The organism is Corynebacterium sp. HMSC08C04 (assembly GCF_001807495.1).
GTDB lineage: Bacteria > Actinomycetota > Actinomycetes > Mycobacteriales > Mycobacteriaceae > Corynebacterium > Corynebacterium simulans.
In genome coordinates this window covers 1-55,903 of record NZ_KV789191.1, presented here as the reverse complement: position 1 = coordinate 55,903, position 55,903 = coordinate 1, and the positions used below count along the sequence as shown (strand labels likewise).

Genomic DNA, 55,903 nt, shown 5'->3' with positions numbered 1-55,903 from the left:
TGGCGGAATGAAGGATCCAGGATAGGTTTTGATGCGCGCTGAGAAAGCGGCTCCCATGCGAATTCTTCGATCAACGGGTTGCGATCACTGAAGGAAAGCAGAGTTTCTCGTGCTTCTTCGTAAGTATCGACAGTGAGTGTGCGGAATACCGGTTCAGTGGCCTCTGGAGGGAGGCTGGACCATATCAGTTCGAACTGGCCGCTTGCGCGCACGTGCATGGACATTTCGAGGCCGTAGCTTCGTTCTTCCGAGCCATAGTTGATTACCTGAATCCACGTCTGTTCGGACATCGGCAGGCGGAGTGCGTCTTCAAAGGCGCGATCAAGCATAGGTCTGCTGACCTGTCGCCACATAGTTCCCATGCAGTTCCTGATGGAGGAAAGGCCATTGCTGCTCGTGGGGATTCCAGTCGCATTAAAGAGGATGTCTGTGGTTCCAATGAAGACCACCAAGCCGTGGTAATACGCCAACAAAGCTAGCTTTTCTTGGAGCTCTAAATTGCTGGAATCCATCGTGACCGTGACGGCCGAATGCGCGGGCACGTCCTGTCCGAAGAGCTTGGAGAGTGCCGCCGATGCCTCTTCCATTTCTGGATCCGGCTTACGAAAGGAATCCAGCCCTTCCGTCTGTATTAACTCCAGAAAATAGTCATGGTCGGCAATTAATTCTTTCTTAAAGCGCACGATGTTGAGCTGCACGTCCATTAAGCGGGGTCCTTCCGGGGTGGGTTGGGCAAGGGCACGAACAAGCTTATATGTCTTGCGTCACAGTTTTCTTGGGATCCTCTGGACGGTCTCTGTCAGGGCGCTCTTGTCGACGGTGGGCGGGCGCGGGCTTTAGCGGTGCGCTGAAAGGTACTCCAAGATTGCCTTGACGCGGCGGTTGTCTTCGCTGGGATCTAAACGCAGCTTGGTGAAGATATTGGAGACGTGCTTGGCCACCGCGGCGGAAGAAAGGACGAGCTCGGCGGCGATGTCCTTGTTGGACTTGCCGCGGGACATGAGTTCGAGCACCTCGCGCTCGCGCGGGGTGAGCTCACCCAAGCCGCTGCGCCCGGAGCTCATTAAAGCCTGAGCCACGGTGGGGTCGATGACGGTGCCGCCCTGGGCCACCACGTCCAGGCTGGAGAGGAAGTCCCGCACTTCGGAGACGCGGTCTTTCAGAAGGTAGCCGGTGCCGGCATCGGGGGAGTCGAAGAGCTCCACCGCGTATGCGGGGGCCACATATTGGGAGAGCACCATGACGGGCAGGCCCGGGTATGCGTTTCTTAAGTTCACGGCGGCTTTCAAGCCGTCGTCGCCCATGCCCGGCGGCATGCGCACGTCCGTGATGACGATGTCCGGAAGCTCATCGCGCAGCTTGTCCACCACCGCCTCAAGCGCCGGGGCGGAGTCCGCCTGGCCCACAATTAAATGCCCGCGGCGCTCCAACAGGCCGGCGAGGCCCTCGCGCAGAATGGCGGAGTCATCCGCCACGACGATTCTCAAACTCATTGGTGAACTCCTGACTGTCCGCGATCGAGAAGAAGGGGAATCGAGCACGTCAGCCTCGTCGGCCCGCCCGGGGGAGAGCTCAGCGTCATCTCTCCGCCGAAAGCGACGAGGCGCTCGGCCATCCCCGCTAAGCCGTGACCTTGTAAAACCTGTGCGCCACCCGGCCCCTCATCCACCACGGTGATTTTCAAGGAGGCATCCGCGGTCACTAAAACGGAGACCGGCGCGCCGGGCGCGTGCTTGGCAGCGTTGGTTAAAGCCTCCGTGCCGAAGAAGTAGCCGCAGGCCAACACGGAAGCGGATAGCTTGGGCAAAGGATGCGGGGCGAAGACGCTGACGTGGGGGCCGTGGGAAGAAGCAGCGTCGGCAAGCGCGGCCACCAAACCATGATCCTGCAGGACCTGGGGGTGGATGCCGTGCACCGTGGCGCGCAAGGACTTGAGGCCGCGGTCCACGTCCTGCTTGGCCGCGGTGAGGAGCTCGGCGAGGTCTGCGGGGGCGTCGAGAAGAGCCTCCCCCAACTTCATGCTCGCGGCCACGAGGTATTGCTGCGCGCCATCGTGCAGGTCGCGCTCGATGCGAGCGCGCTCCACCTCATAGGCGTCCGCGATGGCGCGGCGCGAGGCCGTGAGCTGCGCAATCTGCTGCGCCTGCTGCTGCTCGTGCGTGGTGGAATGGGGCTTCTTACGGAACACGGTGCTAAGCATATCGGGCGACGGTCCCGTCAGGGGTAGTGCTGGCACTACCTTAAAGAGCAACGCTAGGGCTGTTCTTTCCGCGGGCCCGGCACGGTGGAATGAGAGACATGGCAAAGACACTTTCCCTGACAGACATCACCAAGGATTTCGGCGGCGGCCCGGTGCTCGCTGGAATCTCCCTCGACATTGAACCGGGCGAGCTCGTGGCCGTCATGGGGCCGTCCGGCTCCGGCAAATCCACGCTGCTGCACTGCATGTCCGGCGTGCTGACGCCTACGCACGGCAGCGTGCGCTACGGCGACGAGGAGCTCTCCGCGCTTGGCGACGGCCCCCGCTCCCGCACCCGCCTGCGCAACTTCGGCTTCGTCTTCCAAGACGGCCAGCTGCTGCCGGAGCTGAGCAACGTGGACAACGTGGCGCTGCCCGCCATGCTCAACGGAGTATCGCGTGGGGCTGCCCGCAAGCGCGCGATGGAGCTTCTTGATCAGCTTGGCCTTGGCGGTTTGGCGGATCGTCGCCCGGCGCAGGTCTCCGGTGGCCAGGCGCAGCGCGTGACCATCGCGCGTGCACTGGTGGCAAATCCGGGCATCGTCTTCGCCGACGAGCCCACCGGTGCGCTGGACCAGTCCACCGGCCACGAGGTGATGCAGATGCTCACGACCATCGTGCGCCAGTCGGGTGCCAGCCTGGTCATGGTCACGCATGACCCGAAGGTGGCCGATTGGATGCAGCGCCGCGTGGAGATTCGCGATGGCATCATTCACGACGACCGCCGCCTTGGGGTGATTCGATGAACACCGCGACCCTAGTTATGGACCTGCAGCGCGAATCTATTCGCGCGCGCTCAGGCACGGGAATCGTCTCGATGCTGGCGATTGTGAGCTTGACCATTGGCTCCGCCATCGCCTTCCTCGTTGCGGGTGGTACCTGGATGTTCTGGCAGCGCGCCCAGCACGTCGAGGATGCCGCCCCGGCACTCAAGGAAGCCTTCGGCAACGATATTACGGCCTGTTTTTATATCTGGTTCGCCCTAGCCCTTTTTGCCTGCGCGTTCATTCTTCCGGCGCTGTTTAACCTCACAGCCCAAGCAGCCGTCCTCGGTGCGTCCGGCAGGGAGCAGCGCCTGGCCACCCTGCGCCTGTTGGGGCTGAGCTCCCGGCAGGTGGAGCGCATGGCCATTGTGGAGACCGGCCTCCAGGCGGTGATCGGCATCGTGCTCGGTGGGCTGATCAGCCTGCTCGTCGCGCCGGTCTTCACCCAGCTGGATTTCCAGATGCGCCCCATCGCTCTGTCCGAGCTTCTCCTCCCGTGGTGGGGCTACCTCGCCGTGGCGGGTGTGCTTTTCCTGCTGGCCATCGGCGCCGCACTCGTCGGCATGAAGCGCGTGCGCGTGAGCCCGCTGGGCGTGGCCAAGCGTCAGATGCCCGCGGCTTACCGCTGGTGGCGCGCCATCGTCTTCCTCATCATCGTGGCGGCCGGTGGGGTTTTCCTCTTCGGCAAGGCGGGCCCGCCGACCGCCATGGTCATCGTGGTCATGTTCGGCATGCTGTGAGCATCAACCTCATCGCTCCCTTCATCCTGCAGCTCGGCGCGCACATCTTGTCCCTCTTCCCAGGCACCGCGCACTTCGTGGCCTGCCAGCGCGTGGCGGGCAATGCGCGCCCCGCGTGGAGGCGGAGTGCTGCCATCGGCTTCTTCGGTTACTTGGCGGGATTCCTCGTTACCGCGCCCTTGGGCTCCGATGCCCTGGCTCTGTCGCTCAAGGAAGACCCCGGAACGAACGTGGTGTTCAAAGACATCTCCACCGGTGTCGTGTTGACCCTCATCTTTGGCTTCACGCTGACCACCATGTCCATCATCCTGGGGCAGGTCTCCGGCATTTTTGAGGACAAGGAGCCCATCCGCTCCCTGGATCTCATGGGCGTGCCGCGTGGCTTCCAGTTCCGGTCCGGCGCCCTGACGATCATGGGGCCGGTGGTGGGCTTGAGTTTCTTCGGCTTCCTCTTCGGTGGCGGTATCGCCTCGCTGATGTTCTTCTCCAGCGTCGATTCAAGCGACGTCGACGTGAGCGCTCGCCTGCTTATGGCCTTCGGCTTCTTGGCAGTGGGCTGGCTGGTTACGCTCCTTGCCATCGTGATTGTGGAGCCTCTCCGCGGTTACGTGTTGCGCACGGGACGGCGAAAAGAATGAAAACGGTACTGAGAATCTTCGGTGGACTCTTTCTGGTTGCCTTCATCGCCGTGCTCGCGGCCGTGTATTTCTTCGGCCCTTCCTATGGCGGGGCGTTGTTGGGTAAGTCCTACTTCCTCTTCAACGCCAGCGAGAAGCGCATCAACACCGCGATGGTGGATACTGCAGCAATCACCGGAATCTATGGCGAGAGCGAAGAATTCCAGCGCGCCCGCGAGGCTTTCAAAAAGGACCCCACGAACGCCGAACTCCTCGATGCCGCCATCGATGCCGCCGGCGGCAAGCACTCCAAGGTCTTTAACACCGAGAAGGAAAAGGCCATCGACAACGCCGAGCCCTCGGTTTCCTTCGAGGACGGCATCCTGCGCGCCACCGTCCCGTCTATCGGCCGCCACGATGATGGCCAGGCCTATGCCGATACCTTGGCTCAAGGCCTGACTGCCCACCCGGAGGCCTGTGCCGCCGTGGTGGATCTGCGTGGCAACGACGGCGGCGATATGGGCCCGATGTACGCGGGCTTAAGCCCCCTGCTGCCGGATGGCACCGCGCTCTCCTTCGTCAGCCGCATGGGCACATCTGACGTGGTCATCGACGGCAATTCCGTCACCGGCGGCGGCACGCCCACCACCACGTCGGGCGGCAAACTTGAGGTTCCCGTCGCCGTGATTACCGACGACGAAACCGCCTCCTCCGCCGAAGCCACCCTCCTGGCCTTCCGCGGGCTGGACAACGTGCGCACCTTCGGCGAGCCGACCGCCGGCTACGCCTCCGCGAACGTGGTTCTGGATTACCCGGACGGCCGCTCGCTCATGCTCACCACGGCCAAGGACAAGGCGCGCACCGGCGAGGAATTCGCCGAGGACCCCATCGCCCCCGATGCCCCGGAATCCGAGCTCGATTCTTGGCTCGCTTCCCGCTGTGGCTCCTAAGCACGTTGCGGCTTCCTAGCCGCAACGCTCGCCTTCCCACCGCCAGTAGTGGTGCCACTTCCACGGCGGAGGAACGAACTCGCCCCGCCGTTTGATGACCGCGAGGACCTGGTGCACAGCGACGTCAAGGTGGTGCTCAATCGTGGCGGCGGTGAAGTGGAGGGGCAGGTAGCCGCGCTGGATGGCGTCGTTAAGCTTCTGGCGGTCGATTTCGAAGCGCTGCCGGTTCTCGCCTTTGTGATACGCATAGCCGTCCACCTCGATGGCAACCTTGTGTTCCTCTAGCACCAAGTCCCAGCGGTAGGGCCCAACCCGCACGTTGTTGCGGACTTTGACGTGGGGTTCAAGGCCCCGGGTGAGGTCGCGCTCCGGCTTGCTATCCGCCCCGACGATGGCTTTCTCCAACACCTCACGCGTGTGCTTGGGCAGGCGGCGAAAGTCCAGCTGCTCGGTCTCGATGCGCGAGCGCCCGTGTGGCCCAGCGAAGAAGGCCTCGATGAAGGCCACGCCATCCTCCTGCGCCATGGCCTCAATGCATTGCAGCGGGCTGCACACGTTTACCCCGTTCATACTGCCCAGCGCCTTGGGCCGTGCCCGCCGGCTGCGGAAATACGTGCTTGATGCCATCGTTCCTGCACGCAGGAAGTGAAGCGGAAAAGTCAGTTCTTGGCCAAGATACTGCTGAGCGGCGGAATAGCCGTCTAAAGCTGAGTCCGGCCAGCGCCGCGAGACGACTTCAGCGAGCTCGCGCGGCGTTGGCACCGCAGATAAATACAGACCGCGGCAAATCTTGATTGCCTGCCCCTTAGCAGCGCGGCGAGTCCCCGCGCGTCCCTCGAAAATTTCCATGTGCCCCCGACGAGTACGTTTCTAACAAATAAGCCCCCAGAAACCGCTGTTTTCGGCCCCCTATTTGATCGAATCGTACGTCACGAACGAGGAGTTGTCGCGGTGACAAAGAAAAAGGACGTTTCGATCAACTAAGGCCTCTCAAACCCTCGGATTTTGAGCCCTATTTGATCGAAACGTCCCTAGAAACGTGAATTACTTGAAGCGAGCGATAGCCTCTTCGAGGATCTTCTCCGCCTCAGCCTTGTCGCCCCAGCCAGAGCCGGTAACTTCCTTGTTCGGCTCCAAGTCCTTGTAGTGGACGAAGAAGTGCTCGATCTCGTCCTTGATGGAATCCTCAACATCGTTGATGTCCTGGTAGCGCTCCCAGCGAGGATCATCGATGACGCAAAGCAGCTTGTCGTCGCCGCCGGCCTCGTCGGTCATCTTGAAGACGCCGAGGACGCGAGCCTCAACAACAACGCCCGGGAAAACTGGCTCCGGCAGGATAACGAGAGCGTCGAGCGGGTCACCGTCCTCACCCAGGGTGTGGTCGATGAAACCGTAATCAGCCGGGTATGCCATTGGGGTGAACAGGTAGCGGTCGAGGTGAACCTTGCCGGTCTCGTGGTCAACCTCGTACTTGTTGCGGGAGCCCTTTGGGATCTCGATGGTTACTTCAACGCTCACTGCGTATTCCTCCATACAAATTGTGGGTACTGGGGGATTGCGGCCGAGAATATTCGGCATCATCAATCGCTGCCAATAGTCTACCGTGCCCCATTATCGCGCTAGGGTGAAAGGCGATGAAAGCGAAGCATATGTGGTGGACGGGCACGGCCGTGGTGATGGCCGCTGCCATTGCAGGCACGGCTGCACTTGGGGTAAACATCCAGAGCGCCTACAACAATTTGGACCACGGGTCCCCATATTCCCAGCCCACGCCGGCGACCCCTTTGCAGGTTGCCCAGCCCGGCGATGTGGATTTAGAAGCGCTGAAGGCCCGCCTTGATTCCCAGGCCAAGGACCCCGCGTTGGCGACGTTCGGCGCGCAGGTCATCGACACCACCAGCGATGAGGTGGTGTGGGAGCGCGACGCCCAGCGCCCGCTGACGCCGGCATCTTCCACCAAGGTGTTAACCCTTGCCGCAGCCACGTTGGCGCTCGGCGAGGACGAACGGATCACCACGCAGGTCCTGCAGGGCGAGCAGGAAGGCACGGTTGTGCTGCGCGCGGCTGGCGACGTCTGGATGACCTCCGCACAACTCGATGACCTTGCCGCCCAGGTGGGCAACGCTAAGCGCGTGGTGCTGGATACTTCCGCATGGGCAGGCCCGCAACAGGCGCCGGGTTGGGATCCCGAGAATGTCGACGAAGGCTTCGTGGCGCCTATGCAGCCCGCGATGCTTTACGGCGGCCGCCTCGGCGCCACGACTGGCGACGTCCCGCGTAGCCACACCCCGGCCACGGATCTTGCGCATGCACTGGCAAAACGCTTAGGCACCGACAAGGTCGAGGAAGGCGATGCTCCGCAGGCCGGCGTCGTGCTCGGTGAGGTACACTCCGCGCCGCTGGCCGAACGCGCGCAGGAAGCCGCGAAGCATTCCGACAACGTCATGACCGAGGCCATTGCCCGCGAGCTGGCCACGGCCCGTGGAAAGGAAGCCAGCTTCCAAGGCGCCACCGAGGCCACCCGCGAGGTGCTCGAAGAAAACGACATCGACTTAAACGGCGTGAATATTAAGGACAACTCCGGGCTGTCCACTGAGAACCGCATCCCGGCGGCAGTGCTGACGCGCATCATGGACATCGCCGCTACGAACGACACCCTGCGCCCCCTGCTGGGCTATCTTCCGCTGGCCGGTGGCGAGGGAACCTTGTACGAACGCTACGGCGATTCGCCTGCCCGCGGCTATGTTCGCGCCAAGACTGGCACGCTGACCGGCGTCTCTGCGCTGGCTGGTACCGCACAGGGCCAGTCCGGCCACGTCTATGCCTTCGCCTTTTTGGTCAACGACGGTGACATCTTGGCCGCCCGCAAGGCCCAAGACGCGCTGGCCAGCGTGCTGCATGAGTTCTAAATACGCGGCAAAGCCCTTCTGGCCGCGAGTTTCGCCAAACTTTCTGGCCTGCCGCCGCGCGGTGGTGGAGTGGGCGCAGGAGGCAAAGCCACAAGAAAGCATCGCCGTGGGGCTCTCCGGCGGCGCTGATTCTCTGGCACTGACCGCGGCCTTGGTGGCCGAGGGCTTCGAGGTACAAGCCCTGTGCGTCGATCATGGCCTGCAGCCGGGTTCTGCGGAGCAAGCCGGGAAGGCCGCCGGCCAAGCAGAAAGCTTGGGCGCGCGGGCAGAAGTACTGAAGGTGGAGGTTGCAGATCGAGGCTCCCTGGAGGCCGCCGCGAGACTAGCGCGCTACCAGGCTTTCGCCGGAGCGACGCGGCTGCCCGTGGCCGTGGCGCATACCGCCGACGACCAGGCCGAGACCCTGCTGCTTGGCGCGCTGCGCGGCAAGGTCGCCGGCATGCTGCCTGCCGCCGAGATTGAGGGCGTGCGCGTGGTGCGCCCCCTGTTGCAGGTCCGCCGCGCGCAGACGCTTGCCGCCTGCGAAGAGCTGGGCCTTGCGGTTTGGCATGACCCGCAAAACCGCGATACCTCCTTCCGCCGCGTGGCGCTGCGCCGCGAGATTATCCCGCAGCTTTCCCAGCTGATTGGAGGAGACTCCGTGCCCGCACTCGCCCAGGCGGCGGGGGATGCCGCGCTTGACGACGCCGCGTTAAGTAACGCGGCGTTGAGTAAGGCGGCGTTAAGCAACGCGGCACCGGGAAGCGAAGGCCTCGACGCTGCGGAGTTGGCAGCTCTTAGCGAACCGGTGCGACGGCGTATCCTGGCTGCGTGGCTGCATGAGCAGGGGGCGGAAGTAACCCGTGAGGTGCTGCGCGGCGTCGGCAAGCTGTGCACCAACTGGCACGGACAGGGAGGCGTGGCCGTGGCACCGAGCCTGAAAGAGCAAAAAATCATGGGGCAGAGGTTGGAAGTAAGAAGGGTTGGTGGCAAACTGGCACTATTGCCCGGTCACTAAAGGAGCGCAAGCGTGCACGACAAAAAAGATTTCAACGTCCCAGCAAATGCTTACGGCAAAGACGTCGAAGCCGTCCTCATTGGCGAGGAAGAGCTGCAAGCACGAATCCAGGAAATGGCGGATAACGTAGCCGCTAAATATAAGGACGCAGAGGAAGAACTCATCCTCGTTTGCGTGCTCAAGGGAGCCGTTTTCTTCATGACGGACTTCGCGCGCAAGCTGTCTATTCCTTCCCAGATGGAGTTCATGGCGGTTTCTTCCTACGGCAACGCCACCTCCTCTTCCGGCGTGGTCCGCATCTTGAAGGACCTTGACCGCGACATCGAAGGCCGCGACGTTCTAATCGTTGAGGACATCATCGACTCTGGCCTCACCCTGTCCTGGCTGATCCGCAACCTCAAGGGCCGCAACCCGCGCTCCCTCGAGGTGGTCACCTTGCTGCGTAAGCCGGAGGTCATTCGTGCCGAGATCGATCTGTTCGATGTTGGATTCGATATTCCGAACGAGTTCGTCATCGGCTACGGTCTCGACTACGCGGAGCGTTACCGCGACCTGCCTTACGTCGGCACCTTGCATCCAGACGTCTACACCAACAAATAGGGATTACTAGGTACAAATAGGTACTAATGAAAAACAAGAAACTCCTTCGCTACGGCGGAATCGCAGCGCTTGTACTCGTAGCGCTTTATGCATTCACCTTCTTTACCAACGATGCACGCAACTACGTCCAGGTGGAGACATCCGTAGCGGTCAAGCAGCTGACGGACAAAAACGTCGCTGAGGCGCAAATCGACGACCGCGAACAGCAGCTGCGCCTCAAGCTCAAAAAGCCAGTGACGGTGGAAGAGCGCGAGGGCGTCGAAGAAATCATCGCCAAGTACCCGGCCCGCGCCGGCGAACAGATCTTTAACTCTGTTAAGGACTCCGGCGCGGAGAAGTACCAGACCAAGGTCACCCAGGAATCTTTCCTGGGCTCGATGGTCAGCTTCCTGTTGCCGATGATCATCCTGTTCGCGTTCCTGTTCTGGTTCATGTCCCGCATGCAGCAAAACGGCGGCGGGATGTTCGGTATCGGCGGCTCCAAGGCCAAGGAGCTGACCAAGGACATGCCCACCAACACGTTCGAGGACGTGGCTGGTGCCGATGAAGCAGTGGACGAGCTGCAGGAAATCAAGGATTTCTTGGATGATCCCGAGCGCTACCATGCCCTCGGCGCGAAGATTCCGCGCGGCGTTTTGCTCTACGGTCCTCCCGGCACGGGTAAGACGCTGCTGGCCCGCGCCGTTGCGGGCGAGGCGGGAGTTCCTTTCTTCTCCATCTCCGGCTCGGACTTCGTGGAGATGTTCGTCGGCGTGGGTGCTTCCCGCGTACGCGACCTGTTTAAGCAGGCGAAGGAAAACAGCCCGTGCATCATCTTCGTCGACGAGATTGACGCCGTGGGCCGCCAGCGTGGCTCCGGCACCGGCGGCGGACATGACGAGCGCGAGCAGACCCTGAACCAGCTGCTGGTGGAGATGGACGGCTTCGGCGACCGCGAGGGCGTCATCCTCATCGCGGCCACCAACCGCCCAGACATCCTGGACCCGGCTCTGCTGCGCCCGGGCCGCTTTGACCGCCAGATCCCGGTCACGAACCCGGACCTGGCCGGTCGCGAGCAAATCCTGCGCGTGCATGCGAAGGATAAGCCGCTGGCCAAGGAAGTCGACGTCGCCCAGCTGGCCAAGCGCACCGCCGGTATGTCCGGCGCGGACCTGGCTAACGTCCTGAACGAGGCTGCACTTTTGACCGCCCGCATTGGCGGCAATGTGATTACTTATGACGCTCTCGAGGAGGCCACCGACCGCGTCGTCGGCGGTCCGCGCCGCCAAGGCAAGATCATCTCCGAGCACGAGAAGAAGGTCACCGCGTACCACGAGGGCGGCCACACCTTGGCCGCTTGGGCGCTCAAGGACATTGAGCGCGTTTACAAGGTCACCATCTTGGCCCGTGGCCGCACCGGTGGCCACGCGATGACCTCGCAGGAAGACGACAAGGGCATGTACACCCGCGACGAGCTCTTCTCCCGCTTGGTCTTTGCCATGGGCGGCCGTGCTGCCGAGGAGCTCGTGTTCGGCGCGCCGACAACCGGCGCCTCCTCTGATATTGAAAACGCCACCAAGATCGCTCGTTCCATGCTGACCGAGTACGGCTTCTCCCCGGACCTTGGCACCGTGAAATACGGCAAGGAGCAGGGCGACCCATTCGGCTACGGCATGGGCGGCGGTTCCATCGAGTACTCCGAAGACGTGGCTACCCGCATCGACGAGCAGATGCGCTACTTGTTGGATCGCGCGCATCAGCAGGCCTACGACATCTTGGCGGAGCACCGCGACTACCTGGATAAGCTCGCGGAGATGCTGCTGGACAAGGAGACCCTCCGTCGCCCCGACCTGGAGGGCATCTTTGAGGGCATCGAGCCACGCGCGGCTTTCGACGTCTTCCCGAACGAGGACGATCGCTTCCCGCGCCAGGCTGGCCGCGAGCCAGTCAAGACTCCGGCCGAGTTGGCCAAGGAACGCGGCGAGGAGCTGCCACCGCGCATGACTTTGGTTGAGGCTTCCCGTGCGGCACGCGAGCGTCGCCTAGCAGGCCAGGACCCACAGCCCACCGGCGAGATTGGCTTCAACTTTGGCCAGCACGCGGGCGACAAGGTCGATAGCGAGAAAAACACTTTCTTCGCACCAGAAGAAAAACAAGCCGAAAAGCCGGCACAGCCTGCTCCGGCTCCCGAAACTCCCGCTGGCCAGGCCCCGAGCGACCGCCCGACCACCGAAATTCCCCGCGTCGGCAGCCGCCACGCCAAGCCGCAGCCTGACCGCGACCAGTGGTCCAGCTTCGGCGAGAACCAGCGTGCCAATAACCCGTACAACGCGCCTCGCTCTGGCAACCAGGGCCAGGCCAGTCCCTACAAGGATTCAGATGAGCAATAACATCCCCGCCAGGGGCGAATTTGATCAGGCCCGCGCGGAGGCAGCGATCCGCGAGTTGCTCATCGCAGTAGGGGAGGACCCCGACCGCGAGGGCCTGCAGGAGACGCCAGCCCGAGTCGCGCGCGCTTACAAGGAAGTCTTCGCCGGCCTGCACGCGGACCCAACCGAGGTCCTGCACAAGACCTTCGCCGAGGAGCACCAAGAACTGGTCTTGGTGCGCGATATCCCGATTTACTCCACCTGCGAGCACCACCTGGTGCCTTTCTACGGCGTGGCGCACATCGGCTACATCCCGGGCCCAGACGGCCAGGTCACCGGCCTGTCCAAGCTAGCCCGCCTGGCCGATATGTACGCCAAGCGTCCGCAAGTCCAGGAGCGTCTGACCTCCCAGATTGCCGATGCCCTGGTGGAGGTCCTCCACGCGCAATCTGTCATCGTGGTCATCGAATGCGAGCACCTGTGCATGGCCATGCGCGGCATCCGCAAGCCTGGCGCTACCACCACGACCTCGGCCGTCCGCGGCGGTTTCAAGTCCAATGCCGCTTCCCGCGCTGAGGTAATGAGCCTTATTAGGAGCTAGAAATGACTGTCAGTGACTTGACCGTCCCGGGCCGCACGCTGGTCATGGGAATCGTGAACGTCACCGAGGATTCTTTTTCTGACGGCGGGCGGTGGCTCAACATCGACGCCGCGATTGAGCACGCCCGCGAATTGGTCGCGGCGGGTGCAGACATCATCGATGTTGGCGGCGAATCCACCCGCCCCGGCGCAGTCCGCGTGGACGCGAAGGACGAGGAAAACCGCGTGGTTCCGGTCATCCGCGCGCTGCACGAGGAGGGCATCAAAACCTCCGTGGATACGATGCGTGCGTCGGTGGCGGCGGCGTCGGCAAGCGCGGGCGTGGACCTCATCAACGATGTCTCCGGCGGGCTTGCGGACCCTGACATGCTGGCCGTGATGGTCGATAGCGCGCTGCCCGTGTGTCTGATGCACTGGCGTACCGTACAGTTCGGCTCCGCCGCCGGCAGTGCGGACCATGGCGGCGATGTCGTGCGCGACGTGCACGAACGCCTAGCGCAGCTGAGCGACGCCGCCCTTGCAGCAGGCGTGCGCGCTGACAACATCGTCCTGGATCCGGGCCTGGGCTTTGCTAAGACCCCGCAGGATAACTGGGCGTTGTTGAAGGCACTGCCGAGCTTCCTTGAGGGCGAGTTTCCGATCCTCGTGGGCGCTTCCCGCAAGCGCTTCCTCGCCGCCATCCGCGAGGACCGCGGCGTGGAAGCCTCGCCCGTGCTCGCCGATCCCGCCACCGCCGCTGTCACCGCGATCTCCGCGCAAATGGGTGCGTGGGGCGTGCGCGTGCACGAGGTCGGCGTCTCCCGCGATGCCGTCGACGTCGCCGCCGCGTGGAACGCTGGCTTGGCCTATTCTGGCGGCGTAAACGCCACCCGTAGCTACACCAACGGCGCTGCGTCTAAGGAAGGAAACCGCTAATGGCAGACCGCATCGAACTGACCGGCCTGGAGTGTTTTGGTTACCACGGTGTCTTCGAGGAAGAAAAGCGCGAGGGTCAGCCCTTCCTGGTGGACATCACCTGCTGGACTGAGTTCCCAACCACAGATGACCTTGCGAACACCGTAAGCTACGCCGAGCTTGCCGACGTCGCGGCGGACATCGTCGAGGGCCCGTCGCGCGATCTCATCGAGACCGTGGCCAACGAGGTGGCCGATACCGTGATGCAGCGTTATGACCTGCTGCATGCGGTCGAGGTGACCATTCATAAGCCGAAGGCGCCGATTCCGCGCACCTTCGCCGACGTCGCCGTCGTGGCGCGTCGCTCGCGAAAGAGCATGCGAGGAGGCAAGTGACGATGCGCGCGGTACTTTCGATTGGCTCCAACATGGATGACCGCCGCGCATTGCTGCAGACGGTCTTCGACGAGTTCGCCGCGGAAACCGTGGCGGCCTCGCCCATTTATTCCACCCCGCCGTGGGGTGTTACGGACCAGGACGAGTTCCTTAACGCGGTGCTCATTGTGGACGTAGAGGAGAGCCCAGTGGAGTTGCTGCGCCGCGGCCAGGCCCTTGAGCAGGCCGCCGAGCGCGTCCGCGTGCGCCACTGGGGCCCGCGCACCCTGGACGTGGACATCGTGCAGGTAGAAGGCGTGACCTCTAGCGATCCGGAACTGACGCTTCCGCATCCTTATGCCCACGAGCGCGCCTTCGTGCTGGTGCCATGGCTGGCTGCGGACCCAGATGCGCGGCTTGGCGATACCCCGGTTGCAGACCTCATCGCTGCGCTCGACCTGGCCGAAGTAGAGCAGGTGAAGCTGGCATGAAGCGGACGTCGATAGGCTGGCTTGTCGGAGTAGGGCTCTTCGTTGCCGCTGCGGCTGCGATTTTGACCTCCCGCTTTTACGGCTCCATGCTGGCCATCCCGGCGACTGTTTCCATTTCCCTGTGGGCCGTGACGGCCGTGTGTGTCTTTTTGACGTGGAAGGTGCGCCAAGCCAAGAGCAAAGAACACGGTATTGGTCTAGATAACTCGCAGCTCAATCCCATGACCATCGCGCAGTTTCTGCTCGTGGGCAAAGCCTCGGCGTGGACCGGCGCCATCGTCGGCGGCGGCTACTTGGGCATGTTGGTCTATGTGCTTCCTCATGCGAATGAGCTGGTGGCCGCCGCTAGTGACCTTACGGGCGTGCTGACTTCCGCCCTCGGCGGCATCGCCATGGCAGTGGCTGGCGTGGTCTTGGAACGCCACTGTGAGGTGCCGCCCGACGCGCTGGGTCAGACTTAGTGGGCTAATTAAAGGATCGGACTGTAAATTGGTTTCCATGACTGCTCCGACCCCTGAACCACAGCAATCCGCCCCCAAGAAAGCAGACGCCGGCTCGATTGGCCTTATTGCACTGGTGATTTTGGCCGTCATCGCCAGCTTGGTCATGCTCATTTCGGGCTCTGCTAGTGCTTTGAAGCTGGCGCTCATCGCCGCATTGTGGGCGGCTGTCCTGGGCTTTTTCATGGTGGTGCGCTACCGCCGTGAGGCCGCGGAATCGGCTGCGCTGCTGGAATCTGAGCGCGCCCGCAAGGTCGAGCCAACCCAGGGTGATTCCGACATTATGGAGGAAATTCGCCGGGAGCTGGCTTCCATCCGCGCCCAGATTGAGGAGCTGTCTGGCCGCGAGTTCACCTATGAGCCAGCCGCGCTGCACGCTGAGGCACGCCGCATCATGGAGCTTGAGGAAAAGACCCGCGAGACAGAGGTCAACTTCACCCAGGCTTCCAAGGGCGCGCCAACTGCCGACGCCGTCGCCGGCCGCCTCGGCTCCCAGCCCAGCGCCCGCGCCCCGCAGCACAACCCGCTGGATGACATCATCTCCCAAAAGGTCCAGCAGCGCGGCCAGCAGACTCAGCAGTCCCAGCAGGCGCAGGCCCAGCAGTCCCAGCAGGCGCAGCGCCAGGCCCAGGAGCGCGCCCGCCAGTCCTTTGGACGTCCGACCTTCCCAGCACAGGGGCAGGCACAGCAGGCACAACAGCCGCAGAACCAGCAGGCGACTGCCCAGCAGCAGCCGCAGGCGAAGCCGGCCTCCGCAAAGCCGAGCCAGCACTTCCCAGGCGGCCAGCCGCAGAAGTCCCCGCAGTCGACTTTCGACACCGCTTCCTTCCAGACCGTGCGCTGGGATGGCCAGCAGTCCTCCCACTCCAAGCCGGCAGAGACCAAGTCCGCGCAGGCTAGCGGCCACCACGCTGCCAACGCCGCGCAGTCTGCTGGCGCACAGCAGGGCCAGCAGGGCCAGCAGGCACAGCCGCAGCCGCAGCAGGCAAGGGCGGCGCAGCACGCTAGCCATAAGCACCGCGCGCCGGAGCAGGAAGGATCCCGCGGCCGTCGCCGTAGCGACGAGCCACGCGAGGGTTCTGTCTCAGTGGCCGAGCTCATGGCCGCAATGAAAAAGAAGAAGTAAATGCGCGCACCGCGGATGCGCGTCGCGCTCTTCGGAAACTCGCAAGCCGGCCAGCTTCTCGCTGAGGAGATGCGCATGGTCGGCCACACCGTGGAGTCGCTCACAGAACTAACCGAGCTACAGGACTATCAAGCACTCATCATCGCGCTTGGCGATGCCCGCTTGGAGCAGGCCGTCGACATGCTCGAAACCTACGTGCACGACGGCCTCATCGTCTTTCACACTTGCCTTTCCCGCGGAGTGCAGGTGCTCGATCCCCTAGAGACTCGCGGCTGCGTCGTCGCCGCCATCGCGCCGTGTCATGCGCGCCGCTGGGCCACCACGACTATCGACGAGCTTGGCCAAACCATCGCCGAGCTGGTGTTGGGGGAGTTCCAAGCCAGCGGGGCGTCGCTAAGCGATAGCGAAAGGCCCGCGTTTGCCGCCCGCGTGTACTATGCCCAGATGATGACCGAGCTGGCCGTGCGCGCGAACGAGGATGTATTCAGCGAGACTCTGGTCAAAAGCGCCGAGGCCCTCGAAGCGGCCGAAAGCGCCGAAATCATCGCGGCGTATCGAGGCATCACCGAGCCCGGAATGCGCCGCGCCTTCGTCGAAGCGGCCCGTCGATTCGGCGAGGTCTTTCGCCGCGAAGAACTAGAAATGTGGGCGCTACAGGAGGAGAACCGATGAACATCGTCGAGGACATCGAACGCATTCGCATGGTGGGCAGCGCCTACCGCAAGACCGGCCGCCGCGTGGTTCTGGTTCCCCTGGGTCGCGGCGTGCACGCGGGGCATCTGGCGCTGGTGCAGGCCGCCCGCCGGATTCGCGGCGCGGTGGTCGTCGTGGCGCTCACCGACCTGCAGGATGCGCAGCTGCTTGGCGAAGTCGACGTCGTCTGGCATGCGCCCCAAGCCCCCGAACGCACGCGGATCGTGCCGCAGTGGCATGGCATGGAGGACATTAGCGTTGAGCTAACGCGCATTATTGGTCTGATTGGTGCGCTTGCGCCAAGCGACGTCGTCATGGGCGAGAAGGATTACGAGCTGCTCGTCGCGACCCAGCAGGCGTGCACCGACCTGCACTTGGGCGTGCGTGTCCAGGGCGTGCCGGCGGTACGCATGGCTGATGGCGTGGTGATGAGCCTGCGCAATGCGGACGTGGCGCCGGAGGCTCGCGAGCAAGCTAGTGCGTTGTCGGCGGCGCTGACCGCGGGTGCCTATGCGGCCGAATCTGGTGCTGAGAAGGTACTTGAGGTAACGCGCGAGGTGCTGGCTGCTGCAGGTGTGGAACCGGAGTACTTGGAACTGCGCGGCCGTGACTTGGGCGAGCCGCCGGCTGAGGGCGACGCGCGCCTCTTTGTCGCGGCCACACTCGGCGGGGTGCGGCTGATCGATAGCGTCGGCTTGCCATTGGGTATCGGTTTCCGCAATTTGGAGAACCAAGATAGCTAGTCTGGGATCCATGAAGATTGGATTTCTGGGCGCAGGCGCCATTGGCGGTTACTTTGGCGGCACTCTTTCGCAGGCAGGCCATGAGGTGGGCTACGTAGCCCGCGGCAAGACCCTTGAAGCCCTGCACTCGGGGCTCACGCTTATCGACGCCTCCGATAACGAAACCCTCATCCCCTCCCCACCGGCGGCGGAAACGTTTGCCGAGCTAATTGAGCAATTGGGCGGACTCGACGTGGCGATTATCGCCACGAAAGCGCTGCCGGGGAATGACACTTTCGGCCCTGATCCGGAATCGCTCACGGGTATTCCCGTGGTGACCACTCATAATTCGGTGGAGATTCCGTACTTGGCTGCAGCTCGTTTCGGTGAGGAAAATGTGCTGGCTGGTGCTGCTCGCGTCTTCGCGACCCGCCTAGGGCCGGCGAAGATTAAGCGCAACCCCGGTCCGTTGAGCTTGGCATTCGGCCCGATGGCGGGCTCGATTCCGGTGGGGCAGCAGTTGGCCGCTGCCTTGAACGAAGCCGGCGCGCGGGGCAAATATCATGCGGAACCATTGGTCGATGTGTGGGCCAAGGCCATGTTCGTAACCACCACGGGCACTTTGGGCGCATTGGTTGACCGGCCGATTGGTTACCTCATCGACGAAATCCCGGGGCAGTTGGAAGCCTTCATGCGCGAGGTCGAGACCGTCGCTCGAGCGTTGGAGGTCGCGCTGCCGAATAACGTGGTGGAGCAGACGATGGGTTTCGCTCGCGAACAGTATCCGCAGGCCACGACATCAATGCAGCGTGATATCAAGGACCGGTTGCCCAACGAGCTCGATGCCCAGGTCGGCGCCATTCGCCGGATGGGCCAGCGCGCTGGAGTTGCGACCCCGCTCTTTGACTTTGCTCAGGACGTGTTGGAGGCCCAGCTCCGCAACTAGCGCGCCCGCCCTCACTGAGCAAGCACTCAGGCCTGGAACTGCACCCCTGGAAACCCAGACCTCCTGTTCGCGGTGCGCTGTCATTTTTCGCGCCCGGACCGCGACCTTGAGGTCTTGGTATCCAGGCCTGGGTAAATGGAAAGTGGTGGAGTAGCGGCGAGGTAGTGCGCGCCACAAATACAAATGGTGAGGTCACCCCGTAACCACTGAGGCCTGTGTTGACCAGAGTGATTATTGTTGGGTGACCTCACCATTTGTTCCTCACCATTTAGTTAGGCAGCGGCCAAATGGTGAGGTGGTGGCCAAATGACTAGGCAGCGGCCAAAGGTGAGCGGCGAAAAGGAGAGCGAGCTAGTTCACGCCGATCTTGCCGTCTTTCCATACCACAACCACGGCCGGGCGCGGGGTGGTCTTGCCACCGTCAGGCCAGTGGGAGGTCGCGGCGTCGAAGGTGGCGTCGTCAGCCTCGCCCGGGTGCTGGACGTTGACCATGACGCGGTCGTCGTCAACGATTGGGCCACAGGTCTCTGCGCCGGCCGGAACCGTGAGGAAGCACTTCAGCTCGCCGCGGGTATCGCCGCTGGTGGTGACCGCATATAGGCCGTCGTTGCTGTCCAGTGCGTTGCCGTCGGTGGTAATCCACAGGTTGCCGTGGTTGTCGAAGGCCAGGTTGTCCGGGCAGGAAATCGGGGAGACCTTGGACTTATCGAAACCGCCGAAGTAGGTGTTGGCTTCATTCGGGTCGCCGCAGACCAGGAAGAGGTTCCAGGTGAAGGACTCGCCGGCGTGGTCATCATCAATTTCCATGACCATGCCGTTCTTGTTCTCCTTGACTGGAGCCCATTCCTTGGCATCTTCCTTGTTCTTCTTGGCGTTCTCGCCGGTAGCGCCGCGGTAGGAGTTATTGGTCAGCGCCACGTAGACCTTGTGGGAATCCGGGTGAACCTGGATGTCCTCAGGGCGGTCCATCTTGGTAGCCCCCGCCTTGTCAGCAGCCTCACGGGTAAAGATCGCAACCTCTTCCGCGCTGAAGCCATCAACGTGAGATTCAAACTTGTTGTTCTCCGTGTCAGAGGTCAGCAGCTTGACCCACTTGCCCTTGCCGTCGAAGGCGCCGTCCTCAGGCAGAACGCCCGAGCCGTCGATTTCGTCCTCAGGGGAGTTGCCCTCCATCACGGCGACGTACAGGGTGCCGTGGTCCAGGATGGAGAGGTTGTGCTCGATGTTGCCCTCTTCGTACTTCTTGGTGGAGATGAACTTGTAGATGTATTCGAAGCGGGAGTCATCGCCGGAGTAGCAGACCACGGTGCCGTCATCAGCGATGTGGATGTTGCCTGCCTCGTGCTTGAAGCGGCCCAGCGCGGTGTGCTTGACCGGAGTAGAGGTTGGGTCCAGCGGGTTAATCTCAACGATCCAGCCGAAGCGGTTTGGCTCGTTTGGCTCCTTGGAGCAGTCGAAGCGGTCGTCGAAGCGCTCCCACTTGCGGGCGGTTTCCTTGTCCTCAATACCGAAGCGCTCCAGCGACTTCTTTGCCTTCTCGTCCTTGATATCGCCAGCAGCGAAGTACTGGTCAAAGTTCTCCTCGCCAGACAGCATGGTGTTCCATGGGGTCACGCCGCCGGAGCAGTTGTTCAGCGTGCCGCTTACGGTCTCACCCTTTGGATCGGCCTTGGTCTTGACCAGGTCGCTGCCCTTAGCAGGGCCAACCAGCTGGAACGGGGTAGTTGCAGTAATGCGGCGGTTTAGCGGGCCGAACTCGCGCTTGAGCTCGCCGGTATCGCCAACCTTGGAGACCTCCAGGATGGTGTGGCCGTGGCCAGCCCAGCCGATCTTGACCTGCTCTTCGGTGGGGTTCTCCGGGTCATAATCCGGGAACATCATCGGCTCAGTGGTGTACTCGTGGGAGCACATGTAGACCAGACGCTCCGGGTTGTCCGGGTGCTCGATGAGGCCCGCGAAGTCATTGTTGAAGCCGAACTGCTTTTTCGCAGCTTCCGCAGTTTGCTTATCGACGTCGAATTCCGGTGCCCCCTCAATCACCGGGTCACCCCAGGCGATGAGCACTGACTGCTCGTAGCCCTTCGGTACAACGACCTCGTCCTTGGTGTTTGGCTGGACCGCATCGAACTGCATGCCCTCTGCAGAGGTGAGCTCGACCTTGGCATCGGTAGTCTTGCCGGCGCCTGCGTTGCCCTCGGAGTCACCCGGGCCCGCGCCGTCGCCAGAGCAGGCGGCCAGGGCTGCCGAACCGCCTACTGCAACCACGCTGAGGCCGCCCGCGCGCAGTGCGGTACGGCGAGAAAGCGGGGTGGTGAAACGGTCACCGAAGTAGGAGTTGTTGGAAGGGTTATCGCATTCGCCCAAGCAGGCGTTGCCGCACTTGTAGGTGCAGGTCAGCGAGGAACGCGAGGAAGTAAAGAGGTTAAGGCCTTTGAGTGCCATTATGTGATGCTCCTGATTTCATGTTTTAGGTCATGAGGTTTGCCGGAGCTTATATAAGCGCATCTGCATTTACAGCCTGTGTAATCGAAATGTCATTTGAATGAACACTCGTTAAACGGGTACGAGATCGCACTGTCTTAAGGGGATCGACTACCCTAGACAATCGTGAGCGAGCAGAAGAATACCCCCGAAGTAAACGACGTCCCTGAGCAGCTGCGCATCCGCCGCGAAAAGCGCGAGCGCCTGCTGGCTGAAGGCACCGAGGCATACCCGGTCACCGTTGACCGCACCATCGCCATGAAGGACCTTCGCCACAAGTTCCAGGTCCTGGCAGAAGATCAAGAGCCGGGCCAGGAAGCCGACGTAACCTACCTGCACGCAGGCGACGAGACCGAGGTCGAGCACGCCATCGCCGGCCGCCTTATCTTCATGCGCAACACCGGCAAACTTTGCTTTGCCACCCTGCAGGACGGTGACGGCACCCAGGTACAGGCCATGCTTTCTTTGGCCGAGGTCGGCGAAGAGCAGCTGGCTGCCTGGAAGTCCGACGTTGACTTGGGGGACTTCGTCTCCGTGCGCGGCCGCGTCATCGCTTCGCGCCGCGGCGAGCTTTCCATCATGGCCACCAAGTGGACCATGGCGGCGAAGTCCCTGCGCCCGCTGCCCGTTTCCTTCGCGGACATGAATGAAGAGACCCGCGTGCGCCAGCGCTACAACGATCTCATCGTGCGCGAGGAGGCTCGCAAGAACGCGATGACCCGCGTGAAGGTCATGCGCGCGCTGCGTAACTACATGGAGGATCAGGGCTTCGTCGAGATCGAGACCCCGATGCTGCAGACCTTGCACGGTGGCGCGGCAGCTCGCCCGTTCGTGACCCACTCCAACGCTCTCGACATCGACCTTTACCTGCGCATTGCGCCGGAGTTGTACTTGAAGCGCGCCGTCGTTGGCGGCATCGACCGCGTCTTCGAGATCAATCGCAACTTCCGTAACGAGGGCGTCGACCGCTCCCACTCTCCGGAATTCGCCATGCTCGAGACCTACGCGGCCTGGGGCGATTACAACGATTGTGCTCGCACCACTCGCGAGTCCATCCAGGCTGTGGCCGAGGCCGTCTTCGGCTCCCACAAGGTCACCCTGGCTGATGGCACCGAGTATGACTTCGGCGGCGAGGAATGGCCGGAAATCGAGATGTACCCATCCCTGAACGAGGCGCTTGCCCGCAAGTTCCCGGGCCAGCCGGAGGTCACCATCGACTCCACCGTGGAAGAGCTCAAGGAGATTGCCAAGGTCATCGGCCTGGACGTTCCAAAGAACGGCGGTTGGGGCCACGGCAAGCTGGTCGAGGAGATTTGGGAAGTCCTGTGCGAGGACCAGCTCGAGGGCCCAATCTTTGTCAAGAACTTCCCGGTTGAGACCTCCCCGCTGACTCGTCAGCACCGCTCCATCCCGGGCGTTACCGAGAAGTGGGATCTCTACGTCCGCGGCTTCGAGTTGGCCACCGGCTATTCCGAGCTGGTGGACCCGGTTATCCAGCGCGAGCGTTTCGAGGATCAGGCCCGCCTGGCCGCCGGCGGCGACGATGAAGCCATGGTTCTCGACGAGGACTTCCTGGCCGCCATGGAGCAGGGTATGCCTCCAACAGCCGGTACCGGCATGGGCATGGACCGCCTGCTCATGGCACTTACCGGCCTGGGCATCCGCGAGACGGTTCTCTTCCCAATCGTGAAACCGGAAAAGTAGACGGCTTTAGCAGGCTGGAATCTCGGCTGCGGATTCCAGCTCGCCCCGATAGAAAATCACAAAATTCGAGTGTTTTCCGTCGGGGTAGAATCCGGTGAGGTCGTCTGCATAAGCCACGACCTCTAAGCTGCAGCGATCGCCTTCCTTGCGCGCACTACCCCGCCCAGGGGAGGCTTTTTTGAAATCGCTGCGCGCGTCGGAGGAGGCAAATTCCAGCACGCTTATCTGCTGGCGCGGGCTGGAGCAGCTTATCGACGCCTCCATCGGCGCCTCCGCTGCCACCTCCTGCGGGTTGCATTTCAGGCCTTCCCAGCCGGTGCCGCCTTCCTTCTCGCCCACAATTTGGGGATATTCTGCTGCGATTTCCTTTTGCGTTCCGCTCCAGTCGTCTTTGGCTAGGTAATTCCATGCACCGGCCACGCCGATGCCGCAGAGGCCGAGAATCATCGCGGCTGAAAGCCATTTGCGCGCGGTACGCTCGCGCCGCGGGGTAGCGGTGGGTGTGGTCAGCTCCTCGATGAACTCCCGTGCGCTGACATAGCGGCGTGCCGGATTTTCCGCGAGCGCCTTGTGCAGCACCGTGTTGATGTGCTCGGCAAAGCCCTGGTTGCGCGGTCCTACGTCTGCTCCGGTGATTTTCGGAATCAAGCGCGAATGCGCCCATTGTTGCCGGTTGTAGTGCGCGCGCAGATTCTCCAGCGTCAGCATTTCCAGCGCGATGAGCGCCAGCGCGTAGCGGTCGCTTGCCGCGGTAGCCACTGGAGCCTTGTTGCTTAGCGACGTCGGATAGAGCTCCGGTGCCAAATAGGCATCCGTGCCCACGCGCATGCCCTCGGAGGTGATGCGATTATCCTCTTCGTAGAGCGCAATACCGAAGTCTGTCAGGACCGTCGCCGAGGGGCGCGGATCATCGGGGACCAGGATATTTGCGGGTTTCACATCGCGGTGGACAACCGGCGTGGGAAGGCTGGCCAGGTAGTCCAATGCCTGCGCGATAGGTTCGAGATAGATAGCAACCTCGGCCAAGTCGAAGTGGAGCCCTGCGGCCTTGCGGGCCTTCAGGACGTCGTCAAGCGTGCCGCCCTCCACGTAGCGCATGACAAAATAGGGCAAACCTTCCGTCGTGCCGCCGGTGTAAACCGGAACGATGGCGGAGTGGCTGAGGTGGCTCATGCGCCGCATCTCCGCGCGGAAACGCTCGCGTGCATCGGGGTTGGGGGTGGCCTTGATGACCTTGATGGCTACGTCGCGTTCCGGGTCCTTTTGGCGCGCGTAGTACACGCGCCCCATGCCGCCCTCAGCGATGAGGCGGATGTCGGTGTAGCGCTCGTCGATTCCTCGGCCAGTTCCTTGGTAGAAGGAATCACCACGCGCGGCACGGCGCTGGGATCCTTGAGAAGCGGGCGCGCGAGAGCTTCGAGCACGCGGCGCTGCTCGTAATTGGGCTCGAAAGTATTCCGGGTAAATTCTGCGTTTGGCAGGCTATCTACCTCGGGTTCTGTGACAGGGGTGCCCTGCACGAGCTCTAATTCATAGCGCATCATCTTGGTGGAAAACGCAAAAGCGAGGCGCCAAGCGGAATGATGGCGGTGGATTGGGGAACAACGCGGATAGGAGAATAAGCGCGGTTGCTGGTCGAAGACATCGTGACGGTCAAGAAATTGCCGATGTTTTGACCAACCACACTCCGTCCGATTCGAAGAAGTGGAGAAAATGGCGGTGTACGGCTAAATCATCTTCACCGATGGGAAGGTCTGCGGTGCGGCCGGCTATTAGTTGTTGTCCAGGTGAAAGAATCACCTGCTGGCCCACGAGGTTGTCGATGAGCAGCTGCCCCTTCTTCAACATCCGTGGTCTCCTTCCAGGGTTTACATGGGAACTTAATAATTTTAGAACACCGTTCACTTTTCCAACTACATTGCCGCACTCGGGAGAACTCCCCAGATCGCCTTTGAAGTGTCTTTTCTCACAAACGCCTGGTCTTGCTGCAAGATGCGCGCGGGACTGCCCTAATCTCTGTCTTCGTGTCCCAAAATTCTTCTGCTCCCGATTCCTTGTCCCGCGACGTAGTTATTAACCTCACGATTCTGGTCTTGGGCGCCATGATTATGATCTTGAACGAGACCTCGTTGTCGGTGGCATTGCCTGCCGTCATGGCAGACTTTTCCATCCCGGCGACGGCGGCGCAGTGGCTGACCACGGGTTTCATGCTGACCATGGGTGTGGTCATTCCCACCACGGGGTACCTGCTGGAGCGCTTTAGCACCAGGCAGATCTTCTTTGCTTCGACCGGACTCTTCCTCGCCGGCACCGTGATTGCGGCGCTGGCGCCGGCTTTCTTGGTCGTGCTTGGCGGACGCGTGGTGCAGGCGGCGGGCACGGCGCTAATGATTCCGACGTTGATGACGGTGGCTATGACCCTGGTTCCGCCGCAGCGCCGTGGATCGGTGATGGGCATCATCTCGATTGTCATTTCGGTGGCTCCCGCCCTAGGCCCCACGGTGGGCGGCGCGATTGTTAATGCTTTGAGCTGGCACTTCATCTTCTGGGCGATGGCCCCGCTGATGGCGTTGCTGGTGGTAGCGGGCATGGCCAAGCTTGTCGACGTCGGGGAAAGCCGCGATACCCCGCTGGACCCATTGTCGGTGGTGCTTTCGGTATTCGCCTTCGGCGGGCTGGTCTACGGGCTTTCATCCATCGAAAAGATGCTGGAAGGCGACGGCCTGGTGGAAATTATCGCCACCGTGGTGGGCGCGGTGGCTTTGGTTGTCTTTGCTAAGCGACAGCTAGCGTTGGGCAAGGAGAACCACGCGCTGATGGACTTGCGCCCCTTCCGCGTGCGCAATTACACGATTGCCGTGGTCATCATGCTGGTTTCCTTTGGGCTGATGCTGGGCTCGGTGACGGTCTTGCCGATTTACCTGCAAACCTCCCTCGGCGTTTCCGCCTTGGTTACTGGCCTGGTGGTGATGCCGGGCGGCCTGTTGCAGGGCCTTGTCTCGCCGTTTGTGGGGCGCATCTATGACTCTCATGGCCCGCGCCCGTTGATGATTCCCGGCGCCATCCTGCTGGTGTTGGGGCTTGGCGCGATGGCAACGCTGGGGGAGGGCTCTCCGGTGTGGCTCGTGGTGGTCATGCACGTGACCTTTGCGGTGGGTATTGGCCTTATGATGACTCCGCTTATGACTACGGCTTTGTCCTCGCTGCCGAATGAGCTCTACTCGCATGGCTCGGCAATCATGAACACTCTGCAGCAGCTCGCCGGTGCGATGGGCACGGCCTTCCTAGTGGTTTTCTTGACCCGCGGCACTGTTGCTGGCATGGAGGCGGGCATGGACGAATCCGCCGCCACCGCACAGGGCACGCATTGGGCATTCTTGTTCGCGGCCGTCGCATCGCTTGTGGCACTCGTGCTCGCGCCGATGCTGCGTCCGGTTCCGCAGGATTAGCCTTTAGCTAGCAGGGGGAGAGGAACTCTGCGCGGTTGGACATGATGCGTGGGTTGCCGCCCAGGCGGGAAGCTGCGGAGCACAGAGCATCGGTATCGAAGCCATAATCGATGGCCACCGGGTAGACCTTGCCCTCTGCTACCTCGCCGCGCACAGATGGGCAGATACCTGGGTTGTAGTATTCCGCGCCGGGGTAGGCAGCGACTGAGCGCTCAAGCTGTGGAAGGGCCTCTTCCGGGCTTCCGGCCACGACGGAATCGACGATGAGCACGCCGTGGCCGTCGCAAGCAACGGCGGAAGGATTAAATCCAGCGGGCAAGTCCGAGCTGGAGTTTTTAGTTGCAGGAGCGGTGTATTCCTGCGTGACCGTCTGTTCGACGGTCTCGGTTATGGTTGCAGCTTCTTCAGATTTTTCGCTCTCAGCGCGTTGGCTGCTTTCTGAATTCTCATCCTCTTTCGCGGTGCTCTCAGTTGCAGGGGCTTCGGCAAGTGGGGCTAGCTGGGATTGCGCATTTTCTTTGGCGCCGCCCAGCATTCGCATGGCCAGAACACTGCCGCCTACCAGTGCAATAAGTGCTAGGACTGCGACGGCAATCGCGATGTAGATGGTCTTGTTTTCCTGCGAATTATCCATGGTCGCTGCTCCTTTAGGCGCACAATTGCATCTTTAGGCGCGCGTTCTCCGCGTCTGCGCCCCAGATAATGAAGGCGGACTGGGTGCCAGGCACTGCCATGTAATAGGTCGGCTCCTCGGCGTTCGGGGCTTCGAAGCTCTGGACGGTGCACTGACCATTGGAAAGCTCGGTGGGATCCGAAGGCAGGATGGCGTCGCGGGCTTCCACGGATTCGTAGGAGGCGACAGAATAGCTTAAATCGTCGCCCTCACAGGTGATCTTCGCCAGCTGGCCTTCCTCCGGCTCGCGGTGGTGGCACTTGGTATCGCCATAGCCGGAGGTGCCGCTGCGCGAGCCCAGCAGGCCAGGGTAGGCCTCTGCGAGGTTGCTTTCATCATCGTTCCAGCCCGGGTACTGCTTGAAGAAGAAGATGCCGGCGGCGGCGAGAACGACCACTGCCAGTGCGGCGCACAGCGCGATGAGGCCGGTCTTCTTGCCAGAGCCGGACTTCTTTTCTGCGACCGGTGTAGCAAATTCCGCGCCGTGTGGTTGGCCCTGCATCTGCCCCTGCGGCTGGCCTTGTGGGTAGCCTTGCTGGAACCCCTGCTGGTACTGGCCTTGCTGCATCATCGGCTGCTGTTGAGGCATGTACTGCGGTGGCATCTGCTGCTGCGGGGCCTGCTGCGCTGGCTGAGGCTGCGTCTGCGGGTGGGTTTGCTCGCGGGTTGCCGCAGCTTGCGGGCTGGCGAACTGGGAAGCAAAACCTGCGCCTGCGGCACCAGCTGCTCCCGCTGCAGCGACGCCCGCTGCAGCGGTACCCGTGGAAGTAGAGGCGTGACGCAGGGCGTCGATAACCGAGCCAGCCGAGTTGAACTGGGAATCTGGTTTGAACTCCGGATGCGCAGATTTAATGAGCTCCGCAAAGCGCTGCGTGACCTGCTCAGCGGTGACGTTGCCCACGCCCGGGCCTGCCGCACACAGCACCGCATTGCTGCGCGAACCCGTAACCATGATGCGGCGCGGATGCAGCGCATGCATGGCAAAGCCCGCCTGGTTGTTCTGCAACAGGTAATCCACTGCCTCGGCCAAAGGAGTAAAAACTGAAAGCGCCTCGGTCTTGGTGAGATGCTGCGCGCCTAGGCCAGAGCCGGTGAAGGTAGAAAGCGGCTCGCCGGAAAGTGCGGCGCGCACCAGAAAGTCCTGGCCCTTTTCTGTGGTTCCGGTGCCGACGAGCGGGGCGATGGAGCGATGGTGGACGTCGGAAAGCGCGGAGGCTTGCTTAACCGCACCGCGGTGGTTGGGCTCAAAAAGCTCGACCGTCATTGGCTTATTAGAGGAGTCCACGACACCGAAAAGCGTGGAGACCGGGGATTCGTCCATTACGGAAAGCTGACGAAGTTGATGCTGAGTAGAGAAGAACTCAGGGAGCTTTTTCACAGGGATTCATCCTTTAAAGGCAAGCGGTATAGGGTGCGTTTCTTAATTAAGAGTAACGGCCAAACGGACATCGCTAAGCGAAAAGGGGCATACAAGTGGCATAAACTTCCTGTTCGCTACCGGCGTACAGTGGTGTGAGCAGGGGAAATGGGTATATAGATGGGTGGGTTTAAAAAACGGCGAATTGCATGTCCAGTCAGCGCGTTAGAGTGGATGACACATTATTAGCGAAAGCATAGAGGTATAAGGCAATGTTCGAGAGGTTTACTGACCGTGCTCGCCGCGTCATCGTTTTGGCGCAGGAGGAAGCACGCATGCTCAACCACAACTACATCGGCACCGAGCACATCCTGCTCGGCCTCATCCACGAGGGTGAAGGCGTTGCCGCAAAGGCCCTCGAGTCCATGGGCATCTCGCTCGAGGACGTGCGCCGCGAGGTTGAGGAAATCATTGGCCACGGCTCCCAGCCGCACACCGGCCACATTCCGTTTACTCCACGCGCTAAGAAGGTCTTGGAGCTTTCCCTGCGCGAGGGCCTGCAGATGGGCCACAAGTACATCGGCACCGAGTTCCTCCTGCTCGGCCTCATCCGTGAGGGTGAAGGCGTTGCTGCGCAGGTGCTGATCAAGCTCGGTGCTGACCTTCCACGCGTGCGTCAGCAGGTTATCCAGCTGCTTTCTGGTTACGAGGGTGGCAATGGTGAAAATGACGGCCAGTCCCAGGGCGGTCCCGTCGGCGCTGGCGCCGGCGTTGGTTCTGGCGGCCGCACCGCGCCGTCGGGTTCCGGCGAGCGTTCCAACTCCCTGGTGCTGGACCAGTTCGGCCGTAACCTCACCCAGGCAGCCAAGGACGGCAAGCTTGACCCAGTTGTCGGCCGCGAGTCCGAGGTTGAGCGCATCATGCAGGTGCTTTCCCGCCGTACCAAGAACAACCCGGTCCTCATCGGTGAGCCGGGCGTTGGTAAGACCGCCGTCGTTGAGGGCCTGGCTCTCGACATCGTCAACGGCAAGGTCCCAGAGACCCTGAAGGATAAGCAGCTTTACTCGCTGGACTTGGGTTCCCTCGTTGCAGGTTCCCGTTACCGCGGTGACTTTGAGGAACGCCTGAAGAAGGTCCTGAAGGAGATTAACCAGCGCGGTGACATCATCCTGTTCATCGATGAGATCCACACCCTCGTTGGTGCAGGTGCCGCAGAGGGTGCTATCGATGCTGCTTCGCTGCTGAAGCCAAAGCTAGCCCGTGGCGAGCTGCAGACCATTGGTGCAACCACGCTCGATGAGTACCGCAAACACATCGAGAAGGATGCCGCACTGGAGCGTCGCTTCCAGCCGGTCAAGGTGGACGAGCCATCCTTGGATGACACCATCCTGATTCTCAAGGGCCTGCGCGATAAGTACGAGGCACACCACCGCGTCTCCTACACCGATGAAGCACTGAAGGCTGCGGCATCGTTGTCTGACCGCTACATTAATGACCGCTTCCTGCCGGACAAGGCAGTCGACCTCCTCGACGAGGCCGGCGCCCGCATGCGCATCAAGCGCATGACCGCGCCGGAAGGCCTGCGTGAGGTCGATGAGCGCATCGCCCAGGTGCGCAAGGAAAAGGAAACCGCCATCGATGCTCAAGACTTCGAGAAGGCAGCTGGCCTGCGTGACCAAGAGCGCAAGCTCGGTGAAGAGCGCGCGGAGAAGGAAAAGCAGTGGCGCTCTGGCGACCTTGAGGAGATCGCCGAGGTAGGCGAGGACCAAATCGCAGAGGTTCTGGCGCACTGGACCGGCATCCCTGTGCTCAAGCTGACGGAGAAGGAATCCTCCCGTCTGCTGCACATGGAAGAGGAGCTGCACAAGCGCATTATTGGCCAGGACGATGCCGTCAAGGCCGTCTCCCGTGCTATCCGCCGTACCCGTGCAGGCCTCAAGGACCCACGCCGTCCTTCCGGCTCCTTCATCTTCGCCGGCCCGTCCGGCGTTGGTAAGACGGAGCTTTCCAAGTCCCTGGCTAACTTCCTGTTCGGCTCTGATGATGACCTCATCCAGATCGACATGGGCGAGTTCCACGACCGCTTCACCGCGTCCCGACTCTTCGGTGCTCCTCCGGGATACGTCGGCTACGAAGAGGGCGGCCAGCTCACCGAGAAGGTTCGCCGCAAGCCATTCTCCGTGGTTCTCTTCGACGAGATCGAGAAGGCCCACAAGGAGATTTACAACACCTTGCTGCAGGTCCTCGAGGACGGCCGCCTGACCGACGGGCAGGGTCGCATCGTGGACTTCAAGAACACCGTTCTGATCTTCACCTCGAACCTGGGCACCCAGGACATTTCCAAGGCCGTGGGCTTGGGCTTCACCGGCTCCTCTGAGAACGATTCTGATGCGCAGTACGAGCGCATGAAGAACAAGGTCAACGATGAGCTGAAGAAGCACTTCCGCCCAGAGTTCCTGAACCGCATCGACGAGATCGTGGTCTTCCACCAGCTCACTCAGGAGCAGATCGTCGAGATGGTTGAGCTTCTCATCGGCCGCGTGGAGAAGCAGCTGGCTGAGCGCGACATGGGCATCGAGCTGACTCAGAAGGCAAAGGACTTGCTGGCAAAGCGCGGCTTTGACCCAGTCCTCGGTGCGCGCCCGCTGCGTCGCACCATCCAGCGCGAGATTGAGGATCAGCTCTCTGAGAAGATTCTCTTCGGCGAAATCGGCGCCGGTGAAATCATCACCGTTGACGTGGAGAACTGGGATGGTGAGTCCAAGGACAACTCCAAGGCCACCTTCACCTTCACGCCGCGTCCGCGCCCGCTACCGGAGGGCACCTTTGAGGATGACCTCGCTGACGCTGAGGTGCGCGAGAACGAGGAAGAGACTACCGCTGCAGATTCCACCGACACCCCGGATATCCTCTCCAGCGACGTCTTGCCAGAGTCCAATGATGACGACGGCGAGGGCAACCCACCAGCAGCTGGTGCTGGCCAGCCACTCTAAGGCTCGCCGCTAGCTGAAAAGCAAAAGGGGCGCCTGCGTACAACATGAGTACGCAGGCGCCCCTTTCGTTTTCCTTCTTCTAGGTTCGCTAAGTTTCTGCTCTACTCCGCAGAATCTGCTTCGGTGCTTAGGGTCTCTTCGAGCCAATCGATTGCTGGTTCATATTGTCCGATAAGACCTGCGATGTGGCCGCCGGCAACGCGGGAGGAGAGTGCACCGCCGCGGTCTTCGAGGGTTTCTACTTCACCGCCGAGCTCTTGCCAGTCGGTGGCTAGCTGCATTGCTTGGGCGTGGTCCACGATGTCGTCGTTGGGTGCGCTGCCCACCAAAACCTTGCCGGCCGGGCGCAGGTTGCCGATGCGTTGTGCTTCCAGCACGGAGCGCACCCGCTCATCGGAGGTGATGAACTCGCTCATCGAAATTCCAGTGTCGGTGAGCTCGGACAGATCCGTCATGGACCAGCGCATCGAGGAATCCACGATGCAGGAGCGGGAGTTTTCTTCCAACCAGTGCTTGCCCTTGGCGTTGAAGTACTCGTCGACCGCGGCGGAGAAATCCTGCGAACGGGCGCTAAATCCTTCAATGGCATAGGCCAAGTTCGGCCCAAGCCGTGGGGAACCGGCGAGCACCTTCACTAGGTCTGCCGGAGGAGCGCCCGCAAAAGTCGCACGCAGGTCTAGCTCCGGCGCATATTCCGGAACGAGCTCAGCCGCAGCGGCTGCAGCACCGCCACCCTGGGAATAGCCAAAGAATGCGACGGGCCCAGATGCGGCGGCCCGTGCGGCGTCGATAAGCGCGTGCCCTTGCTCAAGCCGGTTGGCATAGGTGTGCACACCCGGGGTACCCAAACCAATGTAATCCGTGATGACCAGGCGCATTCCGCGGTCCAGGAACTTGGAATACAACGGGGATTCATAGTTGACATTGATGGAAGACCCCAACAACGAGACCGGGCCTAAAAAGCCCTTGCTTCGCGAAGGCGCACAACTATCCGCCATTCCCCGGGTGCCCGGAGCCATCACCACCGTGGGAGCCTCACCCGGGCCTTCCCACTGCTCAGTCGGCTCCATGACGGTGCCCGAAACATAAGTGGGAGTGCCATCTTCAAGCCGGGAGGAATAAAGAATGCGTTCGACCCCGTGCGCTATGTTCTCGCGGCGCAGCACGGTGCCGGGCTCAGCATTGGCGACGCCCTCGGGCTCATCTTCGTAGAAATCCGCCACGAGGGCGCTGCTGAGCGAGGAACCCGCCATAGAGGAGCCAGAACTCAGCGCAGCCTGAGCCGGCATGCTCGGTGCAAAGAGGAGCAAGCTGGTGACAGTAGGGGTAAGAAGGCGCAGGAAATTCACGGATTCCAGTCTACTGGCATGGGGGATTTTCTCCGGGCTGAGGCGTGCGATTGCGGCTTTGCCGCCCTAGATGCCAAATCGTGACCGAATCTGCGGGCGTTGTCCCGTCGATTTGGCATGTAGGCACATTGAGTAGGGCGCTAAGGCGCCGCAATGCGATAGCGCGCTGAGACCACCGCGCTAAACTGTATAGCCATGGGCATTCAATACCGATCTCGTAAGAAAACCGGCAAGAATAGCTGGATCAACATCTCCGGCTCTGGGGCATCCATGTCCACCAAGGTGGGGCCGGTGACCTTCAACTCCCGCGGCGGCATGTGGATCAACCTGCCTGGCGGGCTGAACTTCCGGGGACGCTGGCGCTAAATTACAAGGTCGCAACCATGGAAGAACCTACGAGTGACTATGTCCGCATGGGCATTGAAGCCGACGTTGTGCTGCGCCTTGGCATGCTGCTTATGGGCGCCGGCACGTCGGGCTATCGTGCGCTGCGCGGAATGAAGCGCGCGGCCCGCGCTCTAGGCTTTTCCCGGTTGGACGCCAACGTAGGCGTTACCCAAATTACGTGCACCTTCCATAAGGGGCGAGCTTTTCGCACCGTGGTGGCGCAGCAGCATTCGCCAGCTGTCGACGCATCGCGTATCGAGGCCCTTGAGGATCTCACACATAATCGCCTCTACGCCGGCATTACTGCGGAAGAACTCGATGCTTTCCTCGATGACATCGAGTCTCACGTGCGCAAGCGCTGGAATGGTTTTACCTTGGCCACTGCCGCGGGCGTGGCCTGCGCTTCCTTCTCAGTGCTTAACTATTTCCAGTCCTATGTTGTCTTCTTGGTCGCGCTCGCTGCCTTTTGCGGGCAGTTTGTCAGGTGGGCGCTGCATCATAAGCACGTGCACCAGATCGGCTGCATTGTGGCAGGTGGCGCCACGGCGAGCTTGGTCTACTTCCTGAGCACCGAGCTTTTGTCTATTGCTGGCTTAGCCAATCCCACAGACTTCTCCTCGGGCTATGTAGCCGCAGTACTTTTCCTGATTCCCGGCTTCCCGCTGTTTTCCGCGCTGATTGATTTGGCGCGCTTTGACTTTGACGCCGGCATGGCGCGGCTTAGCTACGCACTGACCGTCATCATCGCGGCTACCTTCACGGTGGCCATGGTCAGCTGGTTCACGGAACTTACCCCAATTGCGCCGCCACCTGTGCCCGATGCCAGCTGGTACGCAGCCGCCATCCTGGCTAGCTTCTTAGGCATCGCCGGCTTTGCCTTCCTGTTTAATTCCTCGCGGCGCATGGTGATTGCCGCCGCAATAGTAGGCACCGTAGCCAACATGGTGCGCTTGGGCATCCTAGAGCTGGGAGTGACCAGCTACTTCGCAGCTTTCGTGGGCGGCACGATCATCGGTCTGCTGGGCGGGCGCGTGGCGCGCACCATGCATCTGCCACGTATCACCACCACGGTTCCCGCCGCAGTCATCATGATTCCCGGCGCAGCGATGTTTCGCTCTGTCTATCACTTGAATGCCGGCAACATGGATCAAGCGTTGTCCAATCTCGCCACGGCCTCGATGATTGTGCTCTCCATCGGCTGCGGCCTCATCTTCGCGCGCCTGCTTACTGACAAAGACTGGGCACTGGGCCGGCTTATCGATTTCTCGCGCCAACCACACGATTCGCGCTACTAAAACGCCGCCTTAATGGGGCAGGTGGAAAAGTCCCTGGGAATCTTGCTCCGCGAGGCCGTCGTCAAGCAGCGAAGCCAACGCCCGCGAGCGTTGCGCCGCATCGGGCCACACCACATCGATTTTACTCTTCGGCACCGGGGCATCGGCGCCGCGCAGGACATCCAGAATCAGCCCACGCACTTGGCGGTCGGTGCCTTGGAACTTTTGCACGCGTTTTTTGGCCTTGGAAAGCTCGGCCTCACTAGGCTGCGGGCAGCCCGCCAGCTGCCAGGCACAACCTTCGCGAAGCGGGCACCCCTCACAATTGGGGGCCTTTGCCTTGCATACCAAAGCACCGAGTTCCATGAGCGCGGCCGAAAAACGTGGACCATTTTCTGGCGGGAGGAGCTTTTCCACGGCGGAAAGTTCCTTCTTCGAAGGCTGCGGCTGCAGGAATCGGCCGTCCACGGCGCGCGCGTAAACTCGGCGCACATTGGTATCAACCACCGGCACGTTGCGCTTGTAGTGGAAACAAGCCACCGCCCGCGCTGTGTAATCGCCGATGCCGGGCAGCTCCAGCAGCTTCTCGACGTCGCTTGGTACCGGCTTTTCACCTATGGCTTGCGCACACTCCCACAAGCGCAACGCGCGCCGGGGATAACCCAGCTTGCCCCACGCGCGCAGCACCTCCGCGCGGGAGGCCGCCGCAAAGTCGGCCGGGGTAGGCCACCGCTGCATCCATTCCTCCCACACCGGAGCCACCCGTGCGACCGGAGTCTGTTGGCTCATGACCTCACTGAGCAGGACGCCCCACGCGGAGGTACCGGGGCGGCGCCAGGGGAGGGGACGCTCGGCTGAATCAAACCAGTCCAAAAGAGCAGCGGTGTTAATCATCGGGAAACAGTGTAAGCCAGCCGGCGTTCGGGACTACAGTTGAATCCATGCCACTTTCAAAAGTCCCGAAAAATCCCCAAAAAGTTTGGGAAGCCCTACAAGCTGGAAACGAGCGCCTGGTCAGTGGAAACGCTATCTCCGTCAACACTGAGTCGCGCCTCCGCGCCCGGCTAACCCGGGGCCAAGACCCGCGCGTCATCGTGCTGGCATGCTCCGATTCGCGCGCCCCGATTGAGCACGTATTTAACATCGGTTTCGGCGATGCCTTCGTCATTCGTACCGCCGGCCATATCCTGGACAACGCGGTGCTTGCCTCGCTGGACTATGCCTTGGAGAACTTAAACGCCAACCTTCTCGTGGTGATGGGCCACCAGTCCTGCGGTGCGGTGGGCGCGGCCTCGGCGTTCCTGAACGGAGAGATCAACCTGCCGACCGGGCTGCAGCGACCCATCATTGAGAAGGTCGCGGCTTCGGCGCTGCAGGCCAAGCGCCAAGGCCGTGAGACTAGGCCCGATTTCGAGCGCGAGAACACGGCCCAAACGGTCTCTCAGATCATCGCTGATGTGCCGGCGGCGCGGCGGCTTCTCGACGCCGGCACGCTCGGCGTTGTCGGCCTGCGCTACCTGCTGGAAGATTCCAGCGTGGAAACTGTGGTGCGCCACGGCGTGGACTAGGGCCATTTAGGCCTAGACACGCGGCGAGGGCTGGTGCAAGTTTGTCTGTGTCACCCTTTAAAATCGGAAGCGTGACTGATAACCGACGCAAACCCCTGCCCCAAGAGATCTACATGCGCCGCCGCGTTGCTGCGCTGATTGGACTTTTGGTGCTCGTCGGGCTGCTCATCTGGGCAGCGACCAGCATGTTCGGCGGCTCCGATGAATCGGTGCCTACCGCTGCTACCAGCGCCCGCGGCTCGGAGGCTGTGCCGGAGACCAGCAAGACGAGCGCTGCCCCAACTAGTGATGCGGCATCGAGCAGCGTAAGCGCCGCGCCGAGCAGTGCGGAAAGCAGCGCCGACAGCAGCGCTGCAAACCCAAGCGAGTCTTCGCCTTATCCGGCGCCTAGCGCGGGCGCGGAGCCGGCTAAGAATACCTGCGCCTTGGAGGACTTGGAGATCGTAGGTACTGTCAGCCAACCTAGCTACAGTGAGGGCGAGTACCCAACCTTCTTCATGGAAGTCAAGAACCCTACCGCCGCTGATTGCGTGATTGACCTAGATAAGGACATCCTGCGCTTTGAGGTCTATGACCTTTCCACCAATGAGAAGAAGTGGGCTGATACTGACTGCTTCCCGCCGGTGGATACTGGTGAGGTCACCTTCGAGCCAGGCAAGCAGCGCACCTTCCAGGCTGATTGGTCCCGTAAAATGTCCCAGCCAAACCAGTGCAATGACCGTGCACCGGCCCCGGTGGGTGGCTACTTCATGCACGCAGTTATTGGTAACCACGCCTCGAAGGCAGAAACCTTCAACCTCGATAGCTAGCGCAAAAGGGCGATGGCCTCGCCCAAAGTTCCAGCTTGCAGCACCCGTATCCCGGCGGCATCCACCTTGCCCGCCGGGACGATTGCGTTTTCATAGCCCAAGCGCGCGGCCTCGCTCAAGCGGCGATCCAGGTTGGGCACGCGGCGCAGCTCGCCAGCCAGGCCCACCTCACCGATGACCACCGTCTTGGGCGGTAGCGGCTTTTCATGCAAAGAGGACCAGGTGGCAAGCGCTACGGCAAGATCCGTGGCGGTCTCCTGGATGCGCACGCCGCCCACGGTGGCGACGTAGGCGTCTTTGTCATTAGTGCGCTCTCCTGCGCGTGCCTGCAGAACCGCCAGCACCATGGGCACGCGGTTGGAGTCCAATCCCGTGACCACGCGGCGCGGGTTCTTTGCCACTGGATCCACGGTGAGCGCCTGAACCTCCGCGAGCATGGGGCGTACACCGTCCATGGCAACGGTGACCGCGGAGCCATCCGGCGTGCTCCCGCGGTGGGAGAGGAAGAGCCCAGAAGGATCTGCTACCTCGCGAATGCCGCCGGAAGTCTGCTCGAAACATCCCACTTCATCGGTGGCGCCGAAGCGGTTCTTGATGCCGCGCAGCATGCGTAGGCTGGACTGCCTGTCACCCTCGAAGTTCAACACCACGTCAACCAAGTGCTCGAGTACGCGGGGACCTGCAACGTTGCCGTCCTTGGTTACGTGGCCCACAAGCAGCACCGGAATGCCGGTGGACTTTGCCAGGGTGGTTAGCGCCGCAGTGACCGCGCGTGACTGGGCCACGCCGCCAGCTACGCCCTCGACGCCTGCCGCATGCATAGTCTGTACAGAGTCCACGATGATAAGGCTGGGCTTGAGTTGTTCAACGTGGCCGAAGACTACGTCCAAGTTAGACTCGGCGGCTAGGTAGAGGGTCTCGTGGAGCGCGTCAGTGCGCTCGGCACGCGCCCTTACCTGGCCCGCTGACTCCTCTGCGGTGACATATAGCGCCGTGCGTTCGAGCTGCGCCCACCTTGAAGCCACCTCCAGCAGCAACGTTGACTTACCAACGCCGGGCTCGCCGGCCATGAGTACAACCGAGCCTGGAACGATGCCTTTGCCCAAAACACGGTCTAACTCGCCGATACCCGTGTTGATGGTTTTAGTAGCACTCGCCCCAATCTTGGTGATGGGTTGCGCCGGGCTGGAAGGCGTTAGACCCTTGACCATCTGCCCGGTCACCGCAGCCGAGGCAGCCGTGCCCTCAGAAGCAGCCGGGGCGGATTCCTGCAGCGTTCCCCACGAGCCGCAATCTGGGCAGCGGCCTAGCCACTTCGGAGAGACGTAGCCACACTCGGAACAGGTGTGGATTGGACGCGATTTCTTAGCCATGCCAGTAACTCTAAAACACCCGCCGGACACGAGCGCCAACGAGAAACCCCGCACTTAGAAGTGCGGGGTCGAAGGGTTAATTAAAGGGCTTATTTCACCCGGAGGCTTAGTGGTGAGATGCCTCAGGGGACTCGGTGGTAAAGCCCTCGGTGGACTCAACGTCGCGGTTGTACTCACCGGACTTCAGCGGGGAAGCGGCAACAGCTGCGTCCACCTCGATGGTGCCGTTGTTGAATGTGAAGGTAACCGGGCGGGAGCCGGCGTAGCCAAAGTCCTCATTCTCGAGGGAGGTCTCGACGTACTGAACGTTCTTGTTCTTCTTGTCCTTCTTCAGCTCTTCCAGGTTCTTGGCGGAATCAGCGATGATGGACTGGTCACGGGCCATCGGCTTCGTGGAGCCCAACTCTACGTCCTGGCCATCGACGGAAACGGACTCCAGGGTGACGTCAGAAACGTCGTAGCCCTGGTTGACGGCAACGAACTTCAGGGAAGTCTCACCGGAATCCGGCTCAACCTGGATTGTGACGTCGCGGACTGCGACAGCGCCGTCCTCGGTAGCAGCGGAGGAACCATCGACAGCCGCAACCTTCTGGGAAGTTTGAGTGATGTGGCCTGCCGAGCAGGAAGCCAGAGCCAGCGCAGACAGGGCGGTTACGGAAATGATGGCACCGCGACGAGCGGCGGTCTTCAAGGGCTGCACTTTGAGGGTCCTCCATAGATTGCGATCACAAAGCTTATCAACGCTTTAGCCTAGTACCTTTCCGCCCCAAGTACACAGTTTCCTCTAAACCCGTTGGGTAGGTGGCGGGGTAATACGGGGGTAGACCATGGGCGTCGACAAGCGCAAAAGCTCTACGTGCTAAACTGGTTGCCCTGTATGCGTGCCGCGCGAGGCACGAACATTAAACAAGGAGTGGGAATGGAATTTAAGGTCGGAGAGGTCGTCGTCTACCCGCACCACGGTGCTGCCAGGATTACTGACATTGAGCAGCGTGAGATGGGCGGCGAGACCCTGGAGTTCCTCGTCCTCCAGATCAACCAGTCTGACCTTGTGGTTCGAGTGCCTTCGAAGAACGCCGAGACCGTTGGTGTGCGTGACGTCGTGGGCAAGGAAGGCCTCGAGCGCGTCTTCTCCGTTTTGCGTGAGCTCGACGTGGAAGAGGCCGGCAACTGGTCCCGCCGTTACAAGGCAAACCAGGAGCGCCTAGCCTCTGGTGACATCAACAAGGTCGCGGAAGTAGTTCGTGACCTGTGGCGCCGTGACCAGGATCGCGGCCTGTCCGCTGGTGAGAAGCGCATGCTTACCAAGGCTCGCCAGATTCTCGTGGGCGAGCTCGCGCTGGCTTCCCCGGTCGATGAAAAGAAGGCCGACACCATGATGGAAGAAATCGATGCCACCATCGAGCGCCACCGCGCTGCCGGCATCGTGGAGGACAAGTCCATCACCACCGATATCGACAACGACATCGATCTCGATGACCTCTCCTTCGACGACGAAGACTAAGGTCTACGGCCTCATCGCGGCCGCAGGCATGGGCACCCGCTTGGGCGCCGAATTGCCGAAGGCTTATGTTGAGCTGGAAGGCCGCACTTTGCTGGAGCGTTCTGCGGCGGCCATGGGGGAGGTCTGTGACGAATTGATCGTCACCGTCAGCCCCGAGATGGAGGAGCACGCACGCGCCCTGCTGCCCGGCGCTCACTTGGTCCACGGCGGCGGCGAGCGCGCCGACTCCGTATGGGCTGGTCTCCAGCACATCCCCGACGATGCCATCGTCCTCATTCACGACGCCGCCCGCGCGCTAACCCCGCCCGAGATGATCGCGCGCGTTGCCGAGGCCGTGCGCAGCGCCCCCGCGGTTATCCCGGTGTTGCCGGTCGCGGACACCATCAAGGTCGTCGACGAGCACCGCGTCGTATCCACCCCGGACCGTTCAAAGCTGCGCGCGGTCCAAACCCCGCAGGGCTTCCGCGTGGCTAAGCTGCGCGAAGCGAACGAAGCCTACTTCTCAGGCCAGCAAGAATTCGTGGCCACTGACGATGCCAGCCTGATGGAATGGTTCGGCGTCCCCGTCACCACCGTTGAGGGCGACCCACTAGCTTTCAAAATCACCACGCCCATCGATCTCACGCTGGCCACGGCGATTTTAAACAAGGAGCTCTCATGACCCAGCCCATCATCCCGCGCGTAGGCATTGCCACCGACGCCCACCAGATTGAGGAAGGCAAGCCCTGCTGGATTGCTGGGCTGCTTTTCGACGACGTCGATGGCTGCGAGGGCCACTCCGACGGCGACGTGGTTAGCCACGCGCTTGTCGACGCCCTCTTGTCCGCCTCCAACCTCGGTGACTTGGGCTCGTTCGTGGGTGTTGGGCGCAAAGAATACGACAACGTTTCGGGCGAGCGCCTGCTGCGCGAGTGCCGTGAACTGCTTGAAGAAAATGGCTTCGTGATTGGTAACGCCGCAGCTCAGCTGGTGGGACAAACCCCGAAGATGGGCCCGCGCCGCGAAGAGGCCGAGCGCGTGCTCAGTGAGATTTTAGGCGCTCCCGTTTCCGTCTCCGCTACCACCACCGACCACCTGGGATTCACCGGCCGCTCCGAAGGCCGCGCCGCGGTGGCGACGGCGGTGGTCTGGAAACAGTAATTCCCGGGAAAGGCGCGCGTGGAAGGCGCATCGCCGTGACTTAAAGCAACCGCAAACAGCCAAGCGCCCATAGCCTAGAATGGTCAGGGTGAGTAACCTACGCATTTATGACACCGCCACCCGTAGCCAACGCGATTTCGTGCCCGTTAAAGAGGGCCACGCCTCGATTTACTTGTGTGGTGCCACCCCGCAGGCACAGCCGCACATCGGCCACCTGCGCTCCGGCGTAGCCTTTGATATTCTGCGCCGCTGGCTCATGGCGCAGGGCCTGGACGTCGCCTTCGTGCGCAACGTCACCGACATCGATGACAAGATTCTCACCAAGGCCGCCGATAATGGCCGCCCCTGGTGGGAGTGGGTTTCCACCTACGAGCGCGAGTTCACCAAGGCCTACAACACCCTGGGCGTCCTGCCGCCATCGGTAGAGCCACGCGCCACGGGATTCGTTACCCAGATGGTGGACTACATGCAGCGGCTTATCGACGCCGGCTTTGCCTACGCGGTATCTGACGATACCGCGGGGGCAGACGGAACCGGCTCCGTCTACTTCGACGTCCAAGCCTGGGTCGCGGCCGAGAATTCTGATTACGGCTCCCTGTCCGGCAACCGCGTCGAGGAGATGGAGCAGGGCGAAGACCCAGAGGCTCTCAAGCGCGGAAAGCGCGGGCCGCAGGACTTCGCGCTGTGGAAGGCCGCCAAGCCTGGCGAGCCTTCTTGGCCTACCCCGTGGGGCCGCGGACGCCCCGGCTGGCATTTGGAGTGCTCGGCTATGTCCACCTACTACTTGGGCGGCGAATTCGACATTCACTGCGGTGGCCTCGACCTGCAGTTCCCGCACCACGAGAACGAGGTCGCGCAGTCCCATGCCGCCGGCGATAAGTTTGCCAATTACTGGATGCACAACCACTGGGTGACCATGGCCGGCGAGAAGATGTCCAAGTCCCTGGGCAACGTGCTGGCCATCGACAACATGCTGGAGATCGTCCGCCCGGTCGAGCTGCGCTACTACCTCGGCTCCGCGCACTACCGCTCCGTGCTGGAATACTCCGAGGCAGCCCTCACCGAGGCCGCTGCCGGCTACCGCCGCATCGAGGACTTCGTGAACAAGTTCGACGACCTCGTCGTAGGAGACTGGACCCCGGCCTTCGAGGACGCCATGAACGACGACATCGCCGTTCCGAAGGCACTGGCTGAGATTCACACCAACGTGCGCGCAGGCAATAAGGCCCTGGGCTCTGGCGATGAGGCTCAGGCACGGCAAATTGCCGAGTCTGTTCGTGCCATGGCCGCAGTACTGGGCTTTGATCCTTTGGCTGAACAGTGGAAAGATGGGGCGTCGACAAGCACTGCGGATACAGCGCTGGACGCACTCGTCCAAGCAGAACTGGAGCGCCGCACCCAAGCCCGCGCGGAGAAGGACTGGGCCACTGCGGACGCCGTCCGCGACCGCCTCGCCGCAGCTGACATCACCATCACTGACACTGCCGACGGCCCCACCTGGTCGCTGGCCTAAGGAGAATTCATGGCACGTACGCACGGCCGCGGCGGCGCGGGCATCCGCAAGACAAACAAGAAAGGCGCCACTAAGGGCAGTGGCGGCCAGGTAAAGAAGGGCCTTGAGGGCAAGGGGCCAACGCCTAAGGCAGAGGATCGCGTCTACCACGCGAAGCACAAGGCCAAGCTGGAGCGCGAGCGCCGCAACTCGGGCCGCCACCAGAAGGAGACGGCGGAGATGGTCGTCGGCCGCAACCCGGTTGTCGAGTGTCTGCACGCGAAGGTGCCTGCTACCTCGCTGTACATCGTGCAGGGCACCCGCAACGATGCGCGCCTGTCGGAGGCCGTGGCCATTGCGAATTCCCGCAACATTCCTATCCTTGAGATTCAGCGTCACGAGATGGATCGCATGACCGGCAACGGTTTGCACCAGGGCATTGGCCTGCAGATTCCGCCTTATAAGTACGCCGATTTCCATGACCTGATGGACCGCGCGAAGGACGCTGGCGAGCCTGGCATGTTTGTCATTCTGGATAACATCACCGACCCGCGTAACTTGGGCGCGGTTATCCGCTCCGTTGCGGCGTTCGGCGGCCACGGCGTCATCATTCCGGAGCGCCGTTCGGCTTCGGTTACGGCGGTGGCTTGGCGTACCTCTGCTGGTACCGCAGCTCGCCTGCCCGTCGCGCGCGTGACTAACGTGACCCGCACCGTGCAGGAATTCCAGAAAGCCGGTTACCAGGTCGTTGGCCTGGACGCCGGCGGCGAGCACACGCTCGACACCTATGCGGGTGGCAAGGATCCCGTGGTCATCGTCATCGGCTCTGAGGGAAAGGGCATCTCCCGCTTGGTCTGCGAGAACTGCGATGTCATCATGTCCATCCCGATGACCGCCTGGGTTGAGTCCTTAAACGCATCCGTTGCTGCGGGTGCAGTGCTTTCGGAGTTTGCTCGGCAGCGTCGCGCTGCGAAGTAACAAGTAATTTGGAAGGCGTCGCGTTGTGCGGCGCCTTTTTGCTTGCCTCCAATGCGTCTGCTGGGCAGCTACCGCCGTCCTGGTTGCAAATGCCCAGGGCTGGAAACCCAGACCTCCTGCTCGCATTTTCACGCGCTTGCCGACGCCCTGCAATCCACCAGAGAGCTGCGGATTGAGGCCTGGGTATTTGCGCGGAGTTGATGAATCTGCGAAAGGTAACTTTTGACACTTGAACGCGGTTTAGGGGCAGCGTATATCTTTTAGTAGCGCGCGCTATAAGTTCAGATTCTTCTCAAGAAAGGAATGCTTATGAAAGTGAGCATGTCTAAGCAGGCAACAGCTCCCAAGAAGTCCTCTGGAAATAAGTCCTACTACCGGCACTGCTAAGGCTCGATGAAAACTTCAGTCAGACTACTAACCGTAGGGATTTTGCTCTCTACGGTTATTAGCGCATTCATTGCCTTTGTCGGAGCCAGCCTCTTATCGACTCTGGATTACCGGCTTGGCAACGAGTTTGTCCAGATCGAAGACTTCAAACCTGACAGTCACACAGAAACACTGTTTCCTGAGCTTTCTGAATTTGCGCGGGACTCAGGATTTGACGTATCGATTTATTACGCCTCGCTAGCTGATTCGGATGGTGAGGTGCGAATCTACTCCTCGGCTCTGCCTTCAGGTGCAGCTAACTTTGAGTCTCAAAAGTTTCAGAGGGGCGAAAAGCTTGTTTGGTATCCATTGTCGGAAATTCCGACTAAGGAACCGCGCCAAGTTTTTTACATTAAAGGATCGGAAAATGACGCTCGAGACCTAACGACATGGTTGGAGGAGCGCGGGTATTCCGTGACAGGGCTCCAGAACTTGACTTGGAGCATCGTCATGACTTCGTCGCTGCCTTTGTTGGTCGCGGCTGCGTTTCTACTCGCGCTCGTGTTGGGTGGCGGGCACTGCCTAGTGCGGGCTCGCGAAATCGGCATTCACAGACTTTTGGGGCTAAAGCTATCGCAGACGCTAAGACTTGATGTAACGCGGCTTGCCAAGCAAACATGGCTACCATTTTTTCTTGCGATCATTTTTATTGCGGCGGCATTGTATCTTTACAACGACTGGGCAGAAGCGACGTTGTTTTGGGCCTTTTTCGGCGTTTCTGTGTTGCTCCAATGGGTCGGTTTGGCGCTGGGCTATGTGCTCGGGCAGTTATTGGTTCGAAATATTTCGATCCCGCAGGCCATCAAAGGCAAGGTTCGGGCGCGTCCAATTACCTACGCTCTGTATGCTGTCCGGCTATTGGCACTCTTGACGAGCCTGACGGCACTTTCGCAGATGGTTGATACCGGTGCTGAGGTGTCCGCGCGAGAGGAATTGCAACCGTATTGGAGCGGACATGCCAATGAGCAAGAGTTTGCCCTGAGCTCGAATATCACTCCGGATGAAAAAGAACAGGCTGCAGCTGCAGCGCCCTTGCGTCAGGCGGACCGCGAAGGAAAGCTACTCTTAGCGGATCCTTTTTGGCTTACCTGGCCGACTCAACTGGAAGCCCCGGTTATTCTCAGCAACCATCGGTTCGCCGTTCAAGCTGGTGTTTCCCCTTCTGAAGAAGACGTAACCGTTTGTGCTCCCGTTGCCCTCAGTGAAGAATCCAAACAGACGATTATTGACTCCGTTGCATTTGAAGCCGAACTCGCGAAGAAGAAAGTTCCAGATTTTAACTGGAAAGAGGATTGTTCGCTTGGGCAAGTCTTTTCCTATGACGTTGAGCTGCGGCCAGTAATTAATGACCCCATTGTGGTCTCGTTACCAGTGGGGCTTGAAGCTATCGGTGACCGGAATTTACTCGCGAAAGCCTCGCAGAAAGTCCTCCTTGCCATCGAGCCAACTGTCGTTGGTGAGCTGAAAGATGGGACGGTGGGCAAGGTGCTTGCCACGGCACAACCGCATGCTGATTCCTGGCGATCGTCCCTTGAGGAAGCCAAAGATCAATTCAGCCTTTGGTCGTTAAATACGGTCGTAGCGATATTACTGGTTTCCTTGTTAATCGTCGCGGGGCTTTTCAGTTTCCAGGTGGCGTTCCGGCGAGAGCTCTATGTTTCCTTCATTTGTGGGCGCAGCCCGTGGAAGATGTGCAGGAAGATTCTGCTGGCCGAGCTATTCTTTTTCGTTACCACCATCGGCTGGGTTTTGTATCGTTTGCGCGAGCATAAGGAACAACTGGAATCGCACTATCCATCAACGTGGTCGATGGGGTTTGAAAACAGGTGGTCCACGGCAACCGTTCTTGCTGTCGTCGCATTTTCGATCGTGTGGATGTGTATTTCAATCGGTTTGACCTGGTGGATTAGTGCGCGAAATCAAATGCGCTGGACAGACAGCGAGGGAAATTAGGATATGGAAATTCAGGTTGAAGACCTTCACTACAGTGTGAAGGGAAAAATGATTCTTTCCGGCCTTACGCGGTCTTTTGCGGCTGGCCGGGTGACTGCATTAACCGGTGTCTCCGGAAGTGGGAAAACCACCCTGTTGAACCTCTTGGGCGGTCTGATCTCGCCGGACAAAGGCTCAATCATGTGGGATGGAAACAACATTGCATCGCTATCGGCAGGTCGACTGCGCAAGTATCGACGCGAATGCGTTGGGTATCTTTTTCAAGATTACGGCTTGGTTCCTGACCTCACCGTTGTCGACAACGTGAAGCTCGCAGCCAGTAACGTTTCGCGCCGTGCTTTCGATGAGGCGCTAGACAGCGCTTTGGCGCAGGTCGGTTTACGAGGCTATGAAAAGCGTGTGGTCAGCGGCTTGTCGGGCGGCGAACAACAACGAGTAGCCTTGGCGAGGATCCTCATTTCTAAGCCCAAAATCGTATTGGCGGACGAGCCAACCGGTGCGCTTGACGAGGACAATGCTCAGCTGGTTGTTGAACACCTCCGTGCTTTCGCTGACCAAGGCGCCGTTGTCGTCGTCGCGACGCATTCCAAGCATGTAGCTGACCAAGCAGACTGCGAGGTAACGCTTTAGTGTGGCGATTGAAATACTCGGATATGCCGTGTCTGCTTGCAGGCATCCGAGACGATGAGCAATCGATACTCGATGAGCTAAGACGTTACTTCCTCTGGCCCCAGGTTGAATGTGTGTCCACTCAAAGGGAGCTGCTGAATGCATTGTCTGGCTCACAGGAGCAATTGCTGGTGTTGTGCGAGCGCAAAGACTCGGCGACCTGGGTATGGGATATACAAGAGTTAAAGAGCAGCGATTTCATTTACTTGGTGGATTATTCACAGCATTCGCGTGAGAAGCTTCAAACGGCAATCAATTTGGGCGCGTCTGCATATTGCGTCGTTACCCGGGAAGCTCGCTCCGGCCATGGGGGCCTTAAAATAAGTTGTTGCTTTGAAATAAACGGCGTAGCTGTTGGGACAATGCCTGAACCAGATATGCAGCGAAACCTCGAGCGACTGTCCGCAATTCAGCTTCGAATTTTAAACGGAATTGTATGTGGGCACTCAAATTATGGCATCGCGGAGGAAACACATCTTTCTGTGCCGATGATCAAGAAAATAGTTTCCCAGCTGCTCGACATCTTTGCTGCAGAGAACAGAGTCCAGTTAGCCATAAAAACCTTACCCGCTATGGGTTGAGCTGCCATCCTGTTGCAAATGCCCAGGGCTGGGTAAGTAGCGGGGAGGCGAGCCGCGGGGCTATAAGCCGAAGAAGTCCTCCACCACTTGGGCCGCGATGAAGCTATCGGTATTCGGGCCCAAGCGCGCGTCGAGCTCGTTGCCCGAGGGGATGACGTGGCCCACGCCTTCCATGGTCCACAGTTCGACGGGGTTGTCACCTTCCCAGGAATCCAAAGACACATCAGAAAACGGGCGGGTTACCTTGGCCTTAGAGCAACCGTTCATCGTGGCGAAGTGCTGCGCAGTCAACAACGCGGAAGTAACCTCGCCGCGGGAGCTATTCGCGAGGCCAGCCTGGCCGCCTTCATAAGGTGCTAACGGGTCCGCCGTGCCATGCATCATGAGGATTGGGGTGGGCTTATAGCCCTCGGGATTAGACGGCGCATGGTTAGCGCCGCTGCCCATCGTCGAGGCGAAGATGCAGGCACCGTCGAGGAAGCCCGGGGCATCGAAAAGCAGGCGAATTACCATCTGCCCGCCGTTGGAATAACCGCAGGCGAAGGTGCGCTGCGTTCCGTATTCCTCCTGTACGGTGGCGGCGACGTGTTGGAGAAAGGCGACGTCGTCAATGCCAAGCTCACGGGTCTTGACCGGAAGCACCGCGCGGGCGTCGTTGAAGTGCCTGTCCACGCCGTCGGGGTAGACAACCACCGTGCCCGTGCGGGCGGCGAGCTCATCAAAAGTACCGTTTGTAAAGCGCCGCATCACGCTGCCATTTTGCAGCGAACCGTGGAGGAAAAGCAGCAGGTTCGGGCCGGGATTTTCCGGCGCGACGACGGTGTATTTACGCTTTTGGCCCTGAAATTCCACGATGGTCATGGAACAAAAGTTTAGTCGGGGTGGGCGCAGGTTTCGTCGTGCGTGCTGGTGTGGTGGCTTTCGGCATCGCGGCGGCCCTCGAAGTGAGCTTTGGTGACGCGGGCGGCGGCGATGTCGTCGCGCACGGCACGGCGGTTGCGCAGCCAGCCCACGAGGCGGCAAACCAGGTAAATGACAAAAGAAATCGTGGTCACGAAGACCGAGACTGGCAAGCCTGGTGCTAGCGAGAGGATGAGGCCACCCACGGCGGCGACCTCGGCGAAAAGCGTGGACCACAGCACCGCGCGCACCGGCGAGGAGGTGATCTGCACTGCCGCTGCGCCCGGTGTAATCAGCAGCGCCATGACCAGCAGCGAACCGACAATCTGCACCGACTGCGCCGCGGTAAGGCCCACCAGAATGGCAAAGCCTACGGAGATAGCGCGCACCGGTACGCCGGCTGCCTGCGCCATGACCGGGTCGGCGGAAGCGAAAAGCAGCGGGCGCCAGAAGAGCAACACGACGCCCACGATGATGACGGTAGTCAGCGCCAGCAGCCACACCGAGGCTGCGGAAACACCCACGATCTGGCCGGTCAGCAGCGTCATCGCCGTATTGGAATTGCCCGGGTAGAGGTGCAAGAAGAGCACCGATAGGCCAAGGCCAAAGCTCATCACCACGCCAATAGCGCTGTCTTGCTGGCCTTTCAGCCCCAACACCGCCAGGATGATGGCGGCCACGATGGCGCCCGCGATGGCACCAAAGCCTAAGTTAAATCCGAAGAGCAGGGCCGCCGAAGCGCCCATCAGGGCGAGCTCAGACGTCGCGTGCACCGAAAAGGACATTTGGCGCAGCACGATGAGTGAGGTCATCACACCAGAGAGGATGCCCAGCAGCGCGCAGGCCCACAGGGAAGACTGCACGAAATCGACGCCGAGCAGATACTGGGTGTCTTCGAAAAACTTATTAGACAACGATGAGTCTCCCATCGACCTCGATGACGTTGACCTTGGAACCATACAGCTCAGACAAGACATCCGAGCGCATAACCTCATCCACAGCGCCAAACATGTGGCCATGCGGGGCGATGTAGAGCACCTTGTCCACCACGCCTAGCACCGGGTTGATGCCGTGTGTCACGAACAACACGGAGGTGCCGCGTTCTTTGCGCCAGCGGTCGAGCTTTTCCACGGTCGCTTGCTGGCGGGCAGGATCGAGCGAGAGTAATGGTTCGTCGGCAAGGATGAGCTGTGGGTCATTGGCCAGCGCCTGGGCCTGCCGGATGAGCTGTTGCTGACCGCCCGAAAGCTGCCCCACGCGGCGCTCGGCGATGCCGGTGGCACCCACCTCAGCGAGGAGTTCGTCGACGCGGGCGCGGGAGGGGCGTCGCTTAGCGATGGCCCCGTGTGCCAACGACAGTGAGACCAAATCCCGGGCGCGCATGGGAAGATCCTGCGGAAACATGCGCTGCTGCGGAATGAAACCAACCCGCGAATTGACGTCCACGCGCCCTCCGGTGAGCTGGCGCGTGCCCAGGATGGTGCCCAGCAAGGTGGACTTGCCCACGCCGTTTGGCCCCAAGACGGCGATGAATTCGCGCTTGTCGACGCCCAGGTTGAGCCCCGACCACAGCGGTTCCACGGCCGCTTCATGAAATTGAACCAGCACTAAGCCGCCTCGATGTGGTCCACGGCCTGCTCGTAGTAGTCGAGGAAGTTCGTGCCCTCTGGTGGGGTCTCACCGATTTCCACGATAGGGATGTGGCGCTCCTCGGCTGCCTTGTGGATGCGCGAGGAGATATCGGTCTCGGTCTGTGGGTTATAAATCAGCAGATCGACCTTGTCTTCCTTGATGGCCTCTAGGAAGCGTGCGAGGTCGGCGGCAGTCGGCTCGCCCTCAGACACGGTGGCTTTGCGGAAGCCCTCCGGCGTCACGTCCAAGGCAGGGGTGTACTTCATGATGTAGTCCGCAATCGGCTCGGTCTGCGCATAGTTGAGCTTCGGCAGCTTCTCGACACGCGCCTTAATGTCCTCGACGCGCTCCAACAGCGGGTCTGCAGATGCCTTGGCCTCTGGGTTGGCCTCATTGACTAGGTCGGCGACCTCGGTGGCCACTTTCTCGATGGCGGCAGCGTCGTACCAGACGTGCTCGTTGCCCTCGATGTTGGTGACCTTGGAGGGCTCCTTCTTGGCGATGTCCTTGGCCTCTGCCGCGGTGACGACGTCCGGCTCTTCGTCGAGCTTGCCGTGGTCGGTCAGAGGGAGGGCGTGGATGATCTCGTCCTGGTTCTTTACTGCCTGGTACAGCCAGGAATCGTATCCGCCTCCGCCGACGATGAGGACGTCGGCTTCGTTGGCCTTAGCGATGTCTGCCGCGGTGGGCTCGAAGTGGTGCGGGTCGACGCCGTTGCCCTTGACGATTGGCTCGACCTCAATCTTGACGTCTTGCCTCTGTGCGGAGTCGATGACTTCCTGGGCCACATCTGCCCAGATGGAGGTGGAGGCGACGACCTTGATGGTGTCCTCGTCGGCGCTATCGGTACTGGAGCAACCGGCCAGGGTGAGGCTGCCTGCACACAGGAGAGCGGCGGGCGCAGCCAGGGATTTAAGGGAAAAACTCATGCCCTCTAGTTTGCGTTTGTTGAAAATTGTTGTCAAATGGAAATGTATTGAAAATCCGCTCGCTAAAGACCTTGCCTGAAACGCGAAACGCAGAGGTGAACAGGGTAGGGTAGCCAGCATGGTAAAACGCAGCCAGAATCGGAAAACGCTAGCCTCGCTGGCTGCTGAATTGGGTGTTTCGCGTACCACCGTTTCCAATGCATATAATCGCCCAGACCAGCTGGCCCCAGCCACGCGCGAGCGCATTCTCTCCGCGGCCGCAGCCCACGGCTACACGGGCCCCGACCCCACCGCGCGCAGCCTGCGCACTCGCCGCGCGGGCTCCACGGGGGTCCTCCTGACCGAGCACTTGTCCTACGCCTTCGAGGACGCCGCCTCCGTTGATTTTCTAGCCGGCATGGCAGAGGCATCCACGGGTGCCGCGACCACCCTAACTCTGATTCCCGCAGGGCCCGACGCCCCTTCCGACGACGCTGCCGCCCTCCTCACCCGCGCCGCCGTGGATGGCTTCGTTATCTACTCGGTCTCGTCCGAATCCGTGGAAGCGGCGCGAACGCGTGGTCTTCCGCTGGTGGTCTGCGATCAGCCCAAGGACTCTGGCCTTCCCTTCGTGGGCATCGATGACCGCGAGGCAATCAAGCCCGCCGCCCGCGCGTTGCTCGCGGCCGGCCACCGCCGCATTGGCATCCTGTGCATTCGCCTCCACCACGAGCGCATCGATGGTTTCGTAAGCCCGGAGCAGGTCGAACGCGCAGACATGCACGTCCAGCGCGACCGCGTGCTGGGCGCTCTCGATGTATTTGCACAGGCAGGCATTGGCGAGATTCCCATTGTCACCCGCCACATCAACGATGCGAGCACCGCGCGCGCTGCCGCGGAAGAGCTGCTTGCCGCGCGCCCTGAGCTGACCGCCGTGCTGTGCACCACCGACTCGATGGCGCTCGGCGTGCTCGGTGTCTTGCGCGATGCTGGCCTCGCGGCACCGAAAGACCTCTCCGTGACGGGGTTTGACGGCATCACCACCGCCTTGCTGGCGGGGCTTACTACCGTGGTCCAGCCGAATAAAGCCAAAGGCGCGGCGGCAGGCCACATGTTGGCCGAGCATATCGACGCCGCGCTTTCCGAGACTGCCCCAGCACACGACCATAAGCTGCTGTCCACCCGCTTCAACGAGGGGACCACGGTGGGCTCGCCGCGCGAGCAGCATTTATTGGATTGGCGGCTCTAGTCGGCACACTTTGCCAAATATTGCGCCAAAACTTGCCGAAATCAGCGCCTTATTTGGCAAAATGTACCGCGCTTGTCCCGTTTACCGCGCTTGCCCCGTTTACCGCGCATCACGCTTAAGCGCCGAGGTGAACCGCGCGGGCCGCAGCGAGCTCCTCCAAGAAATCAGACACAGCCGCAATATCCGGAACGCGGTGTGCGGCTAGCGTCTCGCCCTCGCCAACCTTCACGCCCAGGTCTGGTGGCTGATTCAAAACCGCGAATCCGTCTTCGTCGGTGACGTCGTCGCCCAAGAAAACCGTGGCCGTGGCGCCGACGCGCTCGCGCAGCTCGGAAATCCATGAGCCCTTCGTGGCCTGGGTAGCGGAGAACTCGATGACAGACTTGCCGGCAGTCATGGGGAAACCGGCTGGGTCGAGTGCGCGGCCAGCAGCGTAGGCCTCGGCGGCTAGCTCTGGGTCTGTAAGCTCCAAGCGGCGCAGGTGGAACACGCGCTGGAAAGGCTTAATCTCAATTTCCGCGCCAGGAAAGCGCTCCATCAGCTCACGGATTTCTGCTTCCTTGCGGTCCAAGTGCGCCTGGGCTTCCGGCGAAAGGGAAGAGTCCTGCCACGAGGACTCCGCGCCGTGGGAGCCGCCCAACAGAACCGGCTCGCGCAGCGGGAAGACGCGCTTTAGCCCTTCCAGGTGGCGCCCAGAAAGCGCCGCTACCGTGGTATCCGGCAGCTTCGCCAGACGCTCCAGGGCAGCCAACGACCGCGGCTCGGCGTGAACCGCATAGATGTCATTGGCAAAACCGGCGAGGGTGCCATCAAAGTCAGAAACTACGGCCAGATGCTTGGTTGCTGCGAGCTTTTCAATCATGCCCTCATCCTAAAACAGCCCTAAAGCGAGACCATGCGAATAGCGGGGGAGTCCACCTCGGCGGTATCCAGAGTCAGAACCAGCTGATTATTCGGGTTTAGCCGAACCTCAAAATCATGGTCTTCCGCCAGCAGATTGCGTAGCAGATTATCCGCCCATAGTGCCGAGCCGGTGCAATCGTCGGGACGGGTATCCATTCGCACCTTATCGATGTGCATGGTGTCCGCGTCGCGGATATTGGCGGCATCCTCGGCCTCGCTGTAGGAGACCTTGGCTTGGAACGGCGCACAGCCAGTAGAGCCCACAATGGAGGATTCGCCGAAGCTCATTTGTGGCACCGCCTTAGCGGTCTGCGGAATCGCAGAAGGCTCATCCGGCTTGGTGTAGATAGCCACTACTTGCCAGTCCTTGCCCACGATTCTCTCGTCACCGCGTGGCTGCGGCCCTGAATCCTCGGAGCCGCAGGCGCTAAGTGTCATTGATGCGGCGAGAAGTGCCGCTGTAATTACTCGCTTCACTTGTTCTTCGCTGCTTTCTCTAGGGCGCTCAAAAAGGCGCGCGACCATACATCCACGTCGTGTTGGACCACCTGTGCGTGCAGGTCGAGCATGTGCTGGCGCATGGTGTCGGGTGAATCATCAAGCGCCTTCAATGCGCTGAGCAGGGCGCGTTTGATGGACTCTATGTCGAAAGGGTTGCATAGGTTGGCCTGCTTGAGCTCCGCGGCGGCGCCGGCAAACTCGGAGAGCACCAATGCACCGCGGCCGTCGTCGTGGCAGGCCACATACTCCTTGGCCACCAGGTTCATGCCGTCTTTGAAGGGGGTGACCAGCATGACGTCGGCAAGCCGGTAGTACTTGCGTAGCATGTCCTTGTCCACTGCGCGGTGCACGTAGTGGACCACTGGCCGCCCAATCTGGCCGAAGCGCCCATTGATGCGGCCTACGGCTTCCTCGACCTGCGAGCGGGTCACGCGGTAATGGTCGATGCGCTCGCGCGAAGGCGTGGCAATTTGTACCAGCGTAACCTCGCTCGGATCCAGCGCCTGCGACTCCAGCAGCTCCTCGAAAGCTTTGAGACGCTGCAGGATTCCCTTGGTGTAGTCCAGCCTATCGACGCCCAAGATGACGCGGTGGTGGCCGCCGAATTCCGCACGCAGCTTGGCGACGTCGCGGTCCTCCGCCTTACTGAACCGCGTCATGTCGGAGGACTTGATGGAGATCGGGAACGCGCCCACGCCAACGGTGCGGCCATCGACCTTGATGCCGGCAGTGATGTCGCGGGTGCTGACCTCGCCCGTGACCTCTAAGCCGAGTCGAGTGGCCAGCTCTAAGAAGTTACGGGCATTGGATTCGAGGTGGAATCCGATGACATCGGCGCCCATCAACCCGCGGACGACCTCTTCGCGCCATGGCAGTTGCAGGAAGAGATCTGCGGAAGGGAATGGAATATGCAGGAAGAAGCCGATGGTGAGATCGGGGCGTAGTTGGCGCAGAATGCCTGGCAGCAGCTGCAGCTGATAGTCCTGTACCCACACCGTGGCGTTGGGCGCTGCGACCTTTGCTACTTCCTCGGCAAAGCGCAGGTTGACCTCGCGATAGGAGTACCACCACTCGCGCTTGTACTGCGGGGTGACGATGAGGTCGTGGTAGAGCGGCCACAGGGTGGCGTTGGAAAAGCCTTCGTAGAAGCCCTCATAATCCACGTCGGTTAGCTTGACCGGGTGCAGCAGCACACCGTTTTCGGTGTGGGAAGGTTCCGGGGCGTCGTTTGTGATGCCTGGCCAGCCCACCCAGCAGCCTTGCTCGGCCTCCAGCACTGGCGACAAAGCAGTAACCAAGCCGCCAGGCGAGGCCTTCCAGGTGCGGGTGCCGTCCGGTTGGATCTCCAGATCCACGGGGAGGCGGTTGGCCACCACCACGAAGGAATTGTCGTGGCCAGACATTGTTCTTAGGCCTTCTTCGTGGTCTTCTTAGAAGCCTTCTTGGCGGTCTTCTTCGTGGACTTCTTGGTCGACTTCTTCGTTGCCTTCTTGGTGGTCTTCTTCGAAGATTTCTTGGTTGCCTTCTTCGAGGACTTCTTAGAGGTCTTCTTTGGCGCAGCGTCTTCCTGCTCTGCAAGGACCTTCTTGTGTACCAAGCCATCTGGCTCGACGCCGAGCATGGACATCAAGGTCACGCCATCGAGGAAGTCCTCAGCATAAGTAGCGACGATGCGGCGCGCAGCGCGGGCGGTCTCCTCCTCGACTGCATTGTTCTGGTCTGCAGCGGGCTGAGTGTCAGTGACCTTTGGTGGCACGAAGTCCTCCTGAACGAGTTGTGAAAGCTTTCAGACCGCATATTCTACGCCATGCGGCCGTGCGGTGCGGATTCGGGGCTATGTGCGCAGAGATCTATTTTGTGGGCCTGGGTTATGGCGCCGGGCACGGCGAGGATTTCGCCCTAACTGCCAAATCGGTGCCGTGCAGGGAAGGCGAGTTCAGGTGGTGAATGCATCTATACAGCTAGGAGGTTGTGTAGATGTCAAGTGATAAGAGGCTGTGTGAGCGGTACGTGGAGGCGTATCTGCATGATGCGCGTCCGATGTCGGTGATCCTGAAGGAGTTGGGGGTCTCGAAGGCTACGGCGAAGGTGTGGCGTCAGGCTGAGGGCCTTAGCCGTGGTCAGCGTCAGCGGAGTCTGACTGAGAATAAATTCAAAGATCAGTACCAAAAGGTCGTTGCTCTTGTAGAAAGCGGCCAGTCTGCGCATAGCGCACTGAAAGAGACTGGTTTCCCACAGACTGCTTACCGATACCTTGCCCAAGACGGTATCGAACTCGCTAATACCAGTCGCGGTGGAGCCATACAACGCGAGCGGGATCGCATCGCTAAAGCTTTGAAACTTGTTGACGCTGGAAAAAGCTATAAACAGGCTGGCCAGGTGGTTGATCGCTGCGGGGCCCGACCCCCGGAAAGTGGACACATCGGGGGCTGGCTATGCTGCTGTGGTCAGTATAGCCGAAGTCTCGGCTTCAAAGACATCAGGAGCTACGAGATTGCACCAGGAGTGCCGCCGGCGCGTGTTGTAGCGCATGCACCACCGGAAGACCTCTTGACGACAGCTAATTGGGTTGTCAAAGACTTTCCGATCACGCAGCACTTCCCGCTTTAAGGTGGCGTTAAAGGATTCTGCCAGGGCATTATCGGCACTCGTTCCAACCGCGCCCATGGACTGGCGCACACCTAACGACGAGCAGTAGTTCCTAAAGGCTTGTGAGGTGTACACGCTGCCGTGATCGGAATGGAAAATAGTCCCGTCAAGACTGCCGCGCACGCCGTGTGCGTGGGCTAGAGCATCGATAACTAGTGAGACACGCATGTGGTCTGCGAGTGCATAACCTGCAAGTTTACGTGAATACGTGTCAATGACTGTGGCAAGGTACATGTTTTTGCCTCCCCTACACGGCAGGTAAGTAATGTCACCGACATACACACGATTTGGCTCGCCAGCTGTGAACTTGCGGCCTACTAGATCTGGCATGACACGGTGACCAGGCTTACGCCTGGTAGTAATGCATCGACGCCGTTTGCTAAAGCCTTTTAACCCCATGGATTTCATGATGCGTGCAACTTTCTTGTGATTGATCGGGGTATACGTCGTGTCCTCCTTGAGGCTTGCGGCGATGCGTTTAGCACCATAAA

At 61.0% G+C, this 55,903-nt stretch carries 57 protein-coding genes (1 of these 57 cut by a window edge); 33 read left to right on the top strand and 24 right to left on the bottom strand.

The features are described from left to right. The 3 genes from HMPREF3169_RS00275 to HMPREF3169_RS00265 all read right to left on the bottom strand — a co-directional run. Positions 1 to 704 carry the start of a hypothetical protein gene (locus HMPREF3169_RS00275; protein ID WP_070455270.1) on the bottom strand. The gene continues 1,303 nt to the left of window position 1, outside the view, so only the first 704 of its 2,007 coding nucleotides appear in the window; its start codon is at positions 702 to 704; its stop codon lies beyond the left edge, outside the window. Positions 705 to 836: 132 nt separating this feature from the next. Beyond that, a complete protein-coding gene (locus HMPREF3169_RS00270) occupies positions 837 to 1,493 on the bottom strand; it encodes a LuxR C-terminal-related transcriptional regulator (RefSeq protein WP_062037101.1) in 657 nt (218 codons plus the stop codon). Beyond that, positions 1,490 to 2,200, bottom strand: a complete 711-nt coding sequence (locus tag HMPREF3169_RS00265) for a sensor histidine kinase (RefSeq protein ID WP_062037104.1) — start codon at positions 2,198 to 2,200, stop codon at positions 1,490 to 1,492. The genes HMPREF3169_RS00270 and HMPREF3169_RS00265 overlap by 4 nt, the downstream gene beginning before the upstream one ends. A 98-nt stretch (positions 2,201 to 2,298) precedes the next feature. Here HMPREF3169_RS00265 and HMPREF3169_RS00260 point away from each other — a divergent pair, with 98 nt between their 5' ends. From HMPREF3169_RS00260 to HMPREF3169_RS00250, 4 genes are read left to right on the top strand one after another with little or no spacing between them, the layout of a single operon-like run. Next, entirely contained in the window at positions 2,299 to 2,985 is a 687-nt protein-coding gene (locus tag HMPREF3169_RS00260; protein ID WP_040425408.1) for an ABC transporter ATP-binding protein, read from the top strand. Continuing rightward, positions 2,982 to 3,743 carry an FtsX-like permease family protein gene (locus tag HMPREF3169_RS13300; protein WP_246815565.1) on the top strand — a complete coding sequence of 254 codons (762 nt, stop codon included), beginning with the start codon at positions 2,982 to 2,984 and terminating at the stop codon, positions 3,741 to 3,743. Before HMPREF3169_RS00260 ends, HMPREF3169_RS13300 begins: the two co-directional genes overlap by 4 nt. Beyond that, complete coding sequence (locus HMPREF3169_RS13295; RefSeq protein WP_246815564.1) at positions 3,740 to 4,381, top strand: hypothetical protein; 642 nt, start codon at positions 3,740 to 3,742, stop codon at positions 4,379 to 4,381. Before HMPREF3169_RS13300 ends, HMPREF3169_RS13295 begins: the two co-directional genes overlap by 4 nt. Further along, positions 4,378 to 5,310, top strand: a complete 933-nt coding sequence (locus HMPREF3169_RS00250) for a S41 family peptidase (protein WP_070455268.1) — start codon at positions 4,378 to 4,380, stop codon at positions 5,308 to 5,310. The genes HMPREF3169_RS13295 and HMPREF3169_RS00250 overlap by 4 nt, the downstream gene beginning before the upstream one ends. Before the next feature lie 15 nt (positions 5,311 to 5,325). Here the strand turns inward: HMPREF3169_RS00250 and HMPREF3169_RS00245 are convergent, their stop codons facing one another. Beyond that, the gene (locus HMPREF3169_RS00245) at positions 5,326 to 6,159 is read right to left on the bottom strand and encodes an endonuclease domain-containing protein (RefSeq protein ID WP_070455266.1); all 834 of its coding nucleotides are present in this window, start codon (positions 6,157 to 6,159) and stop codon (positions 5,326 to 5,328) included. A gap of 195 nt (positions 6,160 to 6,354) precedes the next feature. Continuing rightward, complete coding sequence (locus HMPREF3169_RS00240; protein ID WP_062037114.1) at positions 6,355 to 6,828, bottom strand: inorganic diphosphatase; 474 nt, start codon at positions 6,826 to 6,828, stop codon at positions 6,355 to 6,357. A 116-nt stretch (positions 6,829 to 6,944) separates the two neighbouring features. Here HMPREF3169_RS00240 and dacB point away from each other — a divergent pair, with 116 nt between their 5' ends. Genes dacB through HMPREF3169_RS00175 form a run of 13 tightly spaced genes read left to right on the top strand, consistent with a single transcriptional unit; the run spans position 6,945 to position 18,510 of the window. Continuing rightward, complete coding sequence (gene dacB / locus HMPREF3169_RS00235; RefSeq protein ID WP_070455264.1) at positions 6,945 to 8,219, top strand: D-alanyl-D-alanine carboxypeptidase/D-alanyl-D-alanine endopeptidase; 1,275 nt, start codon at positions 6,945 to 6,947, stop codon at positions 8,217 to 8,219. Then, complete coding sequence (gene tilS / locus HMPREF3169_RS00230; RefSeq protein WP_070455262.1) at positions 8,209 to 9,216, top strand: tRNA lysidine(34) synthetase TilS; 1,008 nt, start codon at positions 8,209 to 8,211, stop codon at positions 9,214 to 9,216. Before dacB ends, tilS begins: the two co-directional genes overlap by 11 nt. 12 nt (positions 9,217 to 9,228) lie before the next feature. Then, positions 9,229 to 9,816, top strand: coding sequence for a hypoxanthine phosphoribosyltransferase (gene hpt / locus HMPREF3169_RS00225; protein ID WP_061924728.1), 588 nt, complete (start codon positions 9,229 to 9,231; stop codon positions 9,814 to 9,816). A 26-nt stretch (positions 9,817 to 9,842) separates the two neighbouring features. Further along, positions 9,843 to 12,185, top strand: coding sequence for an ATP-dependent zinc metalloprotease FtsH (ftsH, locus tag HMPREF3169_RS00220; RefSeq protein ID WP_070455261.1), 2,343 nt, complete (start codon positions 9,843 to 9,845; stop codon positions 12,183 to 12,185). Beyond that, entirely contained in the window at positions 12,175 to 12,765 is a 591-nt protein-coding gene (folE, locus tag HMPREF3169_RS00215; RefSeq protein ID WP_062037128.1) for a GTP cyclohydrolase I FolE, read from the top strand. Before ftsH ends, folE begins: the two co-directional genes overlap by 11 nt. Before the next feature lie 2 nt (positions 12,766 to 12,767). Further along, a complete protein-coding gene (gene folP, locus HMPREF3169_RS00210; RefSeq protein ID WP_070455259.1) occupies positions 12,768 to 13,679 on the top strand; it encodes a dihydropteroate synthase in 912 nt (303 codons plus the stop codon). Beyond that, positions 13,679 to 14,053, top strand: coding sequence for a dihydroneopterin aldolase (folB, locus tag HMPREF3169_RS00205; protein WP_061924717.1), 375 nt, complete (start codon positions 13,679 to 13,681; stop codon positions 14,051 to 14,053). Before folP ends, folB begins: the two co-directional genes overlap by 1 nt. A 2-nt stretch (positions 14,054 to 14,055) precedes the next feature. After that, positions 14,056 to 14,523: a 2-amino-4-hydroxy-6-hydroxymethyldihydropteridine diphosphokinase gene (folK, locus tag HMPREF3169_RS00200; protein WP_070455257.1), complete on the top strand. Its 468-nt coding sequence runs from the start codon at positions 14,056 to 14,058 to the stop codon at positions 14,521 to 14,523. After that, positions 14,520 to 14,984 (top strand): DUF3180 domain-containing protein, encoded by a 465-nt coding sequence (locus tag HMPREF3169_RS00195; RefSeq protein WP_061924713.1) that lies wholly within the window; start codon positions 14,520 to 14,522, stop codon positions 14,982 to 14,984. Before folK ends, HMPREF3169_RS00195 begins: the two co-directional genes overlap by 4 nt. 37 nt (positions 14,985 to 15,021) lie before the next feature. Beyond that, complete coding sequence (locus tag HMPREF3169_RS00190; protein ID WP_061924711.1) at positions 15,022 to 16,149, top strand: DUF6779 domain-containing protein; 1,128 nt, start codon at positions 15,022 to 15,024, stop codon at positions 16,147 to 16,149. Further along, on the top strand, positions 16,150 to 16,821 hold the full coding sequence (locus HMPREF3169_RS00185; protein WP_201040757.1) for a 6PGD fold domain-containing protein: 672 nt from the start codon (positions 16,150 to 16,152) through the stop codon (positions 16,819 to 16,821). Beyond that, positions 16,818 to 17,585: a pantoate--beta-alanine ligase gene (locus tag HMPREF3169_RS00180; protein WP_061924708.1), complete on the top strand. Its 768-nt coding sequence runs from the start codon at positions 16,818 to 16,820 to the stop codon at positions 17,583 to 17,585. Before HMPREF3169_RS00185 ends, HMPREF3169_RS00180 begins: the two co-directional genes overlap by 4 nt. Positions 17,586 to 17,595: 10 nt before the next feature. Then, on the top strand, positions 17,596 to 18,510 hold the full coding sequence (locus tag HMPREF3169_RS00175; protein ID WP_070455255.1) for a 2-dehydropantoate 2-reductase: 915 nt from the start codon (positions 17,596 to 17,598) through the stop codon (positions 18,508 to 18,510). Between the two features lie 351 nt (positions 18,511 to 18,861). On the opposite strand, the gene HMPREF3169_RS00170 is transcribed toward HMPREF3169_RS00175, so the two are convergent. Continuing rightward, on the bottom strand, positions 18,862 to 20,952 hold the full coding sequence (locus HMPREF3169_RS00170) for a PhoX family protein (protein WP_070455253.1): 2,091 nt from the start codon (positions 20,950 to 20,952) through the stop codon (positions 18,862 to 18,864). A 165-nt stretch (positions 20,953 to 21,117) separates the two neighbouring features. On the opposite strand from HMPREF3169_RS00170, the gene lysS reads away from it, so the two are divergent. Continuing rightward, a complete protein-coding gene (lysS, locus tag HMPREF3169_RS00165; protein WP_062043275.1) occupies positions 21,118 to 22,695 on the top strand; it encodes a lysine--tRNA ligase in 1,578 nt (525 codons plus the stop codon). Between the two features lie 6 nt (positions 22,696 to 22,701). On the opposite strand, the gene HMPREF3169_RS00160 is transcribed toward lysS, so the two are convergent. From HMPREF3169_RS00160 to HMPREF3169_RS00155, 3 genes are all read right to left on the bottom strand, one after another. Next, on the bottom strand, positions 22,702 to 23,976 hold the full coding sequence (locus HMPREF3169_RS00160) for a serine/threonine-protein kinase (RefSeq protein WP_070455251.1): 1,275 nt from the start codon (positions 23,974 to 23,976) through the stop codon (positions 22,702 to 22,704). Continuing rightward, positions 23,937 to 24,236 carry a hypothetical protein gene (locus tag HMPREF3169_RS12880; RefSeq protein ID WP_148132081.1) on the bottom strand — a complete coding sequence of 100 codons (300 nt, stop codon included), beginning with the start codon at positions 24,234 to 24,236 and terminating at the stop codon, positions 23,937 to 23,939. The genes HMPREF3169_RS00160 and HMPREF3169_RS12880 overlap by 40 nt, the downstream gene beginning before the upstream one ends. A gap of 112 nt (positions 24,237 to 24,348) precedes the next feature. After that, positions 24,349 to 24,543 carry a hypothetical protein gene (locus tag HMPREF3169_RS00155; protein ID WP_070455249.1) on the bottom strand — a complete coding sequence of 65 codons (195 nt, stop codon included), beginning with the start codon at positions 24,541 to 24,543 and terminating at the stop codon, positions 24,349 to 24,351. A gap of 176 nt (positions 24,544 to 24,719) precedes the next feature. On the opposite strand from HMPREF3169_RS00155, the gene HMPREF3169_RS00150 reads away from it, so the two are divergent. Continuing rightward, positions 24,720 to 26,144 (top strand): MDR family MFS transporter, encoded by a 1,425-nt coding sequence (locus HMPREF3169_RS00150; protein WP_256388632.1) that lies wholly within the window; start codon positions 24,720 to 24,722, stop codon positions 26,142 to 26,144. Between the two features lie 7 nt (positions 26,145 to 26,151). On the opposite strand, the gene HMPREF3169_RS00145 is transcribed toward HMPREF3169_RS00150, so the two are convergent. Together HMPREF3169_RS00145 and HMPREF3169_RS00140 are read right to left on the bottom strand one after the other, a co-directional pair. Next, a complete protein-coding gene (locus tag HMPREF3169_RS00145) occupies positions 26,152 to 26,778 on the bottom strand; it encodes a hypothetical protein (RefSeq protein WP_070455247.1) in 627 nt (208 codons plus the stop codon). 13 nt (positions 26,779 to 26,791) lie between these two features. Then, a complete protein-coding gene (locus tag HMPREF3169_RS00140) occupies positions 26,792 to 28,195 on the bottom strand; it encodes a hypothetical protein (RefSeq protein ID WP_083286019.1) in 1,404 nt (467 codons plus the stop codon). Between the two features lie 251 nt (positions 28,196 to 28,446). Here HMPREF3169_RS00140 and HMPREF3169_RS00135 point away from each other — a divergent pair, with 251 nt between their 5' ends. Continuing rightward, positions 28,447 to 31,167, top strand: a complete 2,721-nt coding sequence (locus HMPREF3169_RS00135) for an ATP-dependent Clp protease ATP-binding subunit (protein WP_061924678.1) — start codon at positions 28,447 to 28,449, stop codon at positions 31,165 to 31,167. A 101-nt stretch (positions 31,168 to 31,268) separates the two neighbouring features. On the opposite strand, the gene HMPREF3169_RS00130 is transcribed toward HMPREF3169_RS00135, so the two are convergent. Further along, positions 31,269 to 32,516 carry a lipase family protein gene (locus HMPREF3169_RS00130; RefSeq protein ID WP_070455245.1) on the bottom strand — a complete coding sequence of 416 codons (1,248 nt, stop codon included), beginning with the start codon at positions 32,514 to 32,516 and terminating at the stop codon, positions 31,269 to 31,271. Between the two features lie 195 nt (positions 32,517 to 32,711). Here HMPREF3169_RS00130 and HMPREF3169_RS12550 point away from each other — a divergent pair, with 195 nt between their 5' ends. Both HMPREF3169_RS12550 and HMPREF3169_RS00125 read left to right on the top strand, forming a co-directional pair. Further along, positions 32,712 to 32,882 (top strand): DUF4236 domain-containing protein, encoded by a 171-nt coding sequence (locus HMPREF3169_RS12550; protein ID WP_005529875.1) that lies wholly within the window; start codon positions 32,712 to 32,714, stop codon positions 32,880 to 32,882. 47 nt (positions 32,883 to 32,929) lie between these two features. Next, positions 32,930 to 34,198, top strand: coding sequence for a threonine/serine exporter family protein (locus tag HMPREF3169_RS00125; protein ID WP_070455243.1), 1,269 nt, complete (start codon positions 32,930 to 32,932; stop codon positions 34,196 to 34,198). A 9-nt stretch (positions 34,199 to 34,207) separates the two neighbouring features. On the opposite strand, the gene HMPREF3169_RS00120 is transcribed toward HMPREF3169_RS00125, so the two are convergent. After that, positions 34,208 to 35,071: an HhH-GPD family protein gene (locus tag HMPREF3169_RS00120; protein ID WP_210387426.1), complete on the bottom strand. Its 864-nt coding sequence runs from the start codon at positions 35,069 to 35,071 to the stop codon at positions 34,208 to 34,210. 47 nt (positions 35,072 to 35,118) lie between these two features. Between HMPREF3169_RS00120 and HMPREF3169_RS00115 the strand changes: the two genes are divergently transcribed. Together HMPREF3169_RS00115 and HMPREF3169_RS00110 are read left to right on the top strand one after the other, a co-directional pair. After that, a complete protein-coding gene (locus HMPREF3169_RS00115) occupies positions 35,119 to 35,745 on the top strand; it encodes a carbonic anhydrase (protein ID WP_061924669.1) in 627 nt (208 codons plus the stop codon). A 71-nt stretch (positions 35,746 to 35,816) separates the two neighbouring features. Beyond that, a complete protein-coding gene (locus HMPREF3169_RS00110) occupies positions 35,817 to 36,554 on the top strand; it encodes a hypothetical protein (protein ID WP_082778653.1) in 738 nt (245 codons plus the stop codon). On the opposite strand, the gene radA is transcribed toward HMPREF3169_RS00110, so the two are convergent. Continuing rightward, the gene (gene radA / locus HMPREF3169_RS00105) at positions 36,551 to 37,927 is read right to left on the bottom strand and encodes a DNA repair protein RadA (protein WP_062043300.1); all 1,377 of its coding nucleotides are present in this window, start codon (positions 37,925 to 37,927) and stop codon (positions 36,551 to 36,553) included. The two genes, HMPREF3169_RS00110 and radA, sit on opposite strands and share 4 nt — an antisense overlap. 106 nt (positions 37,928 to 38,033) lie before the next feature. Next, positions 38,034 to 38,627: a hypothetical protein gene (locus HMPREF3169_RS00100; RefSeq protein ID WP_061924658.1), complete on the bottom strand. Its 594-nt coding sequence runs from the start codon at positions 38,625 to 38,627 to the stop codon at positions 38,034 to 38,036. A 219-nt stretch (positions 38,628 to 38,846) separates the two neighbouring features. On the opposite strand from HMPREF3169_RS00100, the gene HMPREF3169_RS00095 reads away from it, so the two are divergent. The 8 genes from HMPREF3169_RS00095 (at position 38,847) to HMPREF3169_RS00060 (ending at position 46,670) form a co-directional block, all read left to right on the top strand. After that, entirely contained in the window at positions 38,847 to 39,431 is a 585-nt protein-coding gene (locus HMPREF3169_RS00095) for a CarD family transcriptional regulator (RefSeq protein WP_061924655.1), read from the top strand. Then, complete coding sequence (gene ispD / locus HMPREF3169_RS00090; RefSeq protein ID WP_061924652.1) at positions 39,403 to 40,092, top strand: 2-C-methyl-D-erythritol 4-phosphate cytidylyltransferase; 690 nt, start codon at positions 39,403 to 39,405, stop codon at positions 40,090 to 40,092. Before HMPREF3169_RS00095 ends, ispD begins: the two co-directional genes overlap by 29 nt. Then, complete coding sequence (gene ispF, locus HMPREF3169_RS00085) at positions 40,089 to 40,571, top strand: 2-C-methyl-D-erythritol 2,4-cyclodiphosphate synthase (RefSeq protein WP_061924649.1); 483 nt, start codon at positions 40,089 to 40,091, stop codon at positions 40,569 to 40,571. Before ispD ends, ispF begins: the two co-directional genes overlap by 4 nt. Positions 40,572 to 40,650: 79 nt before the next feature. Then, entirely contained in the window at positions 40,651 to 42,084 is a 1,434-nt protein-coding gene (gene cysS, locus HMPREF3169_RS00080) for a cysteine--tRNA ligase (protein WP_070455241.1), read from the top strand. Positions 42,085 to 42,093: 9 nt separating this feature from the next. Next, entirely contained in the window at positions 42,094 to 43,041 is a 948-nt protein-coding gene (rlmB, locus tag HMPREF3169_RS00075) for a 23S rRNA (guanosine(2251)-2'-O)-methyltransferase RlmB (protein ID WP_070455239.1), read from the top strand. A gap of 393 nt (positions 43,042 to 43,434) precedes the next feature. Beyond that, positions 43,435 to 45,420, top strand: coding sequence for a hypothetical protein (locus HMPREF3169_RS00070; RefSeq protein ID WP_070455237.1), 1,986 nt, complete (start codon positions 43,435 to 43,437; stop codon positions 45,418 to 45,420). Positions 45,421 to 45,423: 3 nt separating this feature from the next. Next, positions 45,424 to 46,050 (top strand): heme ABC exporter ATP-binding protein CcmA, encoded by a 627-nt coding sequence (ccmA, locus tag HMPREF3169_RS00065; protein WP_061924635.1) that lies wholly within the window; start codon positions 45,424 to 45,426, stop codon positions 46,048 to 46,050. 8 nt (positions 46,051 to 46,058) lie between these two features. Continuing rightward, complete coding sequence (locus HMPREF3169_RS00060; protein WP_141761312.1) at positions 46,059 to 46,670, top strand: helix-turn-helix domain-containing protein; 612 nt, start codon at positions 46,059 to 46,061, stop codon at positions 46,668 to 46,670. 60 nt (positions 46,671 to 46,730) lie between these two features. On the opposite strand, the gene HMPREF3169_RS00055 is transcribed toward HMPREF3169_RS00060, so the two are convergent. Genes HMPREF3169_RS00055 through HMPREF3169_RS00040 form a run of 4 tightly spaced genes read right to left on the bottom strand, consistent with a single transcriptional unit; the run spans position 46,731 to position 50,131 of the window. Then, positions 46,731 to 47,531, bottom strand: a complete 801-nt coding sequence (locus HMPREF3169_RS00055; protein WP_070455235.1) for a CE1 family esterase — start codon at positions 47,529 to 47,531, stop codon at positions 46,731 to 46,733. A gap of 11 nt (positions 47,532 to 47,542) precedes the next feature. Then, positions 47,543 to 48,499 carry a metal ABC transporter permease gene (locus tag HMPREF3169_RS00050; protein WP_148132080.1) on the bottom strand — a complete coding sequence of 319 codons (957 nt, stop codon included), beginning with the start codon at positions 48,497 to 48,499 and terminating at the stop codon, positions 47,543 to 47,545. Beyond that, positions 48,477 to 49,178 carry a metal ABC transporter ATP-binding protein gene (locus HMPREF3169_RS00045; protein WP_070432297.1) on the bottom strand — a complete coding sequence of 234 codons (702 nt, stop codon included), beginning with the start codon at positions 49,176 to 49,178 and terminating at the stop codon, positions 48,477 to 48,479. Before HMPREF3169_RS00045 ends, HMPREF3169_RS00050 begins: the two co-directional genes overlap by 23 nt. Further along, positions 49,178 to 50,131, bottom strand: coding sequence for a metal ABC transporter solute-binding protein, Zn/Mn family (locus tag HMPREF3169_RS00040; protein WP_061924626.1), 954 nt, complete (start codon positions 50,129 to 50,131; stop codon positions 49,178 to 49,180). Before HMPREF3169_RS00040 ends, HMPREF3169_RS00045 begins: the two co-directional genes overlap by 1 nt. 118 nt (positions 50,132 to 50,249) lie before the next feature. Here HMPREF3169_RS00040 and HMPREF3169_RS00035 point away from each other — a divergent pair, with 118 nt between their 5' ends. Continuing rightward, positions 50,250 to 51,359: a LacI family DNA-binding transcriptional regulator gene (locus tag HMPREF3169_RS00035; protein ID WP_070432295.1), complete on the top strand. Its 1,110-nt coding sequence runs from the start codon at positions 50,250 to 50,252 to the stop codon at positions 51,357 to 51,359. Between the two features lie 115 nt (positions 51,360 to 51,474). Here HMPREF3169_RS00035 and otsB read toward each other — a convergent pair whose 3' ends face one another. From otsB to HMPREF3169_RS00005, 5 genes are all read right to left on the bottom strand, one after another. After that, positions 51,475 to 52,221, bottom strand: coding sequence for a trehalose-phosphatase (gene otsB / locus HMPREF3169_RS00030; protein ID WP_061924620.1), 747 nt, complete (start codon positions 52,219 to 52,221; stop codon positions 51,475 to 51,477). Between the two features lie 20 nt (positions 52,222 to 52,241). After that, positions 52,242 to 52,739, bottom strand: coding sequence for a metal ABC transporter substrate-binding protein (locus tag HMPREF3169_RS00025; RefSeq protein WP_235591083.1), 498 nt, complete (start codon positions 52,737 to 52,739; stop codon positions 52,242 to 52,244). Then, entirely contained in the window at positions 52,736 to 54,166 is a 1,431-nt protein-coding gene (locus HMPREF3169_RS00020) for an alpha,alpha-trehalose-phosphate synthase (UDP-forming) (RefSeq protein WP_062037213.1), read from the bottom strand. Before HMPREF3169_RS00020 ends, HMPREF3169_RS00025 begins: the two co-directional genes overlap by 4 nt. Before the next feature lie 5 nt (positions 54,167 to 54,171). Next, a complete protein-coding gene (locus tag HMPREF3169_RS00015) occupies positions 54,172 to 54,519 on the bottom strand; it encodes a hypothetical protein (protein WP_062037217.1) in 348 nt (115 codons plus the stop codon). 677 nt (positions 54,520 to 55,196) lie between these two features. Further along, the coding region (locus tag HMPREF3169_RS00005) for an IS3 family transposase (protein WP_070455231.1) at positions 55,197 to 55,903 on the bottom strand (707 nt) is incomplete at its 5' end.

Coding starts and splice junctions, on each gene's coding strand:
- HMPREF3169_RS00250 (WP_070455268.1), top strand. CDS start 4,378: ATGAAAACGGTACTGAGAATCTTCGGTGGACTCTTTCTGGTTGCCTTC.
- ispD (WP_061924652.1), top strand. CDS start 39,403: ATGACCTCTCCTTCGACGACGAAGACTAAGGTCTACGGCCTCATCGCG.
- HMPREF3169_RS00145 (WP_070455247.1), bottom strand. CDS start 26,778: ATGGATAATTCGCAGGAAAACAAGACCATCTACATCGCGATTGCCGTC.
- HMPREF3169_RS00020 (WP_062037213.1), bottom strand. CDS start 54,166: ATGTCTGGCCACGACAATTCCTTCGTGGTGGTGGCCAACCGCCTCCCC.
- HMPREF3169_RS00040 (WP_061924626.1), bottom strand. CDS start 50,131: ATGAGTTTTTCCCTTAAATCCCTGGCTGCGCCCGCCGCTCTCCTGTGT.
- HMPREF3169_RS00050 (WP_148132080.1), bottom strand. CDS start 48,499: ATGGGAGACTCATCGTTGTCTAATAAGTTTTTCGAAGACACCCAGTAT.
- ftsH (WP_070455261.1), top strand. CDS start 9,843: ATGAAAAACAAGAAACTCCTTCGCTACGGCGGAATCGCAGCGCTTGTA.
- HMPREF3169_RS00055 (WP_070455235.1), bottom strand. CDS start 47,531: ATGACCATCGTGGAATTTCAGGGCCAAAAGCGTAAATACACCGTCGTC.
- dacB (WP_070455264.1), top strand. CDS start 6,945: ATGAAAGCGAAGCATATGTGGTGGACGGGCACGGCCGTGGTGATGGCC.
- HMPREF3169_RS12880 (WP_148132081.1), bottom strand. CDS start 24,236: ATGCGCTATGAATTAGAGCTCGTGCAGGGCACCCCTGTCACAGAACCC.
- tilS (WP_070455262.1), top strand. CDS start 8,209: ATGAGTTCTAAATACGCGGCAAAGCCCTTCTGGCCGCGAGTTTCGCCA.
- HMPREF3169_RS00185 (WP_201040757.1), top strand. CDS start 16,150: ATGCGCGCACCGCGGATGCGCGTCGCGCTCTTCGGAAACTCGCAAGCC.
- HMPREF3169_RS00125 (WP_070455243.1), top strand. CDS start 32,930: ATGGGCATTGAAGCCGACGTTGTGCTGCGCCTTGGCATGCTGCTTATG.
- HMPREF3169_RS12550 (WP_005529875.1), top strand. CDS start 32,712: ATGGGCATTCAATACCGATCTCGTAAGAAAACCGGCAAGAATAGCTGG.
- HMPREF3169_RS00175 (WP_070455255.1), top strand. CDS start 17,596: ATGAAGATTGGATTTCTGGGCGCAGGCGCCATTGGCGGTTACTTTGGC.
- folE (WP_062037128.1), top strand. CDS start 12,175: ATGAGCAATAACATCCCCGCCAGGGGCGAATTTGATCAGGCCCGCGCG.
- HMPREF3169_RS13300 (WP_246815565.1), top strand. CDS start 2,982: ATGAACACCGCGACCCTAGTTATGGACCTGCAGCGCGAATCTATTCGC.
- folB (WP_061924717.1), top strand. CDS start 13,679: ATGGCAGACCGCATCGAACTGACCGGCCTGGAGTGTTTTGGTTACCAC.
- rlmB (WP_070455239.1), top strand. CDS start 42,094: ATGGCACGTACGCACGGCCGCGGCGGCGCGGGCATCCGCAAGACAAAC.
- HMPREF3169_RS00095 (WP_061924655.1), top strand. CDS start 38,847: ATGGAATTTAAGGTCGGAGAGGTCGTCGTCTACCCGCACCACGGTGCT.
- HMPREF3169_RS00170 (WP_070455253.1), bottom strand. CDS start 20,952: ATGGCACTCAAAGGCCTTAACCTCTTTACTTCCTCGCGTTCCTCGCTG.
- ispF (WP_061924649.1), top strand. CDS start 40,089: ATGACCCAGCCCATCATCCCGCGCGTAGGCATTGCCACCGACGCCCAC.
- HMPREF3169_RS00035 (WP_070432295.1), top strand. CDS start 50,250: ATGGTAAAACGCAGCCAGAATCGGAAAACGCTAGCCTCGCTGGCTGCT.
- HMPREF3169_RS00070 (WP_070455237.1), top strand. CDS start 43,435: ATGAAAACTTCAGTCAGACTACTAACCGTAGGGATTTTGCTCTCTACG.
- ccmA (WP_061924635.1), top strand. CDS start 45,424: ATGGAAATTCAGGTTGAAGACCTTCACTACAGTGTGAAGGGAAAAATG.
- HMPREF3169_RS00265 (WP_062037104.1), bottom strand. CDS start 2,200: ATGCTTAGCACCGTGTTCCGTAAGAAGCCCCATTCCACCACGCACGAG.
- HMPREF3169_RS00195 (WP_061924713.1), top strand. CDS start 14,520: ATGAAGCGGACGTCGATAGGCTGGCTTGTCGGAGTAGGGCTCTTCGTT.
- HMPREF3169_RS00155 (WP_070455249.1), bottom strand. CDS start 24,543: ATGTTGAAGAAGGGGCAGCTGCTCATCGACAACCTCGTGGGCCAGCAG.
- otsB (WP_061924620.1), bottom strand. CDS start 52,221: ATGATTGAAAAGCTCGCAGCAACCAAGCATCTGGCCGTAGTTTCTGAC.
- HMPREF3169_RS00260 (WP_040425408.1), top strand. CDS start 2,299: ATGGCAAAGACACTTTCCCTGACAGACATCACCAAGGATTTCGGCGGC.
- folK (WP_070455257.1), top strand. CDS start 14,056: ATGCGCGCGGTACTTTCGATTGGCTCCAACATGGATGACCGCCGCGCA.
- radA (WP_062043300.1), bottom strand. CDS start 37,927: ATGGCTAAGAAATCGCGTCCAATCCACACCTGTTCCGAGTGTGGCTAC.
- folP (WP_070455259.1), top strand. CDS start 12,768: ATGACTGTCAGTGACTTGACCGTCCCGGGCCGCACGCTGGTCATGGGA.
- HMPREF3169_RS00115 (WP_061924669.1), top strand. CDS start 35,119: ATGCCACTTTCAAAAGTCCCGAAAAATCCCCAAAAAGTTTGGGAAGCC.
- HMPREF3169_RS00135 (WP_061924678.1), top strand. CDS start 28,447: ATGTTCGAGAGGTTTACTGACCGTGCTCGCCGCGTCATCGTTTTGGCG.
- HMPREF3169_RS00190 (WP_061924711.1), top strand. CDS start 15,022: ATGACTGCTCCGACCCCTGAACCACAGCAATCCGCCCCCAAGAAAGCA.
- HMPREF3169_RS00180 (WP_061924708.1), top strand. CDS start 16,818: ATGAACATCGTCGAGGACATCGAACGCATTCGCATGGTGGGCAGCGCC.
- cysS (WP_070455241.1), top strand. CDS start 40,651: ATGGTCAGGGTGAGTAACCTACGCATTTATGACACCGCCACCCGTAGC.
- HMPREF3169_RS00270 (WP_062037101.1), bottom strand. CDS start 1,493: ATGAGTTTGAGAATCGTCGTGGCGGATGACTCCGCCATTCTGCGCGAG.
- HMPREF3169_RS00120 (WP_210387426.1), bottom strand. CDS start 35,071: ATGATTAACACCGCTGCTCTTTTGGACTGGTTTGATTCAGCCGAGCGT.
- HMPREF3169_RS00245 (WP_070455266.1), bottom strand. CDS start 6,159: ATGGAAATTTTCGAGGGACGCGCGGGGACTCGCCGCGCTGCTAAGGGG.